Source organism: Bartonella sp. P0282, from assembly GCF_048452985.1.
In the GTDB taxonomy this organism is placed as follows: Bacteria; Pseudomonadota; Alphaproteobacteria; order Rhizobiales; family Rhizobiaceae; genus Bartonella; species Bartonella choladocola.
In genome coordinates, this window is record NZ_WTFO01000003.1 from 346,029 (window position 1) to 403,699 (window position 57,671).

38 protein-coding genes, 1 tRNA gene and 1 pseudogene (1 of these 40 only partly in view) are annotated in these 57,671 nt (G+C 45.6%); 18 read left to right on the top strand and 22 right to left on the bottom strand.

Annotated features, from left to right (window positions below):
- Window positions 1-220: 220 nt before the first annotated feature.
- From GQS64_RS10630 to GQS64_RS10670, 9 genes are all read right to left on the bottom strand, one after another.
- Complete coding sequence (locus GQS64_RS10630) at window positions 221-589, bottom strand: YraN family protein (RefSeq protein ID WP_198231556.1); 369 nt, start codon at window positions 587-589, stop codon at window positions 221-223.
- A gap of 272 nt (window positions 590-861) precedes the next feature.
- Entirely contained in the window at window positions 862-1,746 is an 885-nt protein-coding gene (gene rsmI, locus GQS64_RS10635) for a 16S rRNA (cytidine(1402)-2'-O)-methyltransferase (protein WP_198231557.1), read from the bottom strand.
- Window positions 1,747-1,755: 9 nt separating this feature from the next.
- Entirely contained in the window at window positions 1,756-3,246 is a 1,491-nt protein-coding gene (locus GQS64_RS10640; RefSeq protein WP_077993302.1) for a succinate CoA transferase, read from the bottom strand.
- Between the two features lie 89 nt (window positions 3,247-3,335).
- Window positions 3,336-4,031 (bottom strand): orotidine-5'-phosphate decarboxylase, encoded by a 696-nt coding sequence (pyrF, locus tag GQS64_RS10645; RefSeq protein ID WP_198231558.1) that lies wholly within the window; start codon window positions 4,029-4,031, stop codon window positions 3,336-3,338.
- Between the two features lie 213 nt (window positions 4,032-4,244).
- On the bottom strand, window positions 4,245-5,027 hold the full coding sequence (locus GQS64_RS10650; RefSeq protein WP_198231559.1) for a lytic transglycosylase domain-containing protein: 783 nt from the start codon (window positions 5,025-5,027) through the stop codon (window positions 4,245-4,247).
- Window positions 5,028-5,339: 312 nt separating this feature from the next.
- A complete protein-coding gene (locus GQS64_RS10655) occupies window positions 5,340-6,470 on the bottom strand; it encodes an Mrp/NBP35 family ATP-binding protein (RefSeq protein ID WP_198231560.1) in 1,131 nt (376 codons plus the stop codon).
- Between the two features lie 72 nt (window positions 6,471-6,542).
- Entirely contained in the window at window positions 6,543-7,814 is a 1,272-nt protein-coding gene (locus GQS64_RS10660) for an alpha/beta hydrolase (protein ID WP_246798558.1), read from the bottom strand.
- A gap of 71 nt (window positions 7,815-7,885) precedes the next feature.
- Complete coding sequence (locus tag GQS64_RS10665) at window positions 7,886-8,092, bottom strand: hypothetical protein (RefSeq protein ID WP_198231561.1); 207 nt, start codon at window positions 8,090-8,092, stop codon at window positions 7,886-7,888.
- Window positions 8,093-8,529: 437 nt separating this feature from the next.
- Complete coding sequence (locus GQS64_RS10670; protein ID WP_198231562.1) at window positions 8,530-8,766, bottom strand: hypothetical protein; 237 nt, start codon at window positions 8,764-8,766, stop codon at window positions 8,530-8,532.
- Window positions 8,767-8,909: 143 nt separating this feature from the next.
- On the opposite strand from GQS64_RS10670, the gene GQS64_RS10675 reads away from it, so the two are divergent.
- From GQS64_RS10675 to yihA, 6 genes and pseudogenes are all read left to right on the top strand, one after another.
- Complete coding sequence (locus GQS64_RS10675; protein WP_198231563.1) at window positions 8,910-9,959, top strand: DUF4105 domain-containing protein; 1,050 nt, start codon at window positions 8,910-8,912, stop codon at window positions 9,957-9,959.
- 149 nt (window positions 9,960-10,108) lie between these two features.
- A complete protein-coding gene (rpmH, locus tag GQS64_RS10680) occupies window positions 10,109-10,243 on the top strand; it encodes a 50S ribosomal protein L34 (protein ID WP_077993314.1) in 135 nt (44 codons plus the stop codon).
- Between the two features lie 42 nt (window positions 10,244-10,285).
- Window positions 10,286-10,411, top strand: a complete 126-nt coding sequence (locus tag GQS64_RS10685) for a hypothetical protein (protein ID WP_256435149.1) — start codon at window positions 10,286-10,288, stop codon at window positions 10,409-10,411.
- Window positions 10,404-10,658, top strand: a pseudogene (rnpA, locus tag GQS64_RS10690) (ribonuclease P protein component); the annotation flags it as partial. The gene GQS64_RS10685 and the pseudogene rnpA, both read left to right, overlap by 8 nt.
- Window positions 10,659-10,917: 259 nt before the next feature.
- Window positions 10,918-12,765 carry a membrane protein insertase YidC gene (gene yidC / locus GQS64_RS10695; protein WP_198231564.1) on the top strand — a complete coding sequence of 616 codons (1,848 nt, stop codon included), beginning with the start codon at window positions 10,918-10,920 and terminating at the stop codon, window positions 12,763-12,765.
- Complete coding sequence (gene yihA / locus GQS64_RS10700; RefSeq protein WP_198231565.1) at window positions 12,766-13,422, top strand: ribosome biogenesis GTP-binding protein YihA/YsxC; 657 nt, start codon at window positions 12,766-12,768, stop codon at window positions 13,420-13,422.
- A gap of 345 nt (window positions 13,423-13,767) precedes the next feature.
- Here yihA and GQS64_RS10705 read toward each other — a convergent pair whose 3' ends face one another.
- The gene (locus GQS64_RS10705) at window positions 13,768-13,914 is read right to left on the bottom strand and encodes a hypothetical protein (protein ID WP_198231566.1); all 147 of its coding nucleotides are present in this window, start codon (window positions 13,912-13,914) and stop codon (window positions 13,768-13,770) included.
- 484 nt (window positions 13,915-14,398) lie between these two features.
- Here GQS64_RS10705 and GQS64_RS10710 point away from each other — a divergent pair, with 484 nt between their 5' ends.
- From GQS64_RS10710 to GQS64_RS10745, 8 genes are all read left to right on the top strand, one after another.
- On the top strand, window positions 14,399-15,091 hold the full coding sequence (locus GQS64_RS10710; RefSeq protein WP_077993320.1) for a glutathione S-transferase family protein: 693 nt from the start codon (window positions 14,399-14,401) through the stop codon (window positions 15,089-15,091).
- The gene (gene queG / locus GQS64_RS10715; protein WP_198231567.1) at window positions 15,072-16,202 is read left to right on the top strand and encodes a tRNA epoxyqueuosine(34) reductase QueG; all 1,131 of its coding nucleotides are present in this window, start codon (window positions 15,072-15,074) and stop codon (window positions 16,200-16,202) included. The genes GQS64_RS10710 and queG overlap by 20 nt, the downstream gene beginning before the upstream one ends.
- Complete coding sequence (locus tag GQS64_RS10720) at window positions 16,199-17,146, top strand: SDR family oxidoreductase (protein WP_246798552.1); 948 nt, start codon at window positions 16,199-16,201, stop codon at window positions 17,144-17,146. The genes queG and GQS64_RS10720 overlap by 4 nt, the downstream gene beginning before the upstream one ends.
- 106 nt (window positions 17,147-17,252) lie before the next feature.
- Window positions 17,253-18,185 carry a penicillin-insensitive murein endopeptidase gene (gene mepA / locus GQS64_RS10725; protein ID WP_198231569.1) on the top strand — a complete coding sequence of 311 codons (933 nt, stop codon included), beginning with the start codon at window positions 17,253-17,255 and terminating at the stop codon, window positions 18,183-18,185.
- A gap of 157 nt (window positions 18,186-18,342) precedes the next feature.
- A complete protein-coding gene (locus GQS64_RS10730; protein WP_198231570.1) occupies window positions 18,343-19,407 on the top strand; it encodes a glucokinase in 1,065 nt (354 codons plus the stop codon).
- 180 nt (window positions 19,408-19,587) lie between these two features.
- Window positions 19,588-19,710: a hypothetical protein gene (locus GQS64_RS10735; RefSeq protein ID WP_256435150.1), complete on the top strand. Its 123-nt coding sequence runs from the start codon at window positions 19,588-19,590 to the stop codon at window positions 19,708-19,710.
- A gap of 637 nt (window positions 19,711-20,347) precedes the next feature.
- Window positions 20,348-23,470 (top strand): autotransporter outer membrane beta-barrel domain-containing protein, encoded by a 3,123-nt coding sequence (locus GQS64_RS10740; protein ID WP_198231571.1) that lies wholly within the window; start codon window positions 20,348-20,350, stop codon window positions 23,468-23,470.
- 1,457 nt (window positions 23,471-24,927) lie between these two features.
- Entirely contained in the window at window positions 24,928-29,184 is a 4,257-nt protein-coding gene (locus GQS64_RS10745; RefSeq protein ID WP_198231572.1) for an autotransporter outer membrane beta-barrel domain-containing protein, read from the top strand.
- A 1,122-nt stretch (window positions 29,185-30,306) separates the two neighbouring features.
- Here GQS64_RS10745 and GQS64_RS10750 read toward each other — a convergent pair.
- The 3 genes from GQS64_RS10750 to GQS64_RS10760 all read right to left on the bottom strand — a co-directional run bounded on the left by GQS64_RS10750 (window position 30,307) and on the right by GQS64_RS10760 (window position 32,180).
- A complete protein-coding gene (locus GQS64_RS10750) occupies window positions 30,307-30,570 on the bottom strand; it encodes a hypothetical protein (RefSeq protein ID WP_198231573.1) in 264 nt (87 codons plus the stop codon).
- Window positions 30,571-30,589: 19 nt separating this feature from the next.
- Window positions 30,590-30,727 carry a hypothetical protein gene (locus tag GQS64_RS10755; RefSeq protein ID WP_198231574.1) on the bottom strand — a complete coding sequence of 46 codons (138 nt, stop codon included), beginning with the start codon at window positions 30,725-30,727 and terminating at the stop codon, window positions 30,590-30,592.
- Between the two features lie 820 nt (window positions 30,728-31,547).
- The gene (locus GQS64_RS10760) at window positions 31,548-32,180 is read right to left on the bottom strand and encodes a hypothetical protein (protein ID WP_198231575.1); all 633 of its coding nucleotides are present in this window, start codon (window positions 32,178-32,180) and stop codon (window positions 31,548-31,550) included.
- A gap of 718 nt (window positions 32,181-32,898) precedes the next feature.
- Here GQS64_RS10760 and dapB point away from each other — a divergent pair.
- Together dapB and GQS64_RS10770 are read left to right on the top strand one after the other, a co-directional pair.
- Window positions 32,899-33,705 carry a 4-hydroxy-tetrahydrodipicolinate reductase gene (dapB, locus tag GQS64_RS10765; RefSeq protein ID WP_198231576.1) on the top strand — a complete coding sequence of 269 codons (807 nt, stop codon included), beginning with the start codon at window positions 32,899-32,901 and terminating at the stop codon, window positions 33,703-33,705.
- Window positions 33,706-33,739: 34 nt separating this feature from the next.
- Entirely contained in the window at window positions 33,740-34,357 is a 618-nt protein-coding gene (locus GQS64_RS10770; protein ID WP_075914011.1) for a 2,3-bisphosphoglycerate-dependent phosphoglycerate mutase, read from the top strand.
- Between the two features lie 891 nt (window positions 34,358-35,248).
- Here the strand turns inward: GQS64_RS10770 and GQS64_RS10775 are convergent.
- On the bottom strand, window positions 35,249-35,569 hold the full coding sequence (locus GQS64_RS10775; protein ID WP_198231577.1) for a hypothetical protein: 321 nt from the start codon (window positions 35,567-35,569) through the stop codon (window positions 35,249-35,251).
- A gap of 267 nt (window positions 35,570-35,836) precedes the next feature.
- Here GQS64_RS10775 and GQS64_RS10780 point away from each other — a divergent pair.
- Window positions 35,837-35,921: transfer RNA gene (locus GQS64_RS10780), tRNA-Leu, on the top strand.
- Between the two features lie 570 nt (window positions 35,922-36,491).
- Here the strand turns inward: GQS64_RS10780 and GQS64_RS10785 are convergent.
- The 5 genes from GQS64_RS10785 to GQS64_RS10805 all read right to left on the bottom strand — a co-directional run bounded on the left by GQS64_RS10785 (window position 36,492) and on the right by GQS64_RS10805 (window position 46,125).
- The gene (locus GQS64_RS10785) at window positions 36,492-38,261 is read right to left on the bottom strand and encodes a GmrSD restriction endonuclease domain-containing protein (protein ID WP_198231578.1); all 1,770 of its coding nucleotides are present in this window, start codon (window positions 38,259-38,261) and stop codon (window positions 36,492-36,494) included.
- Window positions 38,262-38,270: 9 nt separating this feature from the next.
- Window positions 38,271-39,167 carry an FRG domain-containing protein gene (locus GQS64_RS10790; RefSeq protein ID WP_198231579.1) on the bottom strand — a complete coding sequence of 299 codons (897 nt, stop codon included), beginning with the start codon at window positions 39,165-39,167 and terminating at the stop codon, window positions 38,271-38,273.
- Between the two features lie 14 nt (window positions 39,168-39,181).
- Window positions 39,182-41,965 (bottom strand): type ISP restriction/modification enzyme, encoded by a 2,784-nt coding sequence (locus GQS64_RS10795; protein ID WP_198231580.1) that lies wholly within the window; start codon window positions 41,963-41,965, stop codon window positions 39,182-39,184.
- Window positions 41,966-42,248: 283 nt separating this feature from the next.
- Window positions 42,249-43,955 (bottom strand): alpha/beta hydrolase-fold protein, encoded by a 1,707-nt coding sequence (locus GQS64_RS10800; protein WP_198231581.1) that lies wholly within the window; start codon window positions 43,953-43,955, stop codon window positions 42,249-42,251.
- A 4-nt stretch (window positions 43,956-43,959) separates the two neighbouring features.
- Window positions 43,960-46,125, bottom strand: a complete 2,166-nt coding sequence (locus GQS64_RS10805) for a TonB-dependent siderophore receptor (protein WP_369805256.1) — start codon at window positions 46,123-46,125, stop codon at window positions 43,960-43,962.
- Between the two features lie 196 nt (window positions 46,126-46,321).
- Here GQS64_RS10805 and GQS64_RS10810 point away from each other — a divergent pair, with 196 nt between their 5' ends.
- The gene (locus GQS64_RS10810) at window positions 46,322-47,212 is read left to right on the top strand and encodes a helix-turn-helix transcriptional regulator (protein WP_198231582.1); all 891 of its coding nucleotides are present in this window, start codon (window positions 46,322-46,324) and stop codon (window positions 47,210-47,212) included.
- A 376-nt stretch (window positions 47,213-47,588) separates the two neighbouring features.
- On the opposite strand, the gene GQS64_RS10815 is transcribed toward GQS64_RS10810, so the two are convergent.
- The 3 genes from GQS64_RS10815 to GQS64_RS10825 all read right to left on the bottom strand — a co-directional run.
- Window positions 47,589-48,260: a hypothetical protein gene (locus GQS64_RS10815; protein ID WP_198231583.1), complete on the bottom strand. Its 672-nt coding sequence runs from the start codon at window positions 48,258-48,260 to the stop codon at window positions 47,589-47,591.
- 699 nt (window positions 48,261-48,959) lie between these two features.
- Window positions 48,960-51,230: an ATP-binding cassette domain-containing protein gene (locus GQS64_RS10820; RefSeq protein ID WP_198231584.1), complete on the bottom strand. Its 2,271-nt coding sequence runs from the start codon at window positions 51,228-51,230 to the stop codon at window positions 48,960-48,962.
- 194 nt (window positions 51,231-51,424) lie between these two features.
- Window positions 51,425-57,671, bottom strand: the 3' portion of a protein-coding gene (locus GQS64_RS10825) for a hypothetical protein (RefSeq protein WP_198231585.1). It continues 851 nt past the right edge of the window; the window shows 6,247 of its 7,098 coding nt (coding positions 852-7,098); its start codon lies beyond the right edge, outside the window; the stop codon is at window positions 51,425-51,427.

A 57,671-nucleotide genomic window follows, 5' to 3' on the forward strand; every position in this document is an offset into this window, starting at 1 on the left:
CATGCCGCTTCAGCGATGCGCCTAACGACGAAGTTTTTTTCATGGAACCGTTTTTCCTCTCCCAAGCTCTTCGTCGTTAAAGCTATTATACCCTATTTATCGCAGAAGCTATTATGAGCAACACCGCTTATCTTGAACAAACCGGAATTGCCAAACCGGAATTGCCAAGCCGGAATTGCCAAACCGGAATTGCTCGTTAGCTCTCCCCTTCTCATGCTTTTCAATTTTCCGGTTGAAAAAACGACTCTATATGGCGGGGCAATTTCCACGGGCTGACTGCAATCAAATCATAGCGCAGCCGCAATTTTTTAGCGTCGGACTGGCGTGCGAGAAAAACATTTGCCGCCTTGTCAATGCGCTTTCTACTTGGTTGTTTGACTGCTTCCATCGCCTCTTCAATGGTGGGACGCGCTTTTACTTCGACAATGGCAATAACATTGCCACGCCGTGCTATAATATCAATTTCACCGAAATAGGTTTCAAACCGGCGTTCGGCAATGTGATAGCCTTTCAGTTGCAACCATAAGGCTGCAACTCTTTCAGCATAAATGCCATACCAATATATTTTTTTCTTGCGTTTTTTGTTCATGATCCCGCTTCATGAAAAGGTGAGAAAAATGACAGGCCTATCTACTTACAAGAATAAAAATCTATAAAGAAATATTTAAAAAAACACAGCACTTTGATCGTGCTGCCAACGATTTCAAAGGTGAGAGAACCGACAATTTAAAAATTAACCAGCGAGAAATCTAAAAGATTTGTTTTAAGCGCCTTATTTTTCCACTATTCGCGCTTTTTCCACTATTCGGGATTTTCGAGCCGCTTCACTTTTTTAAGCTCCCTGCTCTTCGTTAAAAAAGCTTAGTCTTTCAAAGATAACAGGCGCTTGTAAAGTTCCGTTTTTTTGTGTCCGGTTATTCTGGCCGCTTCAGCGGCGGCTTTTGCTGCGGAAAAATCTTTCGCAAGTTCGACCAGAAGCTTGTCGATTTCTTCCGTGTCGAATTTTTCTTCCTGTTTTGATGGCGGTTCGACAATTATAACAATTTCGCCACGTATTTTTTCGCTATCATTATAGCGTTCATGAAGCTCGGAAAGTGGCGCAACATCGACTGTCTCGAATTTTTTGGTCATTTCGCGACAGATTGCGCCGCGGCGATCTTTCCCGAAAACTTCAACCATATCAGCGAGAGTTGTAGACACGCGGTGCGGCGACTCGTAAAAAATCAATGAAGCGGGAATGGACGCAAGTTCTTCAAGGCGGGCTTTTCTTTGCATGGACTTTGTTGGAAGAAAGCCGGAAAAGAAAAAGCTGTCGGTTGGCAGACCTGTTGCAATCAATGCTGTCAAAGCGGCAGAAGCACCCGGAACGGGCACAATTTTGATATTTTTTTCGCGCGCCTCGGCAACCAGCCGGAAACCGGGGTCGGAAATAAGCGGCATACCGGCATCGCTCACCAGTGCGACCGATTGGTTATCTTCGAGAGCGCCGAGAAGTTTTTTACCTGCTTCCTCGACATTGTGTTCCTGATAAACGATCGGCTTCTGGTGGATACCATAACGGTCAAGCAAGATGCGTGTCACTCTGGTGTCTTCGCAGGCAAGCACATCGGCAGCGGCAATTGTTTCTATTGCCCGCAATGTTATATCGCCGAGATTTCCTATCGGTGTTGCCACAAGGTAGAGCGCCGGTTCAAGGGCGGGTGCTTCATAAGCATTCGCCCCGATGATATATTTCCTGTCTGTCAAAAAATTGTCCTACAACATTGAACCTGTTGTCTTGAGTTTGCGGTGAAGTCCAAAGGCTTCATCAAGAATATGCGGAGTCTGGCCGCCAACCGTTTTGCAAGCACGATCAAAATAATCGCGCAATACATCGCGATAGTCGGGATGGGCACATTTTTCGATAATAAGCGGCGCACGTTCGCGTGGTGCAAGACCGCGCAAATCGGCATAACCCAATTCTGTCACCAGAACATCGACATCATGTTCTGTATGATCGACATGGGCAACCATTGGCACAACCGAAGAAATCTTGCCACCTTTGGCAACCGATTTCGTCACAAAAACCGAAATATAGGCATTTCTCGCAAAATCGCCCGACCCGCCAATACCGTTCATCATATGGGTGCCGCCGACATGGGTCGAATTGACATTGCCGTAAATGTCGAATTCAAGAGCGGTATTGATAGCGATAATACCGAGTCTGCGAATAATTTCCGGCAAATTGGATATTTCTTGCGGCCGCAAGATCAGCCGGTCCTTATAGTGTTCGATATTGGGGAAAACACGCGCTGCACATTTATCGCTCAATGTAATCGACGAAGCGGATGCAAAATCGAGTTTACCGGCATCGAAAAGCTCGAATGTCGAATCCTGCAAGACTTCGCTATACATCCGTAAATTATGGAACGGACTATCCACAAAACCGGTCAGAACCGCATTGGCAATCGTGCCGATACCCGCTTGAATGGGGCTTAATGTCATATCCATGCGCCCCTGGTCTACTTCTTTCAGGAAGAATTCGGTCAAATGGCGGGCAATGGCATTGGTCGCATCATCTGCCGGCAGGATCAATGACGGGCTATCCTGCACATCGGAAATAACAATCGCCGCGATCTTGTTTTTGTCAACTTTGATCGACGTCGTACCGATACGTGTATCCGGCTCCAGAACTTCCACCGGTTTGCGATTGGGGCGCGGGGATGGAATATAAATATCGTGAATACCTTCTATTGCCGGATTAACGCTGGTATTGAGCTCGATGATAACCTGATCGGCACCCAAAGCAAAACTTGCCGAATTGCCCACCGAAGTGGTTGGCACAATCGAGCCATCTTCATGTATGATCGCCGCTTCGATAATGGCGATATTGACCGGTGGTAACTGGTGGGCGCGCAATTGTTCGACCGTTTCGGACAAATGTTCATCAATAAACATGACCTCGCCGCGATTGATCGCCGCTCTCAAAGTTGTGTCGACCTGAAATGGCATACGACGGGAAAGTACACCTGCCTCGCATAACAGCTTGTCGGTGTCATAGCCCAGTGAAGCCCCTGTCAGCAGGGTAATTTTAAAGGGGTGTTTTTTTGCCCGTTTGGCCATTGCGTGTGGAACAAGCTTGGCATCTCCGGCGCGGGTAAAACCGCTCATGCCAACGACCATACCATCTTTGACAAGGCTTGCCGCCTCTTCTGCCGAGACGATTTTTTGTCTCAATTCCGCACTTTGGATCCGGTCTTCAAACATTCTATTCTCCCATTTCTCCACAACAACAAAACGAGCCCCGCCCCGCTCGACTTTTTGTGGCTCAAGTAAATTTTTCCAAACTTATGCTATCAAGCCTCTTCCATTTCTTTCAAAATATTCCTTGCCGCTTCCAGAGGATTATCAGCTTTGATAATCGGACGGGCAACCACGAGATGACTTGCACCGGCTCGAATAGCTTCCATCGGGCTCATAACACGTTTCTGATCGCCTTTATCTGCCCCTTTCGGGCGGATACCGGGGGTGACCAGAGCCATATCAGGACCGATAATAGCGCGTAACTTGCGGGCTTCGGCAGCCGAAGCAACAATACCGCCCATTCCTGCCAAACGCGCGTCTTTTGCCCGCTTTAGCACCAATGTTTCGGCATTGTCGGAGTAACCGGCAGCTTTCAGATCAGCGTCATCCATGGAGGTGAGCACGGTCACACCGAGAAGACAAAGATTGCTTTGTCCTGCTGCGGCGACTGCCGCGCGCATCGCCTTCGGATAAGCGTGGATTGTCAACATATCGACTCCGAGTTTGACGATATTTTCAACCGCACTCGCAATCGTATTGTCGATATCCAGAAGTTTCATATCAAGGAAGACTTTTTTGTTTGCCGCTTTGAGTTCACGGGCAAATTCAAGCCCGCCTGCAAACAATAATTGATAGCCTATTTTATAAAAGCTGATGGTATCACCCAATTGATTAACCAGCTTTTCTGCCTGCCGAATATCGGCCACGTCCAATCCGACGATCAACCGATCTCGCATAACACTTGCCATCAATTAAACTCCATTCCCATTACATTCAGAAAGTCCGGAACATCCGCAACCAACTGCAACAACAGTTTTATTCCGGATAGGTTCCATCCGGAAGCTCCTTATCAGGCATAAGCTGAAAGTACAACTTCCGACTTTCTATTATCTAACGCAATTACGCGTTTATATACCGGCATAGCCGGCATATAGATAAATTATTTCCTCCCGTTTTGGAAATCACGTTCCGCTGTTCTTCAGTTGCGGTATCGGAATATTGACAGTGCCATTTCCCGTGCTGACATCGGTTTTCTGCCTTGTGACAGATTCGACAGCAGCTTTGGCATCATCGGAAATACCCGAATTGTCACCAAGTCCGGTTGCGCCCAGAAGCCCTTTTGCCTTGGCATCATAATAATAGCCGCGGGCGTAAAGGCGCACAGCCTGCGCTTCATCCCCTTCGGCAACCTTGTAGGCACCGGCCAGATATTTCACGGCAAAGCGCAAATTCGTCTCGGCATCGAGAAGCCCCTTCGGGTCGCCCTGATAGCCCATGCCCTTCGCTGTCGGGTGGCTGATTTGCATCAGGCCGAGATAGGGGCCGTTACGAATATTGGGATTGCCGTTGCTTTCACGTTTGACAACCTGCCTCACAAGCCTTTCAGGCACATTATAGGCCAATGAATATTTGGAAATCAGCTCTTCCACTTGCGGACTTGCATGGGCAAGTTCGACAGGACCGGAAGGCGCGGAAAGTGCCGCAGGATTGGCTGCCGCCTCTTTGGCGAGAGCAGCGGGATTTGCTTGTTTGCCGTTAAAAGAGAGTTCCTTGAACACGGGAACGGGAATTTTCTTGTCAATCAGATAACCGTAAGATAACGGCGTTGTCATTGTTCCGACCCGTGCTATCGACTTGGTCGCATCGGTAAGTTCGGCTTTTGGCTTGTTCTCATTGGTACAGGCGCCCAAAAACCCTGTTAGTACAATAATACTGCCGCTGACAATCAAACGTCGTTTAGTCATGCACCACCCGTTTTTATTCAAACTTATGCAAACTTTTTCAAGAAAGCCACAAAATCACGGCTGTCAAAAACGCACATACTCTGTACACAAAATGCGTTCCGGCGTGTATTAGCCAATTTCATGGCAATCCTGTGACCAAATTGTCATTTTCTGGTCAATCCTACCGAAAATCCTTGAAAACCTGTGGTTTTACAAGGAATAATTCCGATATGAACGACACTTTGAAACGTAAAATGCGTTTCAAAATGACATCTAGGCACATCAGTTGCAAAGTCAACCTAGCACAACTTGTTCGACTTGGCAAAACATGGTTTACGATAGGTTACTTGCGAGCTTTTCGGCAATTTCCCGATAGAGTTTGGAAAAAGTGCTTTGTGGTCTTGCAACATAGACAGGTGTGCCCGCATCCGACAAAGCGCGAACATCCGGATCAAGCGGGATTTCGCCCAAAAACGGCACTTGCCGGTGGTGGGCTTCATTGCGCGCCCCGCCATGGCCGAAAATGTCATAGCGTTTACCGGTATCGGGAGCGATAAAATAACTCATATTTTCGATGACACCCAGAATCGGCACACCGACCTTGGTAAACATTTCGATTCCCTTGCGCGCGTCAACCAATGCGAGATCTTGCGGGGTGGAAACGATAACCGCACCGGTTAACGGCACTTGCTGGGCGAGTGTCAATTGCGCGTCGCCGGTGCCGGGTGGCATGTCGACCACCAAAACATCGAGTGGCCCCCATAAAACATCCCGCAAAAATTGTGTGACCGCCGACATCACCATCGGCCCGCGCCATACCATCGGGCGGTCTTCGTCAACAAGAAAACCCATCGACATCAATTTCAAGCCGAATTTTTCAAGCGTTTCCAGCTTGTTGCCTTCGACAGCACGCGGGCGCTGGTTGATAAGGCCGGTTAGTCTCGGCAGTGATGGCCCATAAATATCGGCGTCCAAAAGCCCCGTTTTAAAGCCTTTATCGGCCAGTGCCAAAGCCAGATTGATAGCGGTTGTCGATTTGCCAACGCCACCCTTGCCGGATGCGACAGCAATAATATGTTTGACACCTTCAATCGGCTGTTTTTCACCAACACCGCGACCAACATGCGCATGTCCCGACTGCGCAACAACTTTTTTAGCACTTCCGGCGTGGCTTTCGCTGCCATTCCGGCTTGTCTCCTGACCGGTTCCGCCTTTTTTCTCGGCTGTCAAAGTAACAATAGCCGCTTTGACACCATCAAGCGCCTCGACCACTTTCTGCGCAGCCTGTCGCATCGGCTCCAGTTCCTGCGCACGTTCATCCGGCACAGTTATCGAAAAAAACACTTTGCCATCGGAGATGAAAATTTCCGAAACAAGGCCGAGCGAAACAATATCGCTTTCAAAATCAGGCCCTTTGACCTTTCGCAACTCATCAACAACATCATCGCTTGTGATATTGGACACGAACTTTTCCTTCCTGCAAAATTGCTGGATTTTTCTCTTTCCTATCGCGGTGACAAGCCTTCGGTCAACCGGCTAATGGGCAGTTTTGACGGTTTTTGTATTGGCCGAAATATGGCTCGAATTCTTGTCGGCCAACCATTTGACAATAATGTCGCGGTCACGCTCGCCTATCATATGGTCACTATCGACCATCACATTATCAACCTTGGCAGAATTTTTATGGAACAGGGCCGATAAAGCCGGTTCAAACGGTGAATAAAGCGCGTCCTTTTTGCCCGAAATAATCAGGACTTGTGTTTTCGACAAATCCTCGCGCGCCGTATTATCGAGAATAGGCATTGAACGCATAAGAATGGCACGGCGCACAAGATCGGGATGGCGCATCATAATAACGGCCAGCAAATTCGCGCCATTGGAATAGCCGACAAAAGTCACCCGCGACAAATCATAATTTTCATCATCGGCAAGCCCGACGAGAAATTTTACCAAAGCATCGGCTTCGTGAACAGCATCCTGCTGGTCGAACTTTGTCGGTGTAATTTTTCTGAACCAGCGCGTTTCACCATTTTGCACAATGCGCCCGCGAATGCCGACAAGTGTTGCCCGTGGCCATATCGGGCGGGCAAAGGACAATAACGAATTTTCATCGCCGCCCGACCCGTGAAGCAATATAACCACCTCGCCGGATGGATGATCGGCACGGTCAATGCGCATATGAAAATTCTCTAAACGCTTCAATCCGGTTTCGGTCGCATTATTCTGCTGCATAAAAATTCCTCTATTTCGCGCATTATTGGCATTATTGGCGTTATTGGCGTTATTGGCGTTATTGGCGTTGTTGGCGTTATTTCCGTTAAACGCTTTTATATTTCCGGTAAACGTCCGGTCATTCCCGTTCAATGTCGCTCTTTGAAGCGGTTTTCCGGCTTCCGTCTCTGTGTCGCGCCCGTTTTGGAGCGACAAGGCGACCTTCCCGTTTTCCGCTTTTTGCATAAGCGCATTGACTTTTATAACGTCCGAAGATTGTTTAATTTCGCCCGATTTTGCCACTTGACGAGCTTTCCCGCCTTCAACAGGCACAACTCTTCGAGCAGACTTTATCATGCGGGCTGTCTCTGTCTTTATTTGCTCGGATTTTATCCGCTCACGCCCGATTGCCGAGATTATTGCATTTTCATTTTTCGTATCATTTCCGGTTTTCGTTTCATTATTGACCGGATCATTATTGACCGGAAGCGCCAATTTTTCCGCCCCCTCCCCCCATGAGGACGCCATTGCATCGCAAATGAAATTTGCCAATGCCAGAAGAAAAAAAGCAACAATAAAACCGAACCCTTTTGTCATGAACACGATTATGAAAAAAACCCTTTAACAATTTATCAATATAAGGAATGGAAGGCCTTCCGGCAAAACAATTAGGGGTGATAAGGTCGTTTTCCCGCACCTTTCAGGCCAAGCTTTGCAAGTTTGCAACGGGGGCAAAACCGGCTCATATCAAGCTGCTTTGCCATAGCCACCCTATTCGCCTGCTCGTCTTCACCGGTTTTGATGAAAATGTGCCTGCCTACCCGCCCCATAGCCACCCTATTCACCTGTTCAACTTCACCGGTTTTGCTGAACACGGGCTTGCCTACCCGCCTCCGGCAAAAAACGCCGCCGCCTGTTTTTTAAAGCGCCGCCCGCCTGTTCTATTATGCCTGTTCTATTATGCTTGTTCTATCGGGCTTCACTGTTCCGGTTATTTGAGGGTTTTATCCCCTTCACAAGGCCGTTTCCGACAATACCATTTCCGACAATTCCATTTCCGCCAATTCCGGCCCCGACAATACCATTCCTGACAATGCTATGCCTGTCTTTGCCTGCCTTTGTCCGCTTTTGCCTGTCTTTGCCTGTCTTTGCCCGCCTTCAATTGTCTTTCATTATCTTTGATGACGATTGCCGGTTTTAAAATAAGAAAAAATAGTGGCGCTTTAATAAAAAGTAACCAGCGGGCACTTTGCCCTTACGCCACAGCACTTTTTCGGTTCATCATTGCGATAAAAATTCTATACGGGCGGGTTTATTTTTCTTTGCCGAAATGCAGAACCAGACCAATTCGCAACGCTTCAATACACAATAAATCGCGCAAGATTCCATCATCCAAATCGAAGCTGTCATTGTATGAATGAAAATTCTCGACCGACCTTTCGACCTCGAAAACGCCATTGACCGGAAATTCAAATGATTTATTTTCCGATGAAAGATATTGACGAATCGTAGAGATCAGCCGTTGCATATCTGTGCACTGTTCATTCATCCCGATACCCGATATACTCTATATAACAAATAGCAATCATAAGTTGTTTTTTGTTTGAATACAACTTTATTCTTCGGCAATAATATCGCCACTTTGTAACGTAATATTGCAGACTGGAAGTTTATTGGCATCCGAGTCGTTTTATGCAGCAAAGTCTTTCCGTAAACCGGACAAAATTCACCCGTATCATCGCCCGTATAGTGACACAAGTTGCACGTGCGATCTGGTTTGTTTTTGCCTGTTTCATGCTGCTGTGGAGCCTGTTTGCGTTTTTCTATCAATTGCCGTTCAACATGCCGGTTTTTGTTACCATTGCGGTTTTGTGGCTTGTCATCGGCATTTATGCATTGGCGCTTGAATTCAGAACGCCGTGGAAATCGCGGATTATATTGGCGATTATGTTTATTGCCGTTACAAGCTGGTGGGCAACGATAAAGCCGACATTGCACCGCGATTGGGCGCCGGAATTATCAAAAAGTGTCGAGGCGGAATTCGACCCGATCAATCCCGACATTGTCCATCTTGAAAATATCCGCGATTTTGACTGGATTTCGGCTTACGAGGGAAAAGAACGATGGGAAAATGGCACTTATAATATCAAAGACATTGTCGGACTTGACGTGTATCTATCCTATTGGATGGGGCCCTATATTGCCCACACGCTTGTAGGCTTTACCTTCAAAGACGGGCGTCATCTGGTTTTTTCGGCAGAAATCCGGCGCACAAAAGACCAGAGTTTTTCGGCCATAGGCGGTTTTTTCAAAGAATTTGAATTGATAATGATTGCCGCACCTGAAGAAGACATTATAAAATTGCGCACGGATATAAGGGGTGAACATGTTTACCGCTACCCGATCAATGTAGACCGGGAAAAGATCGAAGAGCTCTTTCTGAATTATCTTGAAACAGCCAACAAGCTTGCCCGTAAAGCACGCTTCTATAATACTGTGACGGCCAATTGCACAACGGTGGTGTTTGACATGGCGCGCATTCTCGACCCCGGCATACCGCTTGACTGGCGCATTCTCTTTTCAGGACAACTTCCCTCCTATCTTTATGATCTCAAGGTGGTGGATACGAAAAAATCATTGGCCACACTTGTTGACGAAGCCCGTATCGTGCCCCAGATAAATGGCCGTCGCGACCAATATTCTGTTGATATAAGACGGGCGCGAAACACGAACGGCAATTGACTCGGCGAAAACTAAACCGTATAAGCGCAAAAATTGCCCCTGAACTGCAACTTGAACTTGAAGCAGGCGAAAGGGCACAAAAACTGTTCAACCGGCGGGAAACCGCACATAGAACCAAGAAGGGCCGCACGCCGCGGTATGTTAAATAAATGAAACGTACATATCAACCGTCCAAACTCGTTCGTAAACGCCGCCACGGTTTCCGTGCGCGCATGGCAACCCTTGGTGGCCGCAAAGTGATTGCAGCCCGCCGCACACGTGGTCGCAAACGCCTTTCAGCCTGATTTCGACTTTATTGCTGACTGGTTCAAGGATTTTACAACGATATGGGGGAAAGTTTGTTTCGGCTACAGCTTTTTCCCTTCTTCGCTGCAAATGGTCCGGCATTGAAACACCCGTTGGAACCCGCTTCCTTATGGCAGAGTTTTGTTAAAGGTTTTTCCGATGCGTGAGAAATCCTACCTCCGCCTTCGCAAAAGGGCGGATTTTTTGGCATTAAGAAACGGTGAAAAACGACGTGGCCCGTTTTTTCTTCTGGAATCGAAAAGTCGCGATTTACCGGAAGAAATCAAGGAAAAAACCTTGCCGCGCGTCGGCTTTACCGTAACACGTAAAAATGGTAATGCGGTCAGGCGCAACCGCATCAAGCGGCGACTACGCGAGGCATTCCGGCTTTCATTGACGCGTGACAAAGCCGCTCGTAACATCGCCGCTCGTGACATCACCGCTCATGACAAGGCCGCCGCCACAAATTGTGACATCACCGCCGGCACAAATTGTGACATCACCGTTCGTGACATCACCGCCGGCGCAAATTGTGACCTTGTCAACGGGACAGATTATGTCATCATTGCGCGTCCCGATGCACTTGACGCATCATTCGCCAGTCTGACCGGAGAAATGAAGCGCCGGTTCGGACAAAAATGCAAAACTCGAAACGATAACAGGACAATCGCTCATGGAATATAATCGTAATTTTTTCATTGCTATTGGATTGTCTCTGCTTATCATTCTTGTCTGGCAGTTTTTTTACGTTGCACCGAAAAATGCCGACCAGCAAAAGGCACAAGAAATTGCCCGCCAGATCGAGCAAGATCAACAGGCACAAAATCAGGCCGTTCCGACTGCCGAAAATGGCACTGTAACACCGCCGCAAAACAAAGACGAAACAAACCCCGCCGGTCTTGAAATGACACCGGACGCCCGCAATGCGGCGTTGAACAAGTCCAAACGCGTTTTGATCGACACACCTGAACTGCAAGGGTCGATCAACCTTGTCGGCGCCCAGTTCGATGATCTGTTTTTGAAAAATTACCGCTTGACGGTTGACAAGAACTCGCCGGAAATTGCCCTTCTCAATCCCAATGGTTTCAACACAACCTATATCGCCGAATTCGGTTTTACCGGCAAGGGTTTGCCCGCCGGAAGCCTGCCGCAATTCAACACCGAATGGAAGGTTGATGGTGAAAACGCAACCTTGACACCCAAGACACCCGTTCATCTTGTCTATGATAACGGTCAGGGACAAGTCTTCCACCGTGTGATCTCGGTTGACGAAAATTATATGTTCACCATTTCGGACAGTGTCACCAATAATGCTTCTTCGGTTGTAAGCCTTCTGCCTTATGCGCGCGTTGCACGCGCTGCTCCTCCCGAACACGCAAGTGCCACCTATCTTCTCCATGAAGGCATGATCGGCGTTGCCGGTGATGACGGCCTCAAGGAAGAGAAATATGCCGCGCTCAAGGATTTGAAGCCGGATGCGTCAAACGAAAAGAAAATGGTTTTCGATAAGGTCAAAGGCGGCTTTATCGGCATTACCGACAAATATTGGGCAGTTGCCGCTATTCCTCCGCAGGACGAGGAATATACCAGCCGTTTTGTCTATTTCGATCGTCTTTCCACCCATTACCAGTCGGATTTGACCGGCAAGGCCATCACCGTCGCTTCGGGTGCAACCGAAACCATTACCAATCATTTGTTTGCCGGAGCCAAACGCGTTGAAGCCATCAATGCCTATCAGGACAATCTGAAGATTTTAAAATTTGAATTGTTGATCGACTGGGGCTGGTTCTCGATCATCACCAAGCCGATGTTTGCTCTGATCGACATTCTCTATAAGCTCACCAACAATTTCGGTGTAGCCATTCTGCTTGTTACTGTCATTTTGAAAGCGGTTCTGTTCCCGCTTGCCAACAAGTCTTATAAATCCATGGCACGCATGAAAGTTGTGCAACCGGCAATGATGGAAATCCGCTCCAAATATGCCGATGACAAGGTCAAGCAACAACAAGCCATTATGGAGCTTTATAGAACCGAGAAAATCAACCCGCTTGCCGGTTGCTGGCCGCTTCTGGTGCAATTCCCGATTTTCTTTGCCCTTTATAAAGTGCTCTATATCACCATTGAAATGCGCCATGCGCCGTTCTTTGGCTGGATTCAGGACCTTGCCGCCCCCGACCCGACATCGCTCTTTAATCTGTTCGGTTGGCTTCCCTATAATGTTCCGGCATTTTTGATGATCGGTGCATGGCCTGTCATTATGGGTATCACCATGTTCTTGCAAATGCGCATGAACCCGACACCCCCCGACCCGACACAGGCCATGATTTTCACATGGATGCCGATTGTCTTTACATTCATGCTTGCCTCGTTTCCTGCCGGTCTCGTTATTTACTGGGCATGGAACAACACGCTGTCGATCTGCCAGCAGGCAATCATCATGAAAAGTCAGGGTGCAAAGATCGAACTTTGGGACAATCTCAAAGCCATCTTCAAAAAGAAACCGAAGAAAGAGACCAAATAAGTGACAGACAGTCCTGCATTGGCGGGACTTTTTGCCCGTAACTGGATTTTTATCCGCGGTGTACCGGCAATGAAGTTTCTGCCGCCCGAAGGGCCAGCCGAAATTGCCTTTGCCGGTCGCTCCAATGTCGGCAAATCCTCGCTCATCAATGCGCTGGTTGGCCATAAAGGTCTCGCCCGCACGTCCAACACACCCGGCCGCACACAGGAGCTCAACTATTTTGTGCCTGACGGCTTTGCCGGCACTGTTGATGATTTGCCGCCGCTTGCACTTGTCGATATGCCGGGCTATGGCTTTGCCGAAGCCCCGAAAGCGCAGGTCGACCAATGGACAAAGCTGATTTTCGATTATCTGCGTGGTCGCACAACTTTAAAACGCGTTTATGTGCTGATTGATTCCCGCCACGGTATCAAAAAGAATGACGGGGATGTGCTCAGCCTTCTTGATAAAGCAGCCGTTTCCTATCAGATTGTGTTGACCAAGATCGACAAGATCAAACCGGCCGAACTTCAAAAATTGATCGAAAAAACCCATCTGACCATTGCCAAACGCCCTGCCGCTTTTCCGCACATCATTGCCACCTCTTCGGAAAAAGGAATAGGCCTTGACGATTTGCGGGAAACGATTTTAGAGGCTGCCAATCCGCTTGCCCGATAAGTTTTTGCCCGATCAAGTTTTTGTTCATTGAATTTTGCCCCGTCAAATTTCGCGCGGTTCAAATTTTACGTGGTTCAAATTTTACGTGGTTCAATTTTTGCCCCGTTAAATTTTACGTGGTTCAAATTTTACGCGGTTGAAGTTTCGCCCCTTCCAAGTTTTGCCCCGTTCAAGTTTTGTCCCTTTCAAGTTTCGCCCCGTCCAAGTTTCGCCCCTATCAAGTTTTGACCCTTTCACGTTTTGACCCTTCCAAGTTTTGACCCTTCCAAGTTTTGACCCGTTCAAGTTTCGCCCCTTCCAAGTTTCGCCCCTTTCAAGTTTCGCCCCTTTCAAGTTTCGCCCCTTTCAAGTTTTGTCCCTTTCAAGTTTCGACCCTTCCAAGTTACGCCCCTTCCAAGTTTTGACCGATTTCGTTTTCAAAAGTGGCGGCTTGAAAATGCGCGCCACAATAAACAAAACCTTTTTGGCAAGCGTGAAATTATTTGCAGTCATTGCCTCATCATTGAAACCCGGTTGGTAAAGGCCGGCTATTGGAAATCACTTCCTGCTTTTTAAAAAATCCTGCCTTCATTTTAAAAAATTCCCCCTTTTTCTGAAACTATTTGCGCGCAAAGCCTCACCAGCCAAACCCCTTTTATAAAAAACCGGCTCTGATCCTTGTCCGAAAAACAGTTCTCATGGAAAAGCCACCTGCTTACACTTGAACTCTTGCAGAAATTTTGAGAGGGCAAGACAAAACATCCGGCACGTCAAGACAAATCATGATTACGTCACTTCATGACTATGTCTTTTCAACTTGACCGGTTTGTTCATTCCGTTTTCAAATTATTAACGTTGAGAAACAATTTTTTGCCGTGTTTTACAATTGGTTAAGCATGAGTGTTGCAACAGGGGGAGCATTGTGGTTCCCTTTCTTGTTCTTCGGGCGAATGGGTTCTATAAGGTCTTTTGAAGTTTTTAAAAAACCAGAGTAGTCATGCTAACGCTTTTTCATCATCCGATGTCCTCTTCTTCCCGTTTTGTGCGGCTCATCCTCAATGAATATGATGTGGCCACCAACCTGATCGAAGAGTATGAATGGGCACGTCGGCGCGAGTTTCTTGTGCTCAATCCGGCCGGCAGTGTACCGGTACTTCTGGCAGAACGCGAAGTGCCGCTTTGCGGCGCCTATGTCATTTACGAATATCTTGATGAAACGCGCGGCGGCTTGCGCCGCGACCAGCGCTTCTTTCCCGAAAACCCGCTTGAACGCGCAGAAGTGCGCCGCCTGACCGAATGGTTTTTAACGAAGTTTGAAAGCGAAGTAACCCGTCACATTGTGCGCGAACGTATTTATAAACGCGAAATTCCGCTGGCGCAGGGAGGTGGTGCACCCGATTCACAAACCTTGCGCAATGCCCGTGCCAATATTCGCCCGCATATGAAATATCTCGAATGGCTTTGCGCCTCGCGTGACTGGCTCGCCGGAAACTCTATCTCTTATGCCGATCTTGCAGCCGCCGCTTCACTTTCGGTTCTCGATTTCATGGGCGAATTGGACTGGAAGTCTTTTCCTGCCTCGCGCGACTGGTATATGCGTATCAAATCGAGGCCGTCCTTCCGGCCGCTTCTGAATGACCGCATAAGGGGCATTGCACCGAGCACGCATTATGCCGATCTCGACTTCTAGCGACAAAGCAAAACTCAAGGATTTTCTCCTCGAAGAAGCCGCAGCCCTCGGTTTCGATGCCATTGCGATCACCGGTTCCAACAATCAAAAAGCCGGTATTCACCTTTTCGAGGCATTGAACCACGGCTATCACGGTACCATGGAATGGATGGTTGAAACCGCTAAACGGCGCATGGCTCCTGCCAATTTATGGCCGGAAGTCAAATCGGTCATTATGCTTGCTATGAATTACGGGCCGGAAGCGCATGAATTCCACGTTAAACCCGACAAAAGTTCCGGCAATATTTCCTATTATGCCCGCCATCGTGATTATCATGAATTGATAAAGGGGCGTCTCAAGCAGATAGCCTCGCGCTTTGTTTCGCGTTTCGGCGGCGATGTCAAAGTCTTTGTCGATACCGCACCCGTTATGGAAAAACCGCTTGCCCAACTTGCCGGACTTGGCTGGCAGGGAAAGCACACAAATCTTGTAAGCCGTGAATTCGGTTCGTGGCTTTTTCTCGGTTCCATTTTTACCGATGTGGAACTTCCTTTCGATCAACCGGAAATCGACCATTGCGGTTCTTGCCACGCCTGTCTTTCCGCCTGCCCTACCCATGCTTTTCCCGCCCCTTATCAGCTTGATGCACGCCGCTGCATCTCCTATCTGACCATCGAACTCAAAGAGCAAATCCCGCTTTCATTCCGTAAAGCCATCGGCAACCGCATTTATGGCTGTGATGATTGCCTTTCCGCCTGCCCGTGGAACAAATTTGCCAGAAACACACGTGAAATCAAACTCAAAGCACGAGAAAATCTGATTGCACCGAAACTCGATTTTCTTTTGAAACTTGATGATGCGGCTTTCCGTTCATTTTTTACCGCCTCTCCGGTCAAGCGTATCGGGCGCAACCGCTTTATCCGCAATTGTCTGATTGCTGCGGGAAACAGCGCCGACCGCTCGCTTGTCAATGTGGTCAAGCCGCATTTAAAGGATCCCGATCCGCTTGTTGCCGGTATGGCCGTCTGGGCCTTGAAACAACTCCTCACAAAAGCCGAATTTGATGAATTGGCAAAGCGTTCTATAACATTCTCTTCAGACCCCGATGTGTTAAAGGAATGGGAAGATTGAAACGGATAACGGAAAACGCAAAAGCGCCAGAACAATTCATGATGCTCGGAGCCGGTTATTCGGCTCGCGCCTTCGGTTCGCTTTATGGTGAAAACTTGTCCCTCGAACCCGACACATCAGACACCACTTCCGCCGCCCGAAAAAGCCGGATTTGCGGCACAACACGCACAAAAGAAAAATTCGCCTCTCTCGAAAGTGCCAATATCGAACCCTTTCTTTTCGACAAGCCGAACCCGTCCTTTTTTGAAAGGCTTGAAACAACAACACATCTTGTTATTTCGGTTTCACCCGATGACACAATGAGCGACGCGGTTTTGAACCGGCCCGACATTCTTGGCTCTATGCCGGCGTTAAAATGGATAGGCTATCTTTCCACCATTGGCGTTTATGGCAATCATGACGGCCGGTGGATTGACGAGTCTGCCCCCTGTCGCCCCTCGCTCAAACGCAACATTGCCCGCCTTGAAGTGGAAAAAAAATGGCAGGCTTTCGGGGAAAAACGCAATATTCCCGTTGCCGTTTTGCGCCTTGGCGGCATTTATGGCCCTTCACGCAACCCTTTTATAAAATTAAGTCAGGGCAATAAAACGCTCATTATCAAAAAGGGGCAATTTTTCAACCGCATCCATGTTGATGATATTGCCGGTGTCATCAAGGCTTTTTCTTCGGCAAAACGTGAAGGCATTTTCAATATTGTCGATAATGAACCGGCAGCGCCTGAAGATGTCATGCATTATGCGGCAAAATTGATGGGTGTGGCCGATCTTGAAGAAGTGCCCTTTGAAAAAGCCGATATGTCACCCATGGCACGTTCTTTTTATGGTGATAATAAAAGAATATTGAACCATAAACTTTTAAAAACAGGATATAATCTCGAATATCCCGATTATCGAACCGCATTGAAAGCCATGTGGGCAGATCATCTTCGGGGTAAAAAGTTCTAGCAATCGCACGCAAAACGGAAAAGCAGGCGGAGGCTTGAAAAAAGTTGCAAATATTGAACATTGTTGTGCTTTTAAAAAAAGTTTGCGCATTTGAAAGGCGTTAGGAATGTCTTCACGGTTCAAGTCACTCAACCGGATTTTGGCAACAACATTGGCCGCAGTTTTTTTGCCAATGGCGCTGGCGCATGGTGAAGAGCCGACCGAACAAACTTCCGACGCACCGGCAAAACAGGCTTTTGGTGCTGTCAGATTGCCCTCGTCCGGTCAAGCGCAATCCATCGGTTTTTATTCCAAAGGTTGTCTCAATGGTGCCGAAGCCCTGCCGATTGACGGCCCCAACTGGCAAGTCATGCGCCTTTCGCGTAACCGCAATTGGGGGCATCCGGCCACTATACGCTTTATCGAGCAATTGTCGCGGCAGGCTGCCAAAGATGGCTGGTCAGGCCTCCTCATCGGTGACATTTCGCAACCGCGCGGCGGGCCGATGCTGAACGGGCACGCCTCCCATCAAATCGGGCTTGATGCGGATATCTGGCTCACGCCTATGCCGGACCACCGTTTAAGCGCGGAAGAAAGAGAAAATATGCAAGGCGTATCTATGCTTAAAAAAGATTCGCTTTATGCCGACCCGAAAAAATGGACTCCCGAACGCACAGCCCTTATTCGCGATGCCGCAGAAAACCCCGCAGTCGAACGCATTTTTGTGCATCCGGGGATAAAAAAACAGTTGTGCGACACAGTCACCGGTGACCGTTCATGGCTCCAGAAAGTGCGCCCCTATTGGGGGCATTTCTGGCACTTCCATGTGCGGTTGAAATGCCAGCCGGGTTCGGACAATTGCAAACCGCAACCGAAAGTGACAGCCGGTGACGGTTGCGACAAATCGCTTGCCTGGTGGTTTACCGATGAACCATGGGCCGACAAAAAACCCAAAAAGCCCGTTACAACACCACCCCCGAAACCGCGTGTGATGATGGTTTCGGATTTGCCGAAGGAATGTCGTGCGGTTTTGAATGCACCGGAAAAACCGGCTAAATAGAAATGACTGTGCAAATATTAACAGCTTGAGAGAAGCGAATATATTTAATTGCTTGAGCAAAGCGAATATATTTAACTGCTTGAGCAAAGCGGATATATGAATAGCTTGAATAAAGCGGATCTTTGCAAATCAACCACCAAACCGAGGAATGGCCTTTATGCAAAATCAAAATCTGGAATTTCCTGTTCTTATCGGCGATATTGGTGGCACCAATATGCGATTTTCGCTCATCCTCAATCAGGCTGGCGAACAGCTTGCCATTGCCACCCGCAAGGTTGATGAATTTCCAACCATTGAAGAGGCGATCCGGCTAACCATTCTACCACTTTTAAAGACGGCTCCGAAATCGCTGTTTCTGGCCATTGCCGGTCCGGTCACCGGCGATCATATCAAATTGACCAATTGTGACTGGGTTATTGCCCCGAAAAAGTTGATAAAAGAATTCGGCTTCAACGAAGTCTTCATTATCAATGATTTCGAGGCACAAGCCCTGTCGACGGTGACCCTGCCGGAAAAATATCTGCAAGCCATTGGCCCGATAAACACCGCGACAGATAATACAAAAGTCATTATCGGCGCCGGTTCGGGTCTCGGCATTGCCGGTTTGATCTATCTTGACGGTCGCTATATCCCGATTGAAGGAGAAGGCGGACATGTCGATTATGCCCCGCAAAGCGAAGAAGATCTTGCTCTCTACCCGTTTTTGAAAAAAATTGTCGGCCGTGTAAGTGCCGAAGAGCTGTTAAGCGGGCGTGGGCTTCTCAACATCTATCGCGCATTCTGCGACATGCGCGGGGTTCCCTCCAATATCGCAGTGCCTGAAGAAGTTACGGCTGAAGCCTTGCTTTTCCATCAACAATTTGCCCATCAACAATTTGCCAATCAACACCGGCCCCATGACAATCCGGCTTTTGACGCAGTCCGGTTTTTCATCAATTATCTCGCGCGTCTTGCCGGTGATTTTGCCCTCGTTTTCAAAGCCGAAGGCGGCGTTTATATTGGCGGGGGTATTTTGCCGGAAATGCTCCAACTGCTAGACGAAACCGAATTCCGCAAAAATTTCATCCACAAACAGCCGCACGAGAAATTGCTTGAAACAATCGCTACCTTCATTATCCTTCACCCGCGAGCAGCTCTTGTCGGAATGGAATCTTATGTCCGTGATCCCGCTCGCTTCATGCTTGATAAGGAAGGCCGGTTCTGGGTCAAAAACCTGAAGTAGCCCTTCCTTCGGCACTTGTCGGAATGGAATCCTATGTCTGTGATCCCGCTCGCTTCATGCTTGATAAGTAAGGCCGGTTTTGGGTCAAAAACCTGAAGTAGTCCTTCCTTCGGCACTTGTCGGAATGGAATCCTATGTCCGTGATCCCGCTCGCTTCATGCTTGATAAGTGAGGCCGGTTTTGGGTCAAAAACCTGAAATAGCCATTCCTTCGGCACTTGTCGGAATGGAATCCTATGTCCGTGATCCCGCTCGCTTCATGCTTGATAAGGAAGGCCGGTTCTGGGTCAAAAACCTGAAGTAGCCATTCCTTTGGCACTTGTCGGAATCCTGTGTCCGTGATCCCGCTCGCTTCATGCTTGATAAGTAAGGCCCGTTCCTTTTCTATCATACCTGTTAAAGTCAAAAATACCGGTTAAAAACCGGAGTAAACAGGAAACACCCCGAATATAGTAACCAATCCCGATTGACGTCTATAAAACCAATTTTCGCCCGACAAAGTCCCGACAACAATCAAGCGGAACTATAAAACCAATTTTCGCCCGATAAAGCCCCGACAACGATCAAGCGGAATGATCGACACTGTTAACCACTTGAAGGCATTTTTTCACCCTATCGCGACAATCTTCTTCGTCTTTTCAGTGCTCACATAACCTGCCTTTTACCTGACACTTTTTATTGAAACAGAAAATTATTTAAACCGACAAAATTTTTCCCGTTCCGTTTGAAGTTTCATACGGTCAATCCGGCAAAAAATGTACTTTCAATTTATAAATTTTTAAAAATGCAAACGCAAAATATTATTTTTGTGTTAACGATATGTGTGGCGTATGCCATATCGGCCTTGCTTTCCTGTTTGATAGCTCTTAAAAAACTCGTTCGGCGAATTACCAGATTTCTTTGGAAGAGCTGCACTTTCATTTGCTTCTCGGGGTTTTATCATGTCATTCAAACTGAAATATTTGCATTCGGTTTCGCTATGTGCCTTTTCTGCGGCAATAGGCATAACCGCTTCCACAAGCCTTGTTGCAAATCGCGCTTTAGCCGGCGAGATCAGCTATAATGGAAGTGATAATAGCCTGCTTCTCAAGGATTCCACATCGAATTCCGATCAATATAAAAGCCTCTATTCGCAAACTAACCTTTCCGGAAATACCGTCACAGTCATTGGCGGGTCAGACAAGCAGATAGAATGGTCGACAACAGATGGCGCCATTGCGCCTTATATTATTTATGGCGGGGTCGATATCTTCGAGGAAAATAAAGCGGCTTCCCACCCCCTTAGCGATAATATCTCCGCTAACAACCTCATCATAAAAAATGTTTCCTATGACTGGTCAGCCACTACTGCCGAAAATAACCATTCTTATTCTCAACCCGGTCAATTCGGCGGCGGTTCCATAATCGGCGGGCTGAGCTATGGCAATGCTTCAAATACAAGCGGTAATGAGGAACAAAAGAACGGAGTACATGGCAAAAGCATTTCCGGAAACTCCATTATCCTTGAAAATGTCAGCGTGACGGGCGGTAATGGCGGCAATGCAGCGAATGAAAAAAACGTGATGTCAACCGTTGCAGGAAGCAGTATCGGAGGCATGGGAGGAGCTTCTATTTTTGGTGGATTGAGCATTGGAGTTACCGAATACGCGTTCGACCATGATGACGAAGAGGGCGACAGCGGAAACGGCGGTGACGTATTCAATAATACAATAAGTTTGAAAAATGTAACCCTCATTGGCGGTGCTGGTGGCAATGGCGGAGCTAATCCCGATATGGATGATAACGCGGGAGGTCTAGGTGGTTTCGGCGGCGGCTCCGTCTTTGGTGGTGTCAGTATCGGTGCTGCAGGTGGGCCTCTTGAAGCCGGTGATGGCGGTGCAGTCCATGATAATCAAATTTCTCTTGTCGATGTCACATTGACTGGCGGAAATGGCGGAAATGGCGGTTTGTCGAAAGATGATGCCGGTTCTGGCAATGGTGGCGTGGCTGGTGGCTCTGTCTTCGGCGGTTTATCCATCTCCAGTGCCAATGGTTTTGGCACAAAAACATCTGGCAAAGGTGGAAACGTTTACAACAATCATATTCTTCTCGACAATGTCACTTTGAATGCCGGCAATGTCGGCAGAAGTGGAGGAAAAGGTAGTACGGGCGGTGCCGGAATTGACGGGCTTGAGGGCGGCTCGGTTTTTGGCGGGGCCAGTATCGGCGGAGCAAGCGGAGATGGTGATGGCAGAGAAAGCACGGCCGGAAAAGGTGGCGATGTTAAAGACAATACAATCGTCATTTCCGGAAAAACCCATATCTCCGGCAATGTTTATGGCGGCTTTTCGCAAGGTGGTGCAGCCGGCGAAAAAGCGAAAACAGGTTTGTCTGGCGACATAACTGGAAATGCCATTACACTTGAAGGCGATGGAATAACCATCGGCAAGCGCGACGCAAGCGGCAATATAGTAAGTTACGGCGCAATTTATGGCGGTTACAGCCTGAAAGGCGACGGCACAATCAATGAATTGGCCAATGTCTTTACCGGTAACACTCTCACTCTTGACGGCTATCGCGGTAAAGTCTCCGGCATTTATAATTTCCAGAATTATCACTGGATTTTGCCGACCGATGTGAAAAATGGCGATACCTTGATAAAAATTGCCGAAGGCGGCAAGGCTGTTGATCTCACCAATACCAACCATACAATTGCCGATATGGCTCCTTCGGGGAACCGCCTTGAAACCGGCAATATCGTCACTTTGATCGACAAAACCAGCGGAACACTGAACGCACAAAGCGCTTACACCATCCATCAAGGGCAATTCATTGTCTATCAGGCAAAACTTCAGCAGACGCACGACAGCGATAATGCTCTTGTTCTGAAAATTGCCAGAAGACAAAATGACGGCACAACCGGAAACAATAGCGACGAAAACGGCAACGAAAATAACACTGGCGGCAATAGTGGCGGAAACGGCGGAGGCAATTCCAGCGGCGAAAATAACACTGGCGGCAATAATGGCGGCGGAAATATTTACCAAGGGGGGCAATCGGCCGCACAATTGAACCCGCAGTCGAAGGCTTATTCGGAAGGTCGTGCAGCAAGCCTCGGCTTTGTTTCGCAAGGCTCCGATGTTATTGCCAACAGCATGGGCACAATTAGCAGTATGGCAACAACAACGGATAACCGCATCAATCATCCGCTCTATGTTCCCTTTATCATGACCGGCGGTTCTTCCTCCCGTTATCAAACCGGAAGCCATGTCGAGATTGACGGTTTCAACATGATTGCCGGTCTTGCTTTCGGCTTTAACCTTGAAGCCGGTCATAAAGTCACGACCGGCGCATTCTTTGAATATGGCCGCGGCACTTATGACACCTATAACAGTTTCGACCGTTTCGCTTCTGTCAAAGGTGACGGTGACAGCGATTATAAAGGCGGTGGCATTTTCGCCCGTCTTGAATTTGCCGGAACCGGTCTCGGATTGGTGAAAAATCTGAAACCCGACGAAACGGACGGGCTTTATGCCGATGCATCTTTGCGTTTCGGCCAGTCGGACGGGAAGTTTACTGCCGGTCGCAAATTCGGTCTTGAGGAACAGGAGGTCGACTATCGCGGTTCTTATGACAGCACGGCCAATTATTTCGGTGGCCATGTCACGGGCGGCTATGTCTTCAATTTTGATGACCGGCGTGCTCTTGATGTCTATGGCCGCTATTTATGGACGCGTATGGAAAGCGATACGGTTAAAATCGACCAAGAAAAATTGCATTTCGACAGTTCGACGAGTTCACGTATCGAGCTTGGCTCCCGTTATTCCTATCAATATAATGATTGGTTCAAGCCTTATATCGGCGCAACTTATGATTACGAGTTTGATGGCGATGTCGGTGCAAAAGCTTATGAATTCGATTTGCACAAACCGTCACTTGAAGGCTCGACCGGCATTTTTGAAGCCGGTTTCAAGATGAACCCGTTGAGAGACAACAAAGCTTTGACAATCAATGTTGATGGTCAGGGTTATGTCGGCGCCCGTCAGGGTGGCGGTGGCGGTGTCAAACTCAAATACGAGTTCTGATAAAACACGCTTTTACGAGTTCTGATAAAACACGCTTTGGCAAAGGGTATATCTCGAACTTTGGCAAAGCAAAGTTTCAGACTTTGGCAAAGCAAAGTTTCAAGCTTTGACTAAGCGGAGTTTCAAACTTTGGCAAGGCAAAGTTTCAAGCTTTGGCAAAGCAAAGTTTCAGACTTTGGCAAAGCAAAGTTTCAAGCTTTGGCAAGGCAAAGTTTCAAGCTTTGGCAAAGCAGAGTTTCAGACTTTGGCAAGGCAAAGTTTCAGACTTTTTCAAATCAATGTTTCAGGCGTTTACAGAGTAAAGTCTCAGGCTTTTAGAGAGCAAAGTCTCAAGAAGACCACCTCTCGCCGGAGAGATTGCGAAAAACCGGGCTTTGTTAGGCCGGTTTTCGCCCCCGAATAAATCCGGATTTCATGGGGAACACTCCCTTTTCGGCTTTACCGCCTTTATTGCGGGCGACTTTTTTCGCCCCCCACCCTATTCATCTCATTCCGGTCTTTTCATTTTGGTCTTTTCATTCCGGAAAATTTTGCTTTTGACTTTTCGCGAATGCCATCCTCACACCTATTGACGAGAAACACATCCGCAATTTCAAAAGAAACCCGCTATAAAATTCTTCAACTCTAAAATTCTTCAATTCTAAAATTCTTTAAGCGGTATCTTGCTTTTTAATTGTCTGGCAATTCCGGAATTGGTTTATATTTTATCGCTCTCTTCTTCCTGCAAAAGTTTTGCCCATCTCTCGACAAAGCGGTTTTTCGACAATCTTCCACAATCACCAATTTTTCTCCAACAGTTGGATTTCTTGTGCGATTGCCTGCTATCAGCAAAACCGGAAAACCTTAATGACTCAAAATGGCCAACCTGTTTTGTGATATTTTTTCAAACTTTGTCAAAAAGCATAGTGTTGCAATCTCCACCGGTTTTTAGAGAATACCGCCAAACGCCAGACAAATCCTCCCGAATGGTGAAGAAAAGCCAAGGATGAAATTCTATTATTCGCTTTTTAACGCCGCTAAAACCATCATTTTTCAAATAGCATTCTATGTTTTTGCTTCCCGAAAAACTATTACAGGAAACCGATTTTCACTTTTATTCATATTGAGAATTAACATTAAAACAAAGTTATTATGCCAGCTAATTTATTATATTTATAATACTATTTTTTAATATTTAACGACATAAATATATATATTATTTTTATTATGTTATTTTATTTTATAAAAAAATAAGTTAAAATACATTTTATTTTATTTTATTAATTAGAATTTTTTTGTGTTATTTTCTATTTATTATTGATTTCATAATTTTGTGTTTTTCTCCTTTTAAATTTCAATGGATCAAGATAGACTGCGTTTGATTCATGCGCCATCGATTAATCGGCTATCTGCCGATGAAGAGCGCTTCTTGTTTTTTTGCGACTCCGGCCTTGGCCATGAAAGAGCGAGGAAATTTTATGCACCTTTCTTCTAAATACAGCCCCCTCTCGAAGGTCTTGTTAAACGCTGCCTCGTGCATCGTTCTTTCGGCTGTGGCTTTTTCAGCCATGACAGTGGAAGAGGTGAGAGCGGACGAGCTTACCTATGACGGCACTGATAACAGCGTTTTAACCGCAGATCCGACAGATATAAATGCTTCCCGCATGAGCCTTCTCCCGCGCACGAGCGATCAAACCAATACACTGACCGTTAAAGGGGCAGTCGCGGGGCAAAGAACGCATTGGGAAAACACTGTTGCTCCCTATAATGTCTATGGCTTTGCTTCTGTGCAATATGATGTGACAGGCAATAATGGCATTGACGGAGCCTCTAACACAGGGGCGATCGTGTCGGTCAAAGATGTTGAATATGACTGGAGCGGAGCCGGAAATAAAGCAACAAATGCCGAACAAGCCGGTCGACTTGGTGGCATGGGGGGTGGTTCGGTTTTTGGTGGCCTCAGTGCAGGCGCACCGGGGAGTACCGCCTATGATGGTACGAATGCGGCCTTGGGAGGAAATGGCGGTTACATCAAGGGCGTTCATGTTACCCTTGATAATGTCGCCATTCATGGAGCCGATGCAGGTGAGGGAAATAGTTCACCCGATGACAACCATCGTGGAAGCACTGTTGGCGGCATGGGGGGTGGTTCGGTTTTTGGCGCAATCAGTATCGGTGGTGCCGGAGCCTGGTCTACACATTCAACCGCCGATGGTTCAAATGGTGGCAGCGGAGGCGACATAAGCGGCAATTATGTCACTTTGAAAAAAACCGACCTTTATGGTGGCAAAGGCGGCAATGGTGGGTCGAAAGCCGGTGGAAGTACCGCGGGCTTTGGCGGTGCAAGTGTGTTGGGCGGTGTTTCTATCGGCGGTGCCGGTGGCACCAGCTATAGCGGAACCCAACATAATAGTCAGGGTGGATCAACCGGTGTCATCTCCGATAACCACGTTATTTTAACGGATGTAACTTTGACCGGAGCCGACGGCGGTAATGGCGGCTCGACCATTAACGATAACGGGAGTGGCGGAACGGCTGGTCTGGGTGGCGGTATCATCGGAGGCGGACTGGCAATTGCCGGCGGAGGTGGTTTTGCCGGAGGTAGCGGCGCCTCGAATGCTGATGGCGGTAATAGTGGCGCCATCCATGATAACGAGCTCATCCTGAACCATGTAACAATCAAAGGCGGAAATGCCGGTAAAGGCGGTGACGGCGCACCCAATAGCGGCGGTGGCGTTGGTGGCATGGGTGGTGGTCTGATTTTTGGCGGCATGACAATCGGCGGTGCCGGTGGCTCCGGCTATGCGGCTGATACGTCGAGCGGTAATGGAGGTGTCGCCGATTATGTAAAATCCAATAGCGTTACATTGGTTGATGTCACGATTGACGGAGGCGCTGGCGGCGCTGGCGGCTCGAGCACAACAAGTGGTGGTGGTGCCGGTGGCGCTGGCGGCGGTACGGTTTTTGGCGGTCTTTCCATGGGAGGGGCCGGTGGTGCCGGTGACGCAAAATCAAACACGGAAAATAGCGAGAGTAGAGGCGGTAATGGCGGCAGTAGCGGAGTTGTCAGCAACAATATTATTTCTCTCGATCACACAACACTGAATGGCGGTATTGGCGGCAAAGGCGGTCAAGGTGGCGGCATTGGCGGCATAGGCGGCGGCAGTGTTATCGGCGGTTTGAGTACCGGCGGCGGCGGTGGCAACGGCTCGAATTCAAAGAAATATAATGGCAATGGCGGCGATAGCGGCGATGTTACCAATAACCGGATTAAGATTGTCGATTCCACATTGAACGGCAATGCGGGCGGTACCGGCGGGTCAATTTCCCATACGATTACAATCTTGGACGAAGAAGGCGACAAGAGTGTTAGTATGGGTGGCAGCGGTGCCGGTGGCGCTGGCGGCGGCAGCGTTTTTGGCGGGATCAGCCTTGGTGGTGCCGGTGGCTATGGTTCGCAAGGGGGATTGAAAAACGGCACTGGTGGCAATGCCGGTACTGTGAGTGGCAATATCATTATCCTTGAACGGGTAGAACTTCACGGTGGTGCTGGCGGCGCTGCCGGAAATATCGATGGCGAAAACAATAGCAATGAAGGGTCCGGTATTCGCGGTTCGGATGGCGGAAGTATCTATGGTGGTGCAAGTGTCGGTGGTGCTGGCGGAATAGGATATGACGCGACACAAACCAATGGTAATGGCGGCAAAGGTGGCAATGTCACCAATAACCGTATCAGTTTGACCGACGTGACACTTTATGGCACGAAAACGAGCCCTAATGGCGATCATAAATACGGGGTTTATGGCGGCGTCAGCATTGGCGGAGACGGTGGCTTTGGCGACATTAGCAACAGCATTGACAAAAACGGCGGCAAGGGTGGTGATGCCGGTGATGTCAGTGGCAATACAATTGAAATTTCCGGAAAATCCGCAATCAATAAAGATATTTATGGCGGTCTTTCACAAGGTGGAAAAGCCGGCACTCACTTTAACGACAAAAATCAGCTCATCAATAGCGAGGTGGGGTTCGGCGGCAATGCCAACCACAATACCGTAACTCTTAACGGCGACCAGATCGTCATTGGCGAACGCGATGAGAGCGGAAATGTCACACAATACGGCTCGATCTGGGGTGGTCGCAGCCTTAGTGGTGATGGTCAAGACTGCCTCACAGCCGATGTTTTTTCCGGCAATACTCTCAATCTCAACGGTTACCGCGGAACCGTTTCCGGTATCTATAATTTTGAAAATTATAACTGGACTTTGCCGACCGATACCAAAAATGGCGATACAGTGATAAAAATTGCCGAAGGCGGTACACCGGTTGATTTGACCAATACCAAGCACACAATCGCCCAACTGGACGCGAAAGCACCACGCTTTATTGCCGGTGACGCCATCACTTTGATTGATAAATCTGCCGGCAGTTGGTCACCTGCTTCCTATGCGCTCAAACAGGGTCAATTTATCTTTTACGATACAACGCTTAAACAAAATAAGGCCGGAGACAACACCGCTTTCATTCTGCAAATTAACAAGAAAACCGACAAAACTCCCGATCACGATCATGGTGAAGATCACGATCACACCGGTGATAATACCGGTGGTGGCGATCATACCGGCGGTGGAGACAATACCGGTGGTAACACTGGTGGCGGTGATAATACCGGTGGCAATAATGGCGGCAATCACAACAATCCGGGGCAATCGGCCGCACAATTGAACCCGCAGTCGAAGGCTTATTCGGAAGGTCGTGCAGCAAGCCTCGGCTTTGTTTCGCAAGGCTCCGATGTTATTGCCAACAGCATGGGCACAATTAGCAATATGGCAACAACAACGGATAACCGCATCAATCATCCGCTCTATGTTCCCTTTATCATGACCGGCGGCTCTTCCTCCCGTTATCAGACAGGAAGCCATGTCGAGATTGACGGTTTCAACATGATTGCCGGTCTTGCTTTCGGCTTTAACCTTGAAGCCGGTCATAAAGTCACGACCGGCGCATTCTTTGAATATGGCCGCGGTACTTATGACACCCATAACAGTTTCGACCGCTTTGCTTCTGTCAAAGGTGACGGTGACAGCGATTATAAAGGCGGTGGCATTTTCGCCCGTCTTGAATTTGCAGGAACCGGTCTCGGATTGGTGAAAAATCTGAAACCCGACGAAACGGACGGGCTTTATGCCGATGCATCTTTGCGTTTCGGCCAGTCGGACGGGAAGTTTACTGCCGGTCGCAAATTCGGTCTTGAGGAACAGGAGGTCGACTACCGCGGTTCTTATGACAGCACGGCCAATTATTTCGGTGGCCATGTCACGGGCGGCTATGTTTTCAATTTTGATGACCGGCGCGCCCTTGATGTCTATGGCCGCTATTTATGGACGCGTATGGAAAGCGATACGGTTAAAATCGACAAAGAAAAATTGCATTTCGACAGTTCGACGAGTTCACGTATCGAACTCGGCTCCCGTTATTCCTATCAATATAATGACTGGTTCAAGCCTTATATCGGCGCAACTTATGATTACGAGTTTGATGGCGATGTCGGTGCAAAAGCCTATGAATTCGATTTGCACAAACCGTCACTTGAAGGCTCGACCGGCATTTTTGAAGCAGGCTTCAAGATGAACCCGTTGAGAGACAACAAAGCTTTGACAATCAATGTTGATGGTCAAGGCTATGTCGGCGCCCGTCAGGGTGGCGGTGGCGGTATCAAACTCAAATACGAGTTCTGATAAAACACGCTTTGGCAAAGCAAAGTTTCAAGCTTTGGCAAAGCTTTGCATTTTGCAACAGTTACGCTTAGCCAATTTCAAAAAGTTGCGCTTTGCAGAATTGATTTTGACTGACAGGAAATTCTTGTCTTATAGATTTTGACAAACAATGAATTGAAGCCTTACAGAAGACACTCCGTAAGGCTTTTTTGACGAATTAAAATCCACACGAAAGATAGCGAGCGCGAAAAGCAGATAAAGCCCGAAAAACCTGAAAAGCGTGAGAGGCAGAAAGAACGCAGAAAGCAGAAAAAGCAGGACACGCAAAAGTTTGCGAATGAACAACGCCGAAGTTTGTCGGCGAGGCTTCAATAGATGATCTTATCGGGGCACTTGACGCGCAGAATTGTTCCGGCGAATATCCAAGACAAGATCGTATCAATCAAATGCGAAAGCAGAATTGTTCCGGTAAAAGATCCATGCAAGATCATCCTGTTTCAAAGGCGAAGCAGATTTTTCCGTCAAGACAAAGCATTTTCGGGCACATCTTCCGATTACTGAACACCACCCCGCCTCCACTCGACCGGCAAACGCGCCGCCTCTTAAACCGGCGCAAAACAACGCAAACGACCATCACCGTTCTATTGACTGTTAGATCAACAAATCCTGTTAAGAAGTCGATCAATTGACTTTCAAACAGCTTTGCGAAACCCTTTTTCCAAAGCGGTCTCTCAATTTGCTAAAATAGCCATTCATTCCCCCTTGTCACAACGGCCTATCAAATCCTTTTGCCAAAGTGGCCCGCCGGATCATTTCGTCAACGCAACCTGTCAAATCCTTTTGCCGGAACGACCGGTCAAATGCGTTCGCCAAAGTGACCCGCCCGCCCCTTTCATGAAAGCGTCCGCCAATTGTCTCGGCCTTGAAAAACCAAGGGAAAAGTGAAAAATCTTCAGCATTCTAACAAAGCCTGCAATGTCACTTTAACAAGTGGCAAAGGGTTTGCAAAAAATTGTAAAGGGTGAAACAAGTTGCTGTTTTATAACCGGTTTCAACCGGTGATAAAAAGATAAAACAGGCCAGTCATTTCACCTCCTATTTTTTCGCTCTCTGTTTTGACGAGAGAGAGATACCCTTCCCGATTTAAAAAATCACGCCAACCATTCTGTTTCCAAATTGAAAACCTCTGACCATTTTGCCTGAAGCTTCCAATTGCTTGACGTTATTGAGGAAATTTTCATCTGCTCCACCAAAGAGAGGATGCGTATCATAGTCGGAACGGCCAATCACTTCGACGCTATCGTTCTCCACCGCTTGTAAAAACTCGTTCCGATCGGCACACGGCCAATAGGCCAATATTTCTTTCGCATAAGCCACGGCAATTTTCTGATATTGCTCATCTGTCAAACGGTCTGCATCGTCCGATTCAAAAAAAACTCTGAACAGTGATAATCATTCTGGCATCTTTATAGGGCTGATAATCATTGATATTGAAATCTTTGCCCATTGCATCCTGAAGTAAACCAACGACTTCGGAAAAATCGGAAATTTCCCCGCCACTCATTGGCGCTTGATCTGCACCAAGAGGTAGAGGACGCGAATGATCTTTGACCTCGCTCTGCTTTTTCTGTTCTTTACTCTCGGCTCACTGTTTTGGCGCTGGATTTATCAGCGGCTGTATTTCCGCTATTGCTTAACGCCTCACGTAGAATTTTTAATGCAGTTTCAGAGTTGGAATAACCAACATTCATGTTTGTGTTGATATTGACTATATCACCTCTCCACAGGTGATATACGGTTTCAAGCTATCATGGCTCCCCCACCGAAAATTCAACATTCTTCATGGATGCCCGTTAATAAAATAATACAAAATTCCAATCGAGCCTATAGCTGCAATATATTATAATTCATTTTATCTTTTTTATAATCAATTAACGGTTTTTTTGTGCATAATTATGAGAATTTGAAATATATAAATATTTTCTATATTTATCTTTTTTGTGATTTTTAAAAATATTTTTCCTGACAGTTCTATAATGATATTTTTAAAACTCACCCCAAATCACACCCCAACTCACAACAGAAGAAAGCGCATAATCTCTGACTGAAGTGCTAATGAAACGACAAATAGAAATATTGATTATTTTCTTTCTTTTAAAATATTGAAATAAAAAACAAATATTTTACTTAAAACTATTAATAAACTTTTGTTCAACTAAAACGAAATCCCGCTTTTTCTCGCCGGAAATAATCCTTCAAGCCCGCTCACATACGGCTATGCTTCTTGATGCACAGGCAACATATTTTTTGCCAGCCAAGCCAATTCCGGCGATTTCAATCTTCAACTTGATTATAATTTCTGCTGGCGAAGAATTACAACCGGCTCAAACAGTAAATTTGAAGCCCGTTCTGTTTTCTGCATAAAAATCCGATTTTATCTTTTTATATTCCGGATCACCGTAAAGATCGGGCATTTCGCGACCAGCGAGGAAAGCAATAGAACTTTCGTTAGACATGCGAATATAGAAAGCTTTCAATTTTTTATAGAGACTGTTTGCGATGTCATAATCCTTGGCAATAACACCATCGCTTCGAGCATAGTTCTCGTAAATGACAACAGCATTCGCGCGCCTTTTTGCCCATTGAAACGTCTGCTTTTCTAAAGGACCTGCTTGATCTTCAAACTTTATCAACGCCTCGAAACCTGCTCTATGACTACCAGTCGCCTGATAGACCCTCGTATATTCATCCATGCCCATTTCATAAATGAAGAACTCTGCTGTATCCTGCTGGTCTTCCGTATAAAGTCCATCTTTATTGGCCATGATTTCAGCAAGTTGATTGCGCGAAAGTCCTTTGAAACTTTCAGCATCATCTGTCACGTTGATACGGGCAGGTTTCAACTTTTCGGCCGCAACAGATGTCGCTGTATCACTCCCCTTGGGGGTGGACGTTGTTGCCGTATTCTGAGTGGAAAGTTGATTGATGCCATAAGCGGAATAGGATGTGTTTATCATTTGACTCACCTCTTATGCACCACCCCACTTGATGCATAAATGAAGGGAAAATGACAGCCATCATGTCTGCCTTTATGGACCCGATCGGCATTATTCATTAATGCTATTTTGATTATATTATATTTTACTTTTAAATTCAAATTTTTCAAAAATATCGCTCTATTATAAATTGATTATTGATGATATTTTCTCTCTAAATCTGCAAATCAAAATAATCCGAATGGAATATGAGTGACATGAATATTCTTTCGAGTTCATCATTTTGGCGTTCCGGTTAAACCTCTTGCACTTTCAAAACCGGATTCGGCTTTCTTTTATTTATAAAACGCAAAATATTGTTCCTGATTGGAAAAAGCCTTCTGTCACCCTTAGTTAAAAAAACAACCGCCTCTTCCTGGATAAAGGCCGTCACCCTCGGCATCCGGTTTTTACAAAAAAACATTCCGTAACGATTTTTCCGATTGCCGATTATTCCTTTCCGAAATGAAAAGTCGCAAAGAAAACCGGAATTGTCGGCAATAGAGATGAACGAATTATAGATGGCGAACGGAAACGACATAGATAGCGAAAACCGGCCTTCAAAATTCGGCAACCGAATAATTTTTTAAAAAACGGAATGCCGCTTTATTCACCGGTTAAAGCTCTTCTCATTTTCTTGCCAATCAGATAAAACGTAAAATAATGATTTCGCAATAAAAATGATTTGCAGGAGAAGACAATGCGTTTGGCGGTGGTTGGTGCTGATGGTAGAATGGGTAGAGAACTGCTTTCGGCAATCGGGCGGATTGAAGGTGTCGAACTTCAAGGCGCCATTGTCAAATCGGATTCGCCATTTGTAGGGAAAGACGCAGGCCTCCTTATTGGTCAGGAACCTCTGGGTATCACCATTACCGATGATCCTTTACCGGTTTTTGCCAAGGTCGAAGGTGTTCTTGATTTTACCAGTCCGGAGGCAAGCGTTCTTTATGCAGGTTATGCCGCTCAGGCGCGCATTGTCCATGTGATTGGCACTACCGGTTTTTCCGAAGAAAATGAGAAGAAGATCAAAGCGGCTGCCGCTCATGCAACAATTGTCAAATCAGGCAATATGAGCCTTGGCGTAAACCTGCTCGCGGGGCTCGTCAAAAAAGCGGCCAAGGCCTTGAATATGGAAGATTACGATATCGAGATTGCCGAAATGCACCACCGCAAAAAGGTTGATGCCCCTTCCGGCACAGCGCTGCTTTTAGGCGAAGCCGCCGCAGAGGCTCGCAATCAGAATTTGGCAGAAGTGAGTGTGCGCGGGCGTGACGGGCATACAGGCGAAAGAAAAGCCGGTACAATCGGTTTTTCGTCGTTACGCGGTGGCACTGTGGTCGGTGACCATTCGGTGGTGTTTGCCGGTGAAAACGAGCGCATTGTTCTTTCACATCTTGCACAGGACCGTTCGATTTTTGCCGATGGCGCGGTGAAAGCTGCACTCTGGGCACAAAAGCAAAAGCATGGACTTTATTCCATGGCCGATGTTTTGGGTCTTAATGATTAATTGACTTGAGTAAACCCCTATCAAGGAGGAAAGAATGTCGCGAATATTGGTTTTGGTTCGACACGGACAAAGCGAGTGGAACCTGAAAAATCTGTTTACCGGATGGAAAGATCCCGATCTTTCTGAAAAAGGATTGGAAGAAGCAATCTCCGCCGGAAAAAAACTGAAAGCAGCAGGATTGAAGTTCGACATTGCCTTCACATCCGCTCTGCAACGCGCACAACATACCTGCCAGCACATTCTTGACGAAATGGGGCAGCCAAAGCTTGAAACAATCAAAAATCAGGCTTTGAACGAACGTGACTATGGCGACCTTTCCGGCCTCAACAAAGATGATGCGCGCAAGAAATGGGGCGAAGAGCAGGTTCACATCTGGCGCCGCTCTTACGATGTTCCACCTCCGGGCGGCGAAAGCTTGCGCGATACAGGTGCACGCGTTTGGCCTTATTACCTTCATAACATCCAGCCGCATGTACTGCGTGAAGAAACGGTACTCGTTGCAGCCCATGGCAATTCATTGCGTGCGCTCATCATGGCTTTGGAAGGCTTGAGCGGCGAAGAAATCGTCAAGCGGGAGCTGGCAACAGGTGTTCCCATGATTTACGAGCTTAATGCCGATTCAACAATTGCTTCCAAAAAAGTGCTTGAATAGATAAACCTCGATTCAAACCTATGCCATGCCGGAACAAATCTGCTCCGGCATTTTTTATAATCGCTGCTTTCTATCAGTCACCACCATGAAAATTGATAGCTAACAGCTGAAGCCACAAATCCTGAAGCGGAGGTGCGCAAAAATGCAACGCGCAATATTAAAGACGGGATTAAAGGGGGGGCGGCGTTGAAATGGTCAGAACCACACCCCAAGACATAACACTGCCTTACATTACCCTGCTCAAGACTTCATACTGCTCGACATTTCACCGCCTGACATGACTTTGCGCGACATTGCACCACTCGGCATTACTCTGCGTGGCTTTACATAGCCCGACATTGTTCTCCGAGACGTTCCACTGCATGACATCACTCTGCCCGAAATCATACTTCTCGGCATTTCTATGCCTGACGTTACACTGCTCGACATTATTCTGCGTAACGTTACATTCCTGATATTACACTAATCAACGTTACACCGCCTGCATCGCAATCCTGACATCACATTGCCCGACGTTACATTGCCTGAGATCACACTGCCAGACATTTGCCTAACGACATTATACTGCCCCACATTGCAAACAGAAAAATCTACGTTATTTCAGTTGCGGTGAACTTCCCCCAATTGACGAACAATCAAGACGGCTTTATTCCGTCCACTTTATTCATTTGTTTGCATCTCGTTTGTTTTACTTCCTTCTGTTGCCAGCACTTCCCTTTGTTTAATAACTTCTTCGCTGTAGGTTTCTTTTTGATTTACTTCCTGCTTTTTACATGCGACCGTTTTGCTTTGCTTAACTATTTTTCGTGTATTTAGTTTTGTTTTGCTTAGTTCTTTTCCGTGCGTTTTCTTTTGTTTTACTTCTTTCTGTTGCGTCCACTCTCTTTTGTTTTACTTCCTGCTTTTACATGCGCTCCATTTTGATTTGCTTAAATCTTTTTCGTTCAATTTGTTTTTTTGCTTAGTTCTTTTCCTTGCTTCCTCTCTTGTTTTACGACCGTCTTTCCCGCCCATTTCCTTTTGTTTGCCTTCCTTCTTTCCCCGCGCCTTTCCTTTTGTTTTACTCGCTTCTTTTCGTGCACACCGTTTTATTGTACTCGTTTCAATTTCGCGGGTGCTGTTATGTTCCAATTGTGCTGTTTTTCCCGCCCCCCCATCACAACAACCGGCTTGAACGGCTTGAAACACTGTTGCCGATCCGTCGGCAATCATTTAGACACAGCTCAGCCTTTCCGTTGCGCATTCCGGTCTGCCGGTCACGTGACAGCTCTGCCATTCCCCTTTATTGATCTTTTCACGACGTACTGGTTCGCTTTTACGGCGCCTCTCGACCATGGAAGTTCTTTTATCCTGCCAGCGCTGGAATTTTATAATTTCGGGAACGGTGAAATGGTCTTCAAGATAAATTTCACGATGGCTTGTGGGCTACATAAAATTCGGGTTGACAGTTAAAGATTGCCAGCTTAGATGAAACGCAATGCCCAGATGGCGGAATTGGTAGACGCGCAGGTTTCAGGTATCTGTGCCGCAAGGCGTGGAGGTTCGAGTCCTCTTCTGGGCACCATTCCCATTTTTTACCGTATAACTTATTGTTTTTATTGAATTATTTTTTAGGCGAGAGCATAGAAGTTTATAGTTTGTTCTATTTTTGCAGTTTTGTGATCGCTTCCTTGGCAAGCCGAACGCCGTCTGCACACCTCCTATAAAGTGACGGATTACATCATCAGTCCATCCGAATAGTGCTTTAAGTTCTGCCACAGTTGCCCCTGCATTAGCAGCACGTGTTGCGCTTATCTTTCTAACGCCATGAGCCAACTTAAGAACGCCTGCGCTATTGCAGGCTGCACGGAAATAGTTCCCGAAAGTTTCTTCTGTCAAAGGCTTATTTTCACTTCCCTAAATAATGGCAAGATCGCTTGGTGGTGATTTTTTTAACGTCCACGCTAAGACGGGCAAAAACAGTGAAGTGACAACCGTTTTAACCCCGCTTTTTCTCGCTCGTATAATTGCCACACTATCATGGATGTGTTGCCACCTTAAACGAACAGCGCCGTTCTTTCTCGCATTTGCACACAAAGCATATGAAACGAGATAAGTTCTTTTGCACCTTCTCGCAAATTTCTCCTCATCTTGATTAAATCCTACTAAGACTTTCATATCCTTTTCGGATCATAGCCGCCATGAGTTTACGTCTTGCAGGTAAAAAAGATTCATAAGACATTTCTTGCCAATTTTCCGGTAGTGCTTGCTCGTAGCACATTTTTTGCCATTGCTCTTGATTAATATTTCGGGTTTTCAACACCAATGGAACATACTCAGAAGGCTTTGCATCATTAATATCAATATTATCCGGCCATTCTAACAGTGCATAATTTGCGATCTGGTTGGTCATTTGCGTATCTTCTATGCCTAGACGTTCCAGATATTTTTTTGGAAACAGGTGGTGACGGTCAAGAGCTTTTTTATTCGGTCTCAATTCCGGATCAAGCAAATCTCGAACATATTTTGTTGAGAACAAAACTCTGGCACCAAGAATGTTTTGAACCGCAATAAAGGCAAAGAGACCAGGATTATTTGCCGATGAATTATCCAAACGATCAGGAAGTGTTATCTCCCAGAAATCATTGGTCAGCATTGATGCGATCATGTTATTCAATTCCGACATGAACATCGACGCATTCCGGATATTTCTGAATCTCGCCAGATCGCCATCAAGTGTTGTTTCTGACGAACTTGTATAGTGTCCTGTCAAAGATGTTGCAAAAAACCATCGGCTTATCAAAGGCTGTAAATCGTGTTCTTCGATTTTATACCGCTCCCGCCCCATTAAATAGAATATATAGGCATAAAGCAGTGTAATTTTTGATGAAATTAACTCCCTGCTACGAAACCCTGCCCCGATGATTGCATTTAAAAACTGATGCCAATTTCTCAGCTTGAGTACCTGCGCCTGCGCCTCTTTCAATGTATCGAATTGCCTGTCGCGACGTTCTGGATCAAAAAGGCCTGTTTCGGGATCTTTTCCCCGCAATATTTGATATACACTTTGCAAACGTCCCCGACCAAAACCATGGGCGATAGAAACACGTAAGAGCTGGCCTGGATCAGGCATGATGAGTTGATTGAACGGAGACGCATCACTTTTCGGTATCTCACGTGACTGGCGGCAGAATGTTTCCAGTTCCTTTCTGCCCTCGGGCCAGAAAACCGAAAGAAGTGTGAGAATAAAATCAGACTGATTGAGTTTTACACCTTTGCTATTGATCCGCACAAAAATATCGGAAACCTGCTCTTCATCAACATTTGCTTCTATTTCCAAAGCGGTAAACGGGTAAGATTTCAAGTTAAACAGCCGCTCTATATTCTGTGCAATACGTTGCTCATCTTTAGGACTTAATTCTACCCTCTCCTTCAAATTCGAAAGAAATTGATTGATAACAGTGAAGGCCGTTTTCTCAGGTTCCCAGAGTACCGAAATATTCGGAATATATTCCGGGTCGCGAGTTACGGCTGCATCACAAACATCAAAACGCGCATCACGTGGTCGAAAGGCGATTTCAATCTGCCGCTCCTGATAATTCTTGTCGAGAACTTTTTGATTATTGAACACCGCATAGAGTGAGGTTAAACGCTGCTGTCCATCAATAATAAGCCGCGCCGGATTTTTATATTGCTTATTTTCAATGCCAATTTGACGAGCGCGATCATCATGCGCATTTGCCCAAAATAGAAAATAGCCGACTGGAAAACCGCGATACATGGAATCAAGAAGATCTCGCACCTTGGTATTTGACCAGACAAAAGGGCGTTGAATATCAGGAAGAGCTATGCTTCCCATTTTCAAATCATTTAACAATCCCGCAAGATCGTAACTCACATTTGTAAAAGCGGTTTTGGCGGACATGTTCTATCCTTACTTTTTCTTTTGATATTTATGTTTCAGATAAGCAGCTATATGATCGATATCGGGAAACATTGACATTCCTGTAATATTGAGTTTGCTAAGTTCATCAATTATTCGATTTTTACAATCTGATGGAATAATTATTTTTTCCATTTCAAACGCGGCGGTATCTCTGTCAAAATGATATTTTAAAAATCCTGAAACTATAAAGGCACCAGACTGCGCAATAATTCTATTATTGGATTTCAGACTACTAACGAAATAATATTTTAGCAAGCAAGAAGGATCAATTTTTTTCTCAAAATAAATTTTCTCATTTCTAATTAGGTTGACAAGTTTTTTACAATATCTATTTTCATTGAATTCTAAAAAATATTTTTTATATTCATTTTCGTTTTTATTTACTAAATACCTATAACTTAAATCTTCGAGTTCACGTTTTTCATAATCACTTAATCCAGATAGATTACATATAATTGATAACGTATCACTATCCGGATTAAGAATTCTATCTTCCTCAAAGTCAAATACATAAACAGCCCCGTCCTGATCTTTTTGTTCTTCGTCACTACACGCAAAAAAAAGCGCGACTAATGGATTCATCGTGACATCAAGCAATCTTGTCGGTAACCCGTAGTGCTGGCTATGCATCAGTCGTTGAAAGCAAGTCACATCCTTTTGAAAATCATCCGGTATCTCATTGACCAGTTCAGTCAAACTTTGGCGTTCAACATCAGCATTCTTCCTTTGCCGATGAAGGCTCGGTTCAGGACGCCAAGCTTCACAAGCTTGCCCACGATAACAAAAAAAACCATTTTTGTTTTCTTGCTTCAAAACGTATGAAATAAAATCAGATACGCTTTCGACCTCAATATCTCTTCTGTGTCTTCTTTCATTACCAGCCATCTCCCTATTCCCCTTCAAATCTCCAATTCCGGCAAGTTACGGATAATTTTCATGGTTTCCATAGAAACAGTAATAATTCTTAATAATAATTCCAGCGGATAAGCAGGATTATGCATTGTCTCGCGTGCAAAATCATTGGCATCATTGACAATTCCACTAGTTTTATCAACGCGTATACTTTGCCTCTCCATCACCCAGTCAATTGCCGTTTTATTGTTGACGATATAGTCATAAGCGGCAAGCGGTATTCCCGTAATGGTAATTTTGTCATTGTAATGAATGACCGAGCGGTCTTTGTTTTTGCCCCTCCCGCCATAGCGCATTTTCGTCACATAAAAATCGTCCGCTTCAAGTGTTTTCTTTTTTGTTAGAATTTTGACCGGATATTTTTCAACGCTTTCATAGTTTACATGCAAATGCCCCAATGCGCGACCGGCACTCATAAAAGCCTTGAAGTCTTCAAGCGTTTTAACAGCAGGAATGCGTGGCAGTTCTTTAACGAGATTATCGGCAAAACGGGTTCGATAGTCCGGCGAATGCAAAATCCCGTAAATATAATAGAACAGATCTTCTTTCGTGATGTGATTATCTGAATAGGCAGTTTGAAAATATTCCAGAGCCTCGTCTGTAATAGCGTCGAGACGCTTGAATGAACATTGTTCCTGGGATTTTCCTGCCGCCTCGTTACAAGTTTTTTCAAAAAGATAAAGCGGGAAACATTGGCCATTATCCTCGAACTGGAAATCGCTAATCCGGTTCGACAGAAGAACTGAAAAACCACCGCGCTTACCATTGCCCGATATACAAATAGCTATATTTTCCGAAGCATTGTCAGGAAAAATCTCTTTCATCGAATAAAAGCTGTGATTGAAGCGGGAAGCGCGATAGTGCCATAATTTGGTAAACGGACGAATATTACATATTCCGGTCAATTCTTCCGAAAATGTTTCTTTAATCTGTTTTTTGAAACCCGACTGCCAATTGCCGCCGCCCCAACTGAATTTTTTTACGTCTTTTTTGACGAAATCTCTCACATTGACGACTGTATCAGGAAAGCGTTTCTTATAGCGGGAATATCTGTCGATTTCGCTGTTATAAAACTCTGTCATCTGGCGGGCATTGGTTAGCAGTCTCGACTTTGAATAATTATAGACCCAGGCATCACGACTTGAAACAACACCACTTGAATAGAGTTTGAAAATTGTAAGGGTTTTGTTCCTGCTCTTCTCGCCCATTGCGAGATAATTTTTGAAATGCTGATCCCGCTGATGAAGCCAATCATGGTAACTATCGGGAATAATTTTTTGCCATTTGTCTTTCAAACCGGCAATGCTTTTGAATGTTTTGATGATTTCAAGTTTGCGGGTGTTATCAAGATAATCGCCAATGTCATAAAAAAAGATCTGCCCCTTTTGTTTGGCCGAAGGATTTTTAACGAAAATAGATATGGCAACCGGTGCGCGTGAACCGACGCCGAATATATTGCCGCCTTCTTTGCGCCTCAGCTTGCCGGATGTGCGTGCATTGCCGCGCAAATGGAAAATATAAATTTTGGAAAATTCTTCGGCGAGACATTTGCGCATACCATCGGCCGAAGCGGATTGAATAAAACCGGCATTTGTCACAAAACCGATTACACCACAATCGCCAATATGATCGGATGCCCAGCGAATGGCTCGAATATAGCTGTCATAGGACGACCGTTTACCGCCTTTGTTCAATGTGGAAACAAGATAGGTTTGCGCTATTCTTCGGTCAATCTGCGGATATTTCAGGTTTGCTGCATCATCATTTGCACTCTCCTGCCCCGTCGAATAAGGCGGATTGCCGACGATAACCTTTATATCAGTCAAACCATTGCTTTCGGCAAAACGTTTCTCGTCATCATTTGTGTTGATATTTTTATGACTGTCGGGCTTTTTGGGAATGCTATTTTGTTTTGCATCCATCAGGAACGTATCTTGCAGGCGAACACCCGAAAAAGCCTGATATTCACCGCCATAGCTGGAATAATAAGCCGTTTCTATATTGATTGTGGCAAGATAACAGGCCAGCAAAACAAGTTCATTGGCATGAAGTCCGTTATTATAGACAGGTTTTGAATTTTCTTTATCAATCAGCCCGCATTCAATGAGGCGGGCGATAAAAATACCGGTTCCGGTGAACGGATCAAGGATATGCACCCTTTTACTTCCAAAGGCACTATTGAACTCTGTTCTCAAAATGTCATCGACGCTATGAAGAATGAAATCCACCACTTCGACCGGCGTATAGACAATTCCCAAACGGTCGGCCATCTTCGGAAATGCTTTGCTGAAAAACCGGTCATAAAGTTCGACAATCAGTTTCTGCCGCGCTTGCCCGTTCTTATCCACCCTTTTGGCGCTCTCGCTCACGATCCGGTAAAATGCTTCCAACTTCTCCGGCTCCGAAGTGATGGCGTTCTCGTCAAGTGTGTCCAGCACCTTGTTTATGGCAATGGATAGGGGGTTGTTTCCTGCCACATTGGAATGGCTGAACAAAATATCGAAAACCGGCTTGGTAATGCGATATTGTGCCAGCATTTCAACAACCATCTCATCGTCAAGCGCAGCATGGAAGTTTTTCTCAAGCAAGGCTGAAAAGTCGTTGAAAGCGGTATGAAGGCCTGAATGATCGGGATTTTGAAGCTGGCGCGTTATATGGTCGATCAAATTTCGGGCGATTTTTGCAATCTCATCCGCCCATTGTTGTGAAAGGCGCAAACCATCAGTTCTTTTGACCGGCTTTTTCGGTTTTGCAAAATCCAATTCTGTCACATCCCCGTATGAATAAACTGCAAGGCTTTCCATGCTTGGAAAACAGTAATGCCGGGTCAAACCAACTCTTGCCGACCATGCCGGTTTTGCCTCAAATCTTTAGCATATTTGCCTGAAATATTCAATTTTTGAAGGTTTTAGAGGATGTTTATCGCGCTATCAAAATTTCACCCGCCATTGGTAGCGACGCTTCGCAAAAATTGAAGCGGAAAGACTTTAACGAAATTTTCCTGAAACATGAATACGAAAATAGTCTTTTCAAATTGCTATATCGGTCGGAATCCTACTGCGGGGAAATTTCAGGGAAAAGAGCCATAAGACCGTCGGAAATGGCTCCCTGCCAAACAATATAATCATGCCCACCGGAATATTCGCGATAAACAACCGGAACCTGCTTGGCGAGGAGCACCTCGAAAAGGTGGCGATTGGCGTCGAGCAATGATCGTTGCCCGCCACTATGGCCGCCCTCGAAAACACCTACCGACAAAAACACGCTTAACGGCGGCGAAGGCATCATTGCAACGACCCGTGACACATAATCTTCTCTTTCAGAGCCGCCATTTTCAGGCGACCACCAGAACGATCCGGACATAGAAAGAACATGGCCGAATTTATCCGGATGGCGCAATGCAACAGTCATTGCGGCAAGTCCGCCAAAACTTGATCCCGCCAGAACGATCCGTGACGGAGGAAATTTTCGTACCATTCTTCTTTCAATTTCAGGCAGCAATTCAAACGCCAGAAAATCGGCAAAATCAGGATTGCCGGGCAATTCTTGCATACGGCTTTTACGGTCAATATTATGAATGAAAACTGCAATGGTCGGGGCGATGACCTGCGCTTCAACCATTTTATCAAGAATAGCGGGAAGCGGAACTTTTGTCTGATACTCTTCGCCGTCAAAAACAAAAAGCACAACGGGTTCAATTCCGTTTTTTCCTACCCCTCTCTTTGTTACGCCTTTGGTCTTGTAGAGCGTAATCTTATGGCGATTACCAAGCTTTAAACTGGAAATATAGAAATTCTCGGTTGTAGCTTTCCTATTGTCGGAACTTACAAGGCGGGACTGTGCCGGTATCCAATTTTGTGCCGGTGCATTTTCAAGTTCGACAACCGACTCCTGATTATAAGGATCAGGCGCATCGACGGGGTGAGGTTTTAAATTGAGCGGATCGGCTTTTACCGTATAGGAAATGGCCATGCGTTTTTCTTGCGGCGTTCCTTTTATTTCCGGAACATCGACCGCCAGTTGATAGCTGAAGCGCGTATCCGAAGGAACTTTGAAACTCTTATACCATATGTCTGTTGTTCCCAAGCGAACGAGTTTTTCATGATCGCCGGAAGGTGCTCCCAAGAGAAAGACATTTTGCTTTGCACCTCTTTGGAGAAAAGTGATAATCCGTTCATTACCTTCGCTTTTTTCAATAAGAGGCGTACCCGCTTTCACAATTTTTTCCCAGAATATCCGGATTTCGTCCGGTTGGAATCCGGTTTTTGCCAATTGTTGCAAGGTCGGGCTTAAAAAATCTTCAACCGGAGCTGGTGTCGATTTTTGATGATCTATATCGGGGTTTTCGAGTTTCAGGCAATAACGACCGGCCTTGCCGAATTCGAGTTTCAGACGTTGTGTTTTCGTTGCCTTGAAACGGAACCGGTTTTCACCGGTTTTTTGATGAAAAAAGTGTCTGGAATGCGCACCGTTTTGTTCCACAAGATCAACGCTGTAAAGCCCCTGAGGAGCATTTATTACGCCATTGAAAAACCGGTTTTTCCCCTGATTGAGCAAAACAAATCGTGTTTTTCCTTTGGCCGCATTATAACACCTTTCGGATGCTTGATGGATGGTGCGTTCATTTGCGCTTCCTGTTTGCAAACTTATCATGATGAACGATACGAATATCGGAAAAAATAGAATTGGCATAGACATGGCTGAAAGAACAAAAAGATGAATAGTGACAGCCGGCGTTCTCGAAAAAACATGTTTCAACATTGTCTTACCATGTCTTTTTTAGCGATGCCTGAATGATGCGACCATCACCATAAAAGCATGCATAAGCATTTGCGCAAGAAGCAACAAACCGTTTATCGGCAATATTTTTCACATTGATTTGCAGGGATAGTCCCTCAAAATCTTTTCTTGCTGCGCCGAAGTCATAACCGAGCATTGCGTCGACCAATGTCACATCAGGGACTTTAAAACTGTTGGCATTATCACCCCAACTTGTACCGAGATAGCGCAATCCACCGCCAAGCTTTAATCCCTCGACCCTTCCGGAGAGAAAATCATATACCCCCCAAATAGAAAATTGGTGTGCGGGAATACGCGAGGGCGTTTTATCAAGCTCTGTCGTGATAATCGTATCTTCAATGGTCGAATCGATATAGGAATAAGCACCGATGAGCGAAATTGACCGTGTAACTTCACCTCGCGCTGAAAGCTCGACCCCTTTATTATGAATTTTTCCGATCTGCTGATAAGTTGTATCGGCAATTGAAGGATCCCATTTTCCCTCCACAACATTTTTTTGTACAAGATCATAATAGGCGGCTGTTAAAATAAGGCGCTCCGCCAACGGGCTATATTTGACACCTGCCTCTATCTGACGGGCAGTAACCGGATCAAATGCACTATCGCCGGCAACCGGTGCCTGTAGCGCAGGTTCAAAAGACGTAGAGTAACTTATGTAAGGCGCTATGCCGTTATCAAAAGCATAAAGTGCCCCCGCACGCCACGTTGTCGCTTTATCCTTATAGCGATAACGCATTGAATTATAACGATCGTCAAGATTGGTATCTGCCCAATCATGACGAATGCCACCCATGAGGTTAAGCCTGCCTAATGAAGCCTGTTCCTGAACATAGGTTCCTGTCTGTTTTGCATCCAGAATTTCGCGACTGGATAATGGCAGTTCCAGACTATCGAAGTCGAAACCGCCATAAACGGGATTTTCAAGCGAGATAGACGGAACATGGCGGTCGCGTTTCCACAAATAATCACGTTTTCGGGTACGCGTATCGACACCTGCAAGGACAGTATGGTTCACCGCTCCGGTGTCGAATTTTGCTTCCAACTGACTGTCACTGGCAAATTGTTTCCAGATGTCTTCTCCATCCGAGGCGATACGGGAAATGAGCGTATTATAACCGGTATCAGGATCTTTCGTGCCAGCTCCCCATGTCAGTGTTGCTTGCTGCATATCCACTTCGTGATAAAGCATTTTTTGGCGAAAGGTTAAACCATTGTCGAAAACATGGGAAAATTCGCCTCCTACCCACTCCTGTTCGCGTTTAACGCGTTCAAAATGGGGATCGGATACAAAGAAATCACGCGGAACATGTCCGAAGCCGACAATCGGCCTTACCGTACCATCGGCATCAAGGAAATTGCGATATCCGGCTTTCGGTTCTTTTTGATAACCGGTCAAAAGTGTGAGTTTTGTTGTTTTATCCGGTGACCAGGATAAAGACGGAGCAAAAGCATAACCTTTTTTGCGCGCAAATTGTTCCTGCAAATCGGTGCTTATGCCGGTTCCGACAATCCGGTAGAAAAAGTCGTTTCGCCCCGGTATATTCTCGCTTATATCGAAGGACAGACCGTATTGGTTGCGATTGCCGGTCGATAGTTCCACTTCATGAAATGGTGTCTCTTGAGGTCGTTTGGAAACGGCATTGACAATTCCTCCGGGATTGGTTTGCCCGTATAATACGGAATTGGGACCCGATATCAGTTCAACACGTTCCAACAAATAGGGATTGATTTGCGCGTAGGAAGCATCTCCCGAAAGGAGAAGTCCATCAAGATAAATCGGTACATAGGAAAAGCCACGCACAAACATTTCGTCGCGCAAATTGGATGCGCCACGATATTCCGTAAAAACACCCGGCGTATAGCGCAAACTTTCCGCAACCGATTGCACATGCTGGTCTTCCATTTGCTGTTTGGTTACAACGGCAATGGATTGGGGCGTTTTGACAATCGGCGTATCGGTTTTGGTTGCCGTAAAGCTCTGTTTGGCGGCATAACCGATGACCGGACCATCGCCTTTTTCATTATCTCTATCGACGACAACAGTCTCTAAAACCTCGTCATCGTGTTTTTCCCCGGCATCGGCCGAACCCGACATGGTCGAAGACAACAATATCGCCAAAACACCTGTCACAAAATTTGCTTTTGACGAGCATATAAAAGAATTGCGGTTGTTCGGGACAATTGAATGAACCATGGCTTTGCTACCCCGCGAATGGCCGATTGCTTGATTAAAACTTGATTGACTTTCTCATGTATATGCGTAAATTTGAAGAAATTGGCAAAAAAGTCTTTTGCTAAACGGGCAAATACGTTTGCGGCAGCAACAAATGACAACGAACAGAACAATTCCCGAACATATTTTTGTCGGTCACATAGAAAATGAACCGGGTTGTTCTGACGACGAAGATTTTCACGAAATATGGCCGAAATTCATGGTAATGGTGTTTTTCTCCGGCCATCAGACATTTGAAATTGACGGGCAGTTTTTTTCACCGGGTGTAAGCGACAAACCAAGAATAAGGCCGAAAGTATTTCTGTTGAATATCGCAAAATTTTGCAATATCCGCTTTTTCAATGTTACTGGCGAAAATCTTACAAAAGTTATGGTTTCGGCACCACGCACCTGGATTGAACGGATATTTGAAAATTTTGATCCCTCCGCGCGTTCGCTTCAACCGTTCTTATCCGGACATTTGCAAAATTATAGTTTTTATCCGAATGCAACAATCGTGCATTCGGCGCGACAGATTCTTAATCCGCCTGACAACATCTCTCAGGAATTGCTGAAATTACACGAGCGTAAAATGGGCATGGAGGTTCTTTATGAAAGTTGTTTGTCTTATATCAACGATCATCAGTCCAAAGATGGAAAACCGACAATAAATTATAGCCATTTCGACATAGCGCAAAATGCGCGGAATTACATTTTGTCGCATTTGGAGAAGGAGTTGCGAGCAAATGTGATAGCCAATGCGCTTGGCGTAACAATGTCGACGTTAAACCGCGCTTTCAAGACTGTCTACGATGAGACAATATCCGGTTTCATTTGCAAGGAACGCATGAAAAAAGCGAGATTTCTTCTGGAAACGCAGGGCATGGCTGTTTCACAGGCCGGCTACCTTGTTGGCTATTATAACCCGTCGAATTTTGCGACCGCCTATCGGCGCGAATATGGCATCGCTCCAAAAGAACACCGTTTAAAAAATCCCCGTCCGTGACAGAAATTTTGATTGAACACATTTATCAGAATGGCTTTTGCCGCTGTCCCCGTTAATATATGCAAGCTCCTCGCCAATATATTGCAGTACTTCTCGTCAACACAACGTTTCAAACAAGTCTGTGTTACGAAGAAATATCATCTTCTCCGCACATAAAAAATCCGGATATTGCGTTTCAAAAAGAAATTCTCCCTGAATGCGAATAACCGCAGATATTGATAGCCCATGACTGCCAATTTTATAGAAAACGAGTACGGATAATCGTATAGCGATCATCGTATACGATTATTCCGGTCTTTGGCGAACCGCGTTCAATCAATCGAATGCGGTTCGGTCAACATGCCACTATGCCATTAATATCCGGCTCAAGGGGTTATTATTTTGCTTTCAGGCCAAACATCGGCTTTTTTTTAGCCCAGAGTTTTCCTGTAATAAAATCGACCGGTTCCCGATCCGGCTTTCCGGAAAAGAAATCAAGCTCGACATAAATTTTTCCCTTGTCAATGTCGGCGGCAAGTTGACTATCCCATGGCCAAGTGGCCATATGAAGGCTGGAAGTTCGCGGGTGACCTTGATAGAGCTGTTGAACCAATCGGGTTACGATGTTTTTGTCAATTTTTCCTACATATAAAGCCGTCTTTGACTGTGTCGAAGAACTCGTATAGGAATTATTCATATTTTTTTCATTACAGCCGGAATAGACAAAACCATTCCTACTTTCTTTTGCTTCCAAATAAATTTTATGTAAATATCTTTTATATATACTATCTGTCGAAATAACGTATATAACCTCCAGATCATTATAATTATTTGAAATATTTCTTATCGATCTATCTTCAGAACCGTCTTTTATCTTATTTTCTAAATATTTATGTATTTCCGCTTTTATTTTCGATGAGATCAGATCTTTATCGATATGCTTACGAACCTCTTCATATGTAAATTCGATATTGATTTCATGTATGTTTTTTCCGGAATATTTCTGTATTCTGTTTGCAATTTCTGTGAAATAGTTAACCGCATCGTCTAATAAAGATTGATCGATCATAAGTCATTTTCCCCGATAATTCACAAAGGCCCGATTTTCGATTTATTCCGCCAAAAACGGAAAACGAATTTTCAACATGGAAATATTTATTCTACAGCGCCCGAAGTAAAGCAATATCCATTTTATGTCTTTTTTGAAAATTGTATGAAGCTTTGAAACACCACAGCTTTTCACCGCAAGTAAGGCTGGTTACCGGCTTTTGCACGTTTGTTCATGGGGGTTCCGGATTGCCGGTTTCAAGAAAGAAGCCTCCCGTGGTGCGTATTTTTCTTGAGTACCGCTTTCTTGAGCCCGTTTTTTGAGAACCGTTTTTTTGAAAACCGCTTTCTTGAGTGGTGTCGGTTCCCGATCATGCAAAATCGGGGCATTTTATTTAAAAGGAATATCGGTTGATCGGAAATGTCAGGCCATTCACTTTTTGCCACCTGGAAATTGCCGCAACATTGAAAGTGACAATGCGGAGTTTAAAAAACCGGATTTGAAAAAAGTAGAACATGCAAGGAATTAAAATTAGTCCGCCCTTCATGATGCGACAAATATTGCTGTTTTCTACCCTTTAAAAAACGGTATTATTTTACTTTAGAATGCAATTTATCGGCGCGTTGCCATTACACTTATTTGCATTTGTTCAAAAAGCTTTAGTGGCCGCGTCCGGAGATTTTGACCGCAGCCTTTCAGACCAATTTCCTTAATTTTCCTTCAGCCATTTCGCGGGCGAACGGAACGGCGCAGAAATTCGCTTGTTGGCCCGTCAAACTGGATATGCCCCTGATCGAGAACAATAACGCGTTCCGTCAAATTCAGAATCTCGAAACGATCTGTCGACACAACCATCGTGGTATCGGGCTGCAATATGTTTTTCAGCACATTGGCAACGCGTGTCTCCTGTTTTTGCGACAATTGGGAGGTCGGCTCGTCAAGAAGAAAGATCTTGCGTTTTGTCAGTGCAAGGCGGGCAGAGGCCAACATTTGTCGATGTGCAGGATTTGGATAGAAACCGGCATCACGCCATGTCACTTCAAGTTTGTCGGCAATTTTCATTTCACCGCTCACAAGATCAAGCTGATGGAGAATGTTTTCGCATTCCTCGCGCGAGAGCCGGCCTTCCAGACACAAAAATTCATAAACCGAACTTGTCAGCATGGCGTGTTCTTGCCATGCGTAATGAATGAGATGTTTTATGGATTCGTCACCTGCATGAAGCGGTCGCTTGGAAAATGAAATCGTGCCTTTTTCAAGTGCCAGATAACCGGCAAGCAATTTCAGCAAAGTGCTTTTACCGCTCCCGTTACGTCCGAAAAGCGCAATTTTCTGGCCTTTCGGTATGACAAGATCAATATCGTCCAGAATAACTTTTTCATTGTTATAGGCAAAAGTTCCGTGCTCAATTGCCCATAATGGCGTTTTGAGATTTTCGTATTTTTCAATAAAGATCGGCTGTTCCTGATTGTCGGAACTTTCGGTGATAAGTTTTTTCAACCTTGTGTAAGAGCGGTGGGCGCCATAAGCATCATAAACAATACTCGACGTGCTAAAAAGTGGCATCAACATGCGGCCGGCAAGCAAAATAACTGCGAATATTGCACCCTGATTGAGTGAACCGGCAAGAACCAGATAATAGGCCATAATAACGATCAGCACCAATTGTGCGCCGTTAATGGCATAATTCAAACGTTGGAATGCCGCGCTGCGTTGATAACGTTTTTTCCATGCTTCTATATCGGTCTCGGAATCGGCCAAATAGCGATCGCTCACAACATCCGGCCGGCCGATAATCGATGCAACCATCATATCAATGATATTCGGAGGGTCGCGATAGAGTGGCCGTTCGCTGAATTGCAACTCGGCTAGCCGCCAATAATAATACATCACGCAAAATATGACCGCGATGATGAATATCGGGACAACGACCACCCATTCCCCCAAAATAGCAATGACCAGCAGGAACAGCAAAATAAACGGGACATCAATGACGTTCAGATTTAGTCCCATATAGGCAAAATTTCGTACTATTTTCCAATCATCAAGTGCACGAAACTGGGCAGCCCCCCATTTGTTGGACTGGCTGGCATTGACGCGCAAAAGCCGCCTTACAATATTCGGCTCTATCGTTGTATGGATGCGTTGGACAAGCGCGATGTTGAGCTTCTGGCGCTCGCGACGAAGCAGGAATTCGCCAATCAATGCCAATGCGACACCGACCGAAAAAGTCCATAACGAGGCTGATGCATAGGCCGGTAAAATGCGGCTATAAATTGCATTCAGATAAAGCGGTGTCACGACAATCATCAGGTTGATAAAAATCGAGCCGAAAAGCAATTTCCAGAGAATGGACACCGCCACGGGATCCGATGAAATGAGGCGGCGCAAATCGAAATTGTCAAGAAGACTTGCTTTGAAAACCTGATATTGCGGAATACATTGATCTGTAAATTTTTGCGCTTTTTCTTCCGCGCTTTTCTGCTTTCCGGCGTTTGTACCACCAGCCGGAGTTATAACAGTTCCGGCATTCGTATTGGCAAGCGCATCGAGTTTCACAACTTCGGCCGGATGCACAGTTTTTTCAGAGGCTTGCAGCTTTACGCCATTTTCATAAGGCTGTTTTTTAAGTTCAAGAGAAGGTTCGATTTTGCTTTTGACTGTCACCTCACCACTGGTAGAACCGATATTATCAGTTTCCTCTTCGTGGCTTTTCTGTTTGTCTTCATCCAGAAAAACTAAGGTACCATCATTTGCAACCTCTACCGCGCGATAATTACCGGCAGGGGTAACAACAATATAAACGCCACCAATCTGCAAAGCCGATTGTTTATTCACCCGTACGATATGTACGCCTAGCTGACGCTCGACCAACTTGATTAAGGTTTCATCACCCGACATTGGCAATGTGCGTATGCGCTGCCAGTGGAAGGGAAGAGAACCGCGTATTTTGTTACACGCGGTTTCCAGAGCGTCGATCAAAGGAGTCATTCAATTCTTTCCAAAACGGGGCAGTTCTTTCCTGAACGGGCAGTTCTTTCCAAAACGGGGCAGTTCTTTCCAAAACGGGCAGTTCTTTCCAAAACGGGGCAGTTCTTTCCTGAACGGCAGTTCTTTCCAAAACGGATACCAGATTTTAAAAGCAGTCAACAATGAATTTACAGTTACGGAACTTACAATTCCGCTTACGAAATTGAAGGGTGGGATTCCTGCAGGTGAGAATCGCCCTGTCTTCCTCTTGTAACTTCAATTGTATCGCCCGTATCGACACCATCTTTTTGTGCGCTCCAGGTTTCGTTACCATGATTGTCGTCTGCGGTTTTATGCCAATCCCAACCGCCGGCTTTATCAATGGCGTTAAAAATATCGGCAGTCGAGTCACTGCTATTGGGATCACCATTCAAGAAGAACTTCGCATGATAATGACCGTCACTATCGGCAGTGCCGGTTGTGAAATCCTTGAAGAAAGCGTCAAGGTCGACGTTCAATGTATCTTTATAGGTATCAATAAAGCTGAAACCTTCAACATTTTTAAAGCCGCCGCCAATGTCATAACTCTGAGGTCCTGTGGCACCCTGAGCACCCTGCCTTTTTACCATATAGTCGATGCCGTCACCGCCGTCAAAACCGATAAAATACGATTGAGGAACTCCTCTATTGGTTGTGAAATGGACGAGGTCATCACCAGCCGTACCGATAATGGATTTAACGTTAACCAATTCATCCTTCTCGGTTCCGCCACCACGAGTGATATATCCACTCTGGTCATCTCTCATAAGGACATCCAGATACTCTCTTGCGGTAAGCTGGCTATAGTCGAGGACTGCACCATTGGTATAAATGCTTTTAACACCACCATGACTGATAAACCTGTCATTGCCGGCTACACCATCAAAGGAATGGCCACCGGCTGCACTTCCCTCGAATACATCGTCTTCTTTTGTACCGGAAATGATTCCGATACTCTTGAAGATATCCTTTCCTTGCGTTCCAACCGTGGGATCGTTACGGTCATAGCCTTTTATCGTTGTGCCGGAATAGGATGAACCTTCATCCATTTTTACATAGACACCATGGATATAATCACCATGATCGGTTACATAATCATAACGTAAATTATCAACCGTCAGTTGTGCCCCGTTCTTCGGAGCCTGTGTAACACGTGTATCGTTACCATCAATATAACTGATGCCGTCCTTGCTCGAATTTTGAACAGAATAAAATGTATCCTCTTTATAGCCACCTACAAGTCTTCCCTCGGTACCCCATCTGCCGGTAATCGAGTTTTTGTATAATAAAGCGCCATAAGCATTTTCAAAATCATGCAATTTATCCTCGGACTGGACATTATGTGCGTCTTTCCACAAAGTCTTTGCATATCCGTGGTCAAGATCAATGATGACATTATCTCTGCCGGCCGTAAGATTTGACCGATCCGCCCACGCCGCCATTTGCGCATAATCTGCCGAATTATCGTCAGGCGTCCCATCGGGGTTCATGAACATTCCCTCGATGCGTCCACCCATATCCGGCGCACCGACATAATATGTATCCGAACCTTCACCGCCGTAATATTCATCATTACCTTGGGTTGCCAGAAAATAATTGTCTTTGTCATTGCCGTAAATCAGATCACTGAACTTGGTGCCAATAACATTTTCAACATTGCTTACATGACCTTTATCGGCACCATCGGCAAGTACAGCACCATGTTCGTCATGGCTCAGTATATTGTGTTTATTATTGTCAGCATAACCTAGTTCATTTGCACCAAGATTGACGTAAATACCTTCAGTGCGGTCATTCGGATCTACTTTATTATCAAGTGGATTACCGTTGGCGTCGGTGGTTTCCAGAACATCCTGGAACGAAATCCAGTCATTTTCCCTGCCGCCATCGGTTCGTGTGCCACCATCATAAACGAGATATCCCTTGCCGACATAAAGAATGTCTGTTCCGGTTCCGCCATGGACAGTCACTTTACCGGTAGAACCGCCGAGGTAATATTTATCCAACCCGCCTTTATTGGTGATTGTTGTTTCACCGGACGAATATTGGAAATAATAGTTACCATCAGAATTACCATCATCGACAGGCAATCCCGAATTGTCATTCGCAAAAACACCATCCTGTATATTCACCTTGGCCGACGAATATCTGAAATTGAAATCATCGGGTGTTTGGGCGTGAAAATCACCCATTGTAGGAACATATATCTGGCCATAATCGTCCGCGTCCGTCTGTGTATATCTAATATGGCCGTTTTGATCGTACAGAATACGCTGTTCGTCTGTGGAACCGTTATCTCCACCATCAATAATATTGACCTCGCCTTTGCTGTGGTCAAATGCATAGACATCAGAACTGTCGCCATCAATAATCTTGACAGTCGACGATGCCGTTACATTCTCTCCGTCCTTATTAACAAATCCGGAATTGGAAAATTTGTAATTGCTTACGCCTGTTGTATCCGTGATGATTGTTTCTTTGTTTGCCGAATTTGTAAAATCGTAACTATCGATGTCCCATAGTCCATTTTTCGTTAAATTGTCGCCATTATCGGTAATGGTTACTTTATCGATTGTTGTATCCTTGAAGTCATAAGTCTCGGAACCTCTTGCATCAGTAATATCAACAGTTTGCGAATGACTATTGGAAAAGAGGTAAGTGTCATTTACAGAAAAAGCATGAGTGCTCCCATTTCCGGGGTGGGCCGGATCATCCAGAGCATCCCCTTTATCGTTAATGGTCACAGCGCCCCGCTCACCATCTGCCTGACCGGAATCCGAATATTGGAACGAATAGGTGTCAGCCTCGCCGCCATCTGTGATATTGACCACGGTGTTTCTTATACGGTTGTCAAACGTTCCGTCGCCAAAGTTATAAAGATCGCCAGGATCATTATAAGCACTGCTATCATCAATTGTCACAATAGAATCGTGAACCTGCGTAAAGTCATACTGATCGTTACGATTTCCACTCTCTTGAATATAGACTTTTGTTTGAGCGGAAGTAAAATTATAAAAATTCTGTCCTTTTTCCTTGTCAATTATAGTAATATTATAATTGTCATCGCTGGCAAAGCCGTTCGATGTCGTTCCACTAAAATCATACCTGTCAACAGGAGTTTTGTCCTGATCGTTTGAAACAGTACTATCGGTGTCGTGAATCGTGATTGTATTTGAAGCACTCGTTATTGAATTTTTAAAATTATAAGTATCACTACCGTGCTGATCGGTAATATCGACTTTGGTATTTACATTCATGAAGTTATAACGAGTAGCATAGCTTTGATCTGTTATCGTTACACTACCACCTTGGGCACGATTGAAGTTGAAGACATCTGCTCCGGTCCGCCCCATCCTGCCACCACCATCATTAATTGTGACTGTAGAATTATTGATATCGTTGAAATAATAATTATCCTGCCAATCAGCATAATCGGTAATATTGATATTTGATTGATCTGCGCGGTTGAAGTAATATGTGTCCTGGCCAACCCCGTCTTGAATATTGACAGTCGTGTTGGTTATATGGTCCGTGTCCGAGGCATAATTACCTGCAAAGTTGTAAACATCATCGTTATACGTGCCGACATTGTCGGTAATATTAACCAGTGCGTTTACTGCATTGTGGAAATTGTAAGTATCTTCAGTATTTCCGCTATCGTTGATTTGAACACTCGTAACAGGCCCATTGGCATCACCCAAATTATCGAAATTGTATCTATCACCACCGTTATCATCAGAAATCTTGATGTGAGGCTCGCCCGAAATAGCGTCTACGGCTTTCACATTATTAAAATTATAGGTGTCGTTTCCCGAATTGCTCCCACCTTGATCATTGATATGAATAACATTATACGAATCAAGCGTTACGCGGTCAAAATTATATGTATCCGCGCCACCACCATCGGTAATTTCGACCCTTGTATGGGAGTCATTGAAATAATACTGATCCCTGTCTGTCGAGAATCCATTGCTAATTGCAGAATCTACAATTGTGACCCAACCGCCGTCTGTGCGTTCAAAATAATATTGGTCAGCTCCGCTCTCGTCGATAATATAAACGCCCGAATTGGTGATATGGTCTGTCGGCTTTTCACTGGCATTGTTGGCATGAGTGGCAAAATCATAAACATTATCAAGATTTAGCTTTTTACTATGGTCATCGTAATAATCGTGAATAACGATACTCGAATTCGTTGCCTCATGGAACGTGTAATCGTCAGTACCTGCTCCGTGATCGTTAATAATTACCTTGCTGTTGATATTATTGAAATGATAATGATCTGTGCCGTCTGTGTCGTTAATGACGATATTTGCCTTGCCATCTTCTGTGACAAAATCATTATCTGTTGCGACTTTGGTTCCGTCGAAATTATAGTCGTCGCTATAATTGCTGTCACTCGTATCATTAATTGTGATTGTATTTGAATTTTTTCCGCTGGTTATAGTATTGCTGAAGTCATATTTATCAGCGCCATCCTTGTCGGCAATGTCGACTTTGGTATTTGCAGCAGAAAAATGATATTCATCAGCCGCCAATGTTCTGTCGTCAGCACTTCCCGCACCGGTATCCTTGATGGTTACAGAACCACCTTTGGTGCGATCGAAATTGTAGGCATCATTGCCGTTTTCATCGGCTATAGCAACCGTCGTATCTTCAATATGGTCAGTGGCGGATTCGTTATTGTTCTTTAGCGTTGCAAAGTCATAAATGTCGTTGCCACCAAGATAGATGCCGTCATTGAGGCTGTTAATCGTAATATCGGATTTTTTAGCATCGTGGAATGTAAAATAGTTGTCGCCCGATCCAAGATCATCAAGGCGGACTTTGCTTTGAACCCTGTCAAAGTGATATTCGTCCTTGCCGCCCTGATCCGTGATCGAAACATTCTGATCCTTGCCTTCAGCCAGACTGTCTGATGTCACATCATTGAAATAATAAGCGTCATCGGCGGTACCTTTATCCGTTACCGTGATTGTGTTGTCCGCGTCCGCCTTTGCATGATCGAAAGTATATTTATCAGCACCGTCCTGATCGGTAATATCGACTTTTGTTTCAGCAGCCGAAAAATGGTACTCGTCCTGGGCTGCGTCTTTATCGCTGATCGGCCCCTTGTCTTGAATACTGACATAGCCACCTTTTGTGCGGTCAAATTGATATTTATCGCTGCCATTTTCATCAACAATATCAACTTCGGAATTCTCGATATGGTCAGTCGCATCGGGTTTCTCGGAAGTCAAAGTAGCAAAATCATAGACATCGCTACCACTTAAACTGGTACCATCATTGATATCATTGAGATCATTGATTGTAACATGATTGTCTTTGATCTCGTGGAATTGGTACTGGTCGTTACCGGCTGCAGAATCAATAATTTCTACGCGATTGATAGCCTTGTCAAAGTGGTAGAAATCACTACCGCCGGAATCGGCAATCTTGTTCTCGCCTGTCGAAGATTCAAAATTATAGCTATCGTTCGAGTCTCCTTTACCACTATCGACAATGGTATTATTGCCCGAAGAATTAACGAGATTGTAGATGTCTTCTCCTGCGCCTGCATATAACCGGTTATTACCGCTCGAGCCGTTAATGGCACCGCTTTGCGGATTTGTCATCTGCATGTCGAAAATGTTATTGCCATCACGCCCGTCAAAATAATAGGAAGCCGCTGTGTCGCCGATCAAAAAGTGATCATCGCCCCTGGTGCCGACAATTTCGGTAAAATTATGCATTTCGGCAACATCGCCATTGCCGGTATCGGTAATCTTGTTATTGGCAACATCGTATGTCAGCCCCGGTAATCTATTTGAACCTTGCTGTGTTGTTACAGGATAATCATCACCGAAGATCAGGCGGTTTGTGCCACCTTCGCCATCATATTTGATATGGTTGTTGAACTGCGAAGCATAAATCGTATCGTTTCCGCTGCCGCCATAAATTTCACGTGCGTTCGGCGTTTTCGGCAAAACAATCGCATGGCTATCATTTATGACAGTATCCGGATTATCTCCGGAATACTGGTTGGTAAATTCGGATTTGGCTTTGGTTTCCTTACCCTCACCATCGACCCAGGTAATGTTGATATTGTTGCCGTTATAATCGACATTGCCTTTATAATTAACGAAAATCTCGTTATCTTTAAGCTCGATACCATATTTGGCAACGAAATCCGCATATTCAGGACTTCCCTTCCAGATGATGGTCATACCATCAGGAATGTCGGCTATATCCTTGATGCGTTTACCGGCAACAGATTCCCCGCCCACCAACTGGTCGAAAGTAACAATGCGCCCCAAACGACGATCCAGATTGTTAGGACTATTTTCTGTGTTGACCTGACCATATTTGAAAGCACCATTATCGGCATGGATAACAAATCCCTTTTCCTGATCGGCTTCGTGACGCAAATCAAGAATAGCAGGT

Bases quoted from the DNA above. Each gene is read 5' to 3' on its own strand.
- GQS64_RS10755 (WP_198231574.1), bottom strand. From the start codon at position 30,727: ATGAGTGGCGGGGAAATTTCCGATTTTTCCGAAGTCGTTGGTTTACTT.
- GQS64_RS10810 (WP_198231582.1), top strand. From the start codon at position 46,322: ATGACAACGAACAGAACAATTCCCGAACATATTTTTGTCGGTCACATA.
- GQS64_RS10640 (WP_077993302.1), bottom strand. From the start codon at position 3,246: ATGTTTGAAGACCGGATCCAAAGTGCGGAATTGAGACAAAAAATCGTC.
- GQS64_RS10660 (WP_246798558.1), bottom strand. From the start codon at position 7,814: ATGACAAAAGGGTTCGGTTTTATTGTTGCTTTTTTTCTTCTGGCATTG.
- GQS64_RS10760 (WP_198231575.1), bottom strand. From the start codon at position 32,180: ATGATAAACACATCCTATTCCGCTTATGGCATCAATCAACTTTCCACT.
- GQS64_RS10800 (WP_198231581.1), bottom strand. From the start codon at position 43,955: ATGTTGAAACATGTTTTTTCGAGAACGCCGGCTGTCACTATTCATCTT.
- GQS64_RS10670 (WP_198231562.1), bottom strand. From the start codon at position 8,766: ATGAATGAACAGTGCACAGATATGCAACGGCTGATCTCTACGATTCGT.
- GQS64_RS10770 (WP_075914011.1), top strand. From the start codon at position 33,740: ATGTCGCGAATATTGGTTTTGGTTCGACACGGACAAAGCGAGTGGAAC.
- GQS64_RS10815 (WP_198231583.1), bottom strand. From the start codon at position 48,260: ATGATCGATCAATCTTTATTAGACGATGCGGTTAACTATTTCACAGAA.
- GQS64_RS10775 (WP_198231577.1), bottom strand. From the start codon at position 35,569: ATGATTGCCGACGGATCGGCAACAGTGTTTCAAGCCGTTCAAGCCGGT.
- rpmH (WP_077993314.1), top strand. From the start codon at position 10,109: ATGAAACGTACATATCAACCGTCCAAACTCGTTCGTAAACGCCGCCAC.
- GQS64_RS10740 (WP_198231571.1), top strand. From the start codon at position 20,348: ATGTCATTCAAACTGAAATATTTGCATTCGGTTTCGCTATGTGCCTTT.
- GQS64_RS10790 (WP_198231579.1), bottom strand. From the start codon at position 39,167: ATGGCTGGTAATGAAAGAAGACACAGAAGAGATATTGAGGTCGAAAGC.
- GQS64_RS10745 (WP_198231572.1), top strand. From the start codon at position 24,928: ATGCACCTTTCTTCTAAATACAGCCCCCTCTCGAAGGTCTTGTTAAAC.
- GQS64_RS10785 (WP_198231578.1), bottom strand. From the start codon at position 38,261: ATGTCCGCCAAAACCGCTTTTACAAATGTGAGTTACGATCTTGCGGGA.
- GQS64_RS10650 (WP_198231559.1), bottom strand. From the start codon at position 5,027: ATGACTAAACGACGTTTGATTGTCAGCGGCAGTATTATTGTACTAACA.
- pyrF (WP_198231558.1), bottom strand. From the start codon at position 4,031: ATGGCAAGTGTTATGCGAGATCGGTTGATCGTCGGATTGGACGTGGCC.
- yidC (WP_198231564.1), top strand. From the start codon at position 10,918: ATGGAATATAATCGTAATTTTTTCATTGCTATTGGATTGTCTCTGCTT.
- GQS64_RS10630 (WP_198231556.1), bottom strand. From the start codon at position 589: ATGAACAAAAAACGCAAGAAAAAAATATATTGGTATGGCATTTATGCT.
- GQS64_RS10820 (WP_198231584.1), bottom strand. From the start codon at position 51,230: ATGACTCCTTTGATCGACGCTCTGGAAACCGCGTGTAACAAAATACGC.
- GQS64_RS10685 (WP_256435149.1), top strand. From the start codon at position 10,286: ATGGGGGAAAGTTTGTTTCGGCTACAGCTTTTTCCCTTCTTCGCTGCA.
- GQS64_RS10730 (WP_198231570.1), top strand. From the start codon at position 18,343: ATGCAAAATCAAAATCTGGAATTTCCTGTTCTTATCGGCGATATTGGT.
- GQS64_RS10710 (WP_077993320.1), top strand. From the start codon at position 14,399: ATGCTAACGCTTTTTCATCATCCGATGTCCTCTTCTTCCCGTTTTGTG.
- mepA (WP_198231569.1), top strand. From the start codon at position 17,253: ATGTCTTCACGGTTCAAGTCACTCAACCGGATTTTGGCAACAACATTG.
- GQS64_RS10705 (WP_198231566.1), bottom strand. From the start codon at position 13,914: ATGACTGCAAATAATTTCACGCTTGCCAAAAAGGTTTTGTTTATTGTG.
- GQS64_RS10675 (WP_198231563.1), top strand. From the start codon at position 8,910: ATGCAGCAAAGTCTTTCCGTAAACCGGACAAAATTCACCCGTATCATC.
- dapB (WP_198231576.1), top strand. From the start codon at position 32,899: ATGCGTTTGGCGGTGGTTGGTGCTGATGGTAGAATGGGTAGAGAACTG.
- queG (WP_198231567.1), top strand. From the start codon at position 15,072: ATGCCGATCTCGACTTCTAGCGACAAAGCAAAACTCAAGGATTTTCTC.